63 protein-coding genes and 1 other annotated feature (1 of these 64 only partly in view) are annotated in these 57,671 nt (G+C 37.8%); of the genes, 9 read left to right on the top strand and 54 right to left on the bottom strand.

The features are described from left to right. Window positions 1–86: 86 nt before the first annotated feature. The 20 genes from TY15_RS03950 to TY15_RS03855 form a co-directional block, all read right to left on the bottom strand. Window positions 87–1,061: an ROK family glucokinase gene (locus TY15_RS03950; protein WP_040208018.1), complete on the bottom strand. Its 975-nt coding sequence runs from the start codon at window positions 1,059–1,061 to the stop codon at window positions 87–89. 16 nt (window positions 1,062–1,077) lie between these two features. Continuing rightward, window positions 1,078–1,281 carry a YqgQ family protein gene (locus TY15_RS03945; RefSeq protein WP_040208016.1) on the bottom strand — a complete coding sequence of 68 codons (204 nt, stop codon included), beginning with the start codon at window positions 1,279–1,281 and terminating at the stop codon, window positions 1,078–1,080. 111 nt (window positions 1,282–1,392) lie between these two features. After that, window positions 1,393–2,901 carry a rhomboid family intramembrane serine protease gene (locus TY15_RS03940; protein ID WP_306454195.1) on the bottom strand — a complete coding sequence of 503 codons (1,509 nt, stop codon included), beginning with the start codon at window positions 2,899–2,901 and terminating at the stop codon, window positions 1,393–1,395. 262 nt (window positions 2,902–3,163) lie between these two features. Continuing rightward, window positions 3,164–3,358 (bottom strand): hypothetical protein, encoded by a 195-nt coding sequence (locus TY15_RS03935; protein ID WP_040208013.1) that lies wholly within the window; start codon window positions 3,356–3,358, stop codon window positions 3,164–3,166. Window positions 3,359–3,457: 99 nt separating this feature from the next. After that, a complete protein-coding gene (locus tag TY15_RS03930; RefSeq protein ID WP_040208012.1) occupies window positions 3,458–4,411 on the bottom strand; it encodes an L-lactate dehydrogenase in 954 nt (317 codons plus the stop codon). Window positions 4,412–4,550: 139 nt separating this feature from the next. After that, window positions 4,551–5,342, bottom strand: coding sequence for a DUF92 domain-containing protein (locus TY15_RS03925; RefSeq protein ID WP_244440877.1), 792 nt, complete (start codon window positions 5,340–5,342; stop codon window positions 4,551–4,553). After that, the gene (locus TY15_RS03920; protein WP_040208011.1) at window positions 5,339–5,905 is read right to left on the bottom strand and encodes a 5-formyltetrahydrofolate cyclo-ligase; all 567 of its coding nucleotides are present in this window, start codon (window positions 5,903–5,905) and stop codon (window positions 5,339–5,341) included. The genes TY15_RS03925 and TY15_RS03920 overlap by 4 nt, the downstream gene beginning before the upstream one ends. Before the next feature lie 55 nt (window positions 5,906–5,960). Next, on the bottom strand, window positions 5,961–6,110 hold the full coding sequence (rpmG, locus tag TY15_RS03915; protein WP_015594975.1) for a 50S ribosomal protein L33: 150 nt from the start codon (window positions 6,108–6,110) through the stop codon (window positions 5,961–5,963). A 134-nt stretch (window positions 6,111–6,244) separates the two neighbouring features. Then, on the bottom strand, window positions 6,245–6,868 hold the full coding sequence (locus TY15_RS03910) for a hypothetical protein (protein WP_040208010.1): 624 nt from the start codon (window positions 6,866–6,868) through the stop codon (window positions 6,245–6,247). Between the two features lie 21 nt (window positions 6,869–6,889). Continuing rightward, entirely contained in the window at window positions 6,890–8,143 is a 1,254-nt protein-coding gene (locus TY15_RS03905; RefSeq protein WP_040208008.1) for a glycosyltransferase family 4 protein, read from the bottom strand. Beyond that, window positions 8,115–8,819 carry a DUF4912 domain-containing protein gene (locus TY15_RS03900; RefSeq protein ID WP_040208006.1) on the bottom strand — a complete coding sequence of 235 codons (705 nt, stop codon included), beginning with the start codon at window positions 8,817–8,819 and terminating at the stop codon, window positions 8,115–8,117. The genes TY15_RS03905 and TY15_RS03900 overlap by 29 nt, the downstream gene beginning before the upstream one ends. Before the next feature lie 304 nt (window positions 8,820–9,123). Next, window positions 9,124–9,783 carry a phosphate signaling complex protein PhoU gene (gene phoU / locus TY15_RS03895; RefSeq protein WP_040208004.1) on the bottom strand — a complete coding sequence of 220 codons (660 nt, stop codon included), beginning with the start codon at window positions 9,781–9,783 and terminating at the stop codon, window positions 9,124–9,126. Between the two features lie 13 nt (window positions 9,784–9,796). Continuing rightward, on the bottom strand, window positions 9,797–10,570 hold the full coding sequence (pstB, locus tag TY15_RS03890) for a phosphate ABC transporter ATP-binding protein PstB (protein WP_040208003.1): 774 nt from the start codon (window positions 10,568–10,570) through the stop codon (window positions 9,797–9,799). 14 nt (window positions 10,571–10,584) lie between these two features. Beyond that, a complete protein-coding gene (gene pstB / locus TY15_RS03885) occupies window positions 10,585–11,340 on the bottom strand; it encodes a phosphate ABC transporter ATP-binding protein PstB (protein ID WP_218838929.1) in 756 nt (251 codons plus the stop codon). An 83-nt stretch (window positions 11,341–11,423) separates the two neighbouring features. Further along, complete coding sequence (pstA, locus tag TY15_RS03880) at window positions 11,424–12,311, bottom strand: phosphate ABC transporter permease PstA (RefSeq protein ID WP_040208001.1); 888 nt, start codon at window positions 12,309–12,311, stop codon at window positions 11,424–11,426. After that, complete coding sequence (gene pstC, locus TY15_RS03875; protein WP_040207999.1) at window positions 12,311–13,231, bottom strand: phosphate ABC transporter permease subunit PstC; 921 nt, start codon at window positions 13,229–13,231, stop codon at window positions 12,311–12,313. Before pstC ends, pstA begins: the two co-directional genes overlap by 1 nt. Window positions 13,232–13,313: 82 nt before the next feature. Beyond that, on the bottom strand, window positions 13,314–14,234 hold the full coding sequence (locus TY15_RS03870; protein ID WP_040207997.1) for a phosphate ABC transporter substrate-binding protein: 921 nt from the start codon (window positions 14,232–14,234) through the stop codon (window positions 13,314–13,316). A 270-nt stretch (window positions 14,235–14,504) separates the two neighbouring features. Further along, window positions 14,505–16,667 carry a peptidoglycan D,D-transpeptidase FtsI family protein gene (locus TY15_RS03865; RefSeq protein ID WP_040207996.1) on the bottom strand — a complete coding sequence of 721 codons (2,163 nt, stop codon included), beginning with the start codon at window positions 16,665–16,667 and terminating at the stop codon, window positions 14,505–14,507. A 522-nt stretch (window positions 16,668–17,189) separates the two neighbouring features. After that, window positions 17,190–18,407: an MFS transporter gene (locus TY15_RS03860; protein ID WP_040207995.1), complete on the bottom strand. Its 1,218-nt coding sequence runs from the start codon at window positions 18,405–18,407 to the stop codon at window positions 17,190–17,192. Between the two features lie 108 nt (window positions 18,408–18,515). Beyond that, window positions 18,516–19,124: a superoxide dismutase gene (locus TY15_RS03855; RefSeq protein ID WP_040207993.1), complete on the bottom strand. Its 609-nt coding sequence runs from the start codon at window positions 19,122–19,124 to the stop codon at window positions 18,516–18,518. 416 nt (window positions 19,125–19,540) lie between these two features. Between TY15_RS03855 and TY15_RS03850 the strand changes: the two genes are divergently transcribed. Beyond that, on the top strand, window positions 19,541–20,236 hold the full coding sequence (locus TY15_RS03850) for a Crp/Fnr family transcriptional regulator (protein WP_040207992.1): 696 nt from the start codon (window positions 19,541–19,543) through the stop codon (window positions 20,234–20,236). Window positions 20,237–20,310: 74 nt separating this feature from the next. On the opposite strand, the gene TY15_RS03845 is transcribed toward TY15_RS03850, so the two are convergent. Continuing rightward, window positions 20,311–20,793 (bottom strand): DUF456 domain-containing protein, encoded by a 483-nt coding sequence (locus TY15_RS03845; protein ID WP_040207991.1) that lies wholly within the window; start codon window positions 20,791–20,793, stop codon window positions 20,311–20,313. Between the two features lie 147 nt (window positions 20,794–20,940). On the opposite strand from TY15_RS03845, the gene TY15_RS03840 reads away from it, so the two are divergent. The 3 genes from TY15_RS03840 to ispG all read left to right on the top strand — a co-directional run bounded on the left by TY15_RS03840 (window position 20,941) and on the right by ispG (window position 23,425). After that, window positions 20,941–21,714 carry a DUF1189 domain-containing protein gene (locus TY15_RS03840; RefSeq protein ID WP_040207989.1) on the top strand — a complete coding sequence of 258 codons (774 nt, stop codon included), beginning with the start codon at window positions 20,941–20,943 and terminating at the stop codon, window positions 21,712–21,714. Window positions 21,715–21,810: 96 nt separating this feature from the next. Further along, a complete protein-coding gene (locus tag TY15_RS03835; RefSeq protein WP_040207988.1) occupies window positions 21,811–22,146 on the top strand; it encodes a hypothetical protein in 336 nt (111 codons plus the stop codon). Between the two features lie 169 nt (window positions 22,147–22,315). Next, window positions 22,316–23,425, top strand: a complete 1,110-nt coding sequence (gene ispG, locus TY15_RS03830) for a flavodoxin-dependent (E)-4-hydroxy-3-methylbut-2-enyl-diphosphate synthase (protein ID WP_040207986.1) — start codon at window positions 22,316–22,318, stop codon at window positions 23,423–23,425. Window positions 23,426–23,481: 56 nt separating this feature from the next. Here the strand turns inward: ispG and TY15_RS24855 are convergent, their stop codons facing one another. Further along, entirely contained in the window at window positions 23,482–23,826 is a 345-nt protein-coding gene (locus TY15_RS24855; protein ID WP_392391359.1) for a hypothetical protein, read from the bottom strand. Window positions 23,827–24,159: 333 nt separating this feature from the next. Here TY15_RS24855 and TY15_RS03820 point away from each other — a divergent pair, with 333 nt between their 5' ends. Further along, a complete protein-coding gene (locus TY15_RS03820; protein ID WP_040207984.1) occupies window positions 24,160–24,759 on the top strand; it encodes a 5' nucleotidase, NT5C type in 600 nt (199 codons plus the stop codon). 20 nt (window positions 24,760–24,779) lie between these two features. Here TY15_RS03820 and zur read toward each other — a convergent pair whose 3' ends face one another. Genes zur through TY15_RS03805 form a run of 3 tightly spaced genes read right to left on the bottom strand, consistent with a single transcriptional unit; the run spans window position 24,780 to window position 26,807 of the window. Then, on the bottom strand, window positions 24,780–25,190 hold the full coding sequence (gene zur / locus TY15_RS03815) for a zinc uptake transcriptional repressor Zur (RefSeq protein ID WP_040207982.1): 411 nt from the start codon (window positions 25,188–25,190) through the stop codon (window positions 24,780–24,782). Beyond that, on the bottom strand, window positions 25,187–26,038 hold the full coding sequence (locus TY15_RS03810) for a metal ABC transporter permease (protein ID WP_040207981.1): 852 nt from the start codon (window positions 26,036–26,038) through the stop codon (window positions 25,187–25,189). Before TY15_RS03810 ends, zur begins: the two co-directional genes overlap by 4 nt. A gap of 1 nt (window position 26,039) precedes the next feature. Then, complete coding sequence (locus TY15_RS03805; RefSeq protein WP_040207980.1) at window positions 26,040–26,807, bottom strand: metal ABC transporter ATP-binding protein; 768 nt, start codon at window positions 26,805–26,807, stop codon at window positions 26,040–26,042. A 173-nt stretch (window positions 26,808–26,980) separates the two neighbouring features. Between TY15_RS03805 and TY15_RS03800 the strand changes: the two genes are divergently transcribed. Beyond that, window positions 26,981–27,238 carry a DUF2624 domain-containing protein gene (locus tag TY15_RS03800; protein ID WP_040207978.1) on the top strand — a complete coding sequence of 86 codons (258 nt, stop codon included), beginning with the start codon at window positions 26,981–26,983 and terminating at the stop codon, window positions 27,236–27,238. Window positions 27,239–27,265: 27 nt separating this feature from the next. Here TY15_RS03800 and TY15_RS03795 read toward each other — a convergent pair whose 3' ends face one another. Both TY15_RS03795 and TY15_RS03790 read right to left on the bottom strand, forming a co-directional pair. Further along, complete coding sequence (locus tag TY15_RS03795) at window positions 27,266–28,159, bottom strand: deoxyribonuclease IV (RefSeq protein WP_040207977.1); 894 nt, start codon at window positions 28,157–28,159, stop codon at window positions 27,266–27,268. Window positions 28,160–28,181: 22 nt separating this feature from the next. Continuing rightward, window positions 28,182–29,498, bottom strand: a complete 1,317-nt coding sequence (locus TY15_RS03790) for a DEAD/DEAH box helicase (RefSeq protein WP_040207975.1) — start codon at window positions 29,496–29,498, stop codon at window positions 28,182–28,184. A gap of 264 nt (window positions 29,499–29,762) precedes the next feature. Here TY15_RS03790 and vrrA point away from each other — a divergent pair, with 264 nt between their 5' ends. Then, entirely contained in the window at window positions 29,763–30,455 is a 693-nt protein-coding gene (vrrA, locus tag TY15_RS03785; RefSeq protein ID WP_052353689.1) for a VrrA/YqfQ family protein, read from the top strand. A gap of 128 nt (window positions 30,456–30,583) precedes the next feature. Next, a complete protein-coding gene (locus TY15_RS03780; RefSeq protein WP_040207974.1) occupies window positions 30,584–31,534 on the top strand; it encodes a 4-hydroxy-3-methylbut-2-enyl diphosphate reductase in 951 nt (316 codons plus the stop codon). 46 nt (window positions 31,535–31,580) lie between these two features. On the opposite strand, the gene TY15_RS03775 is transcribed toward TY15_RS03780, so the two are convergent. From TY15_RS03775 to rpsU, 24 genes are all read right to left on the bottom strand, one after another. Beyond that, a complete protein-coding gene (locus TY15_RS03775) occupies window positions 31,581–32,696 on the bottom strand; it encodes a Nif3-like dinuclear metal center hexameric protein (RefSeq protein ID WP_040207972.1) in 1,116 nt (371 codons plus the stop codon). Further along, window positions 32,683–33,402 (bottom strand): tRNA (adenine(22)-N(1))-methyltransferase, encoded by a 720-nt coding sequence (locus TY15_RS03770; protein ID WP_040207971.1) that lies wholly within the window; start codon window positions 33,400–33,402, stop codon window positions 32,683–32,685. Before TY15_RS03770 ends, TY15_RS03775 begins: the two co-directional genes overlap by 14 nt. Window positions 33,403–33,543: 141 nt before the next feature. Then, entirely contained in the window at window positions 33,544–33,909 is a 366-nt protein-coding gene (cccA, locus tag TY15_RS03765; protein WP_040207970.1) for a cytochrome c550, read from the bottom strand. A 189-nt stretch (window positions 33,910–34,098) separates the two neighbouring features. Further along, complete coding sequence (locus TY15_RS03760) at window positions 34,099–35,238, bottom strand: acyl-CoA dehydrogenase family protein (protein WP_040207969.1); 1,140 nt, start codon at window positions 35,236–35,238, stop codon at window positions 34,099–34,101. A gap of 410 nt (window positions 35,239–35,648) precedes the next feature. Next, complete coding sequence (rpoD, locus tag TY15_RS03750; protein ID WP_040207964.1) at window positions 35,649–36,779, bottom strand: RNA polymerase sigma factor RpoD; 1,131 nt, start codon at window positions 36,777–36,779, stop codon at window positions 35,649–35,651. Between the two features lie 43 nt (window positions 36,780–36,822). Next, window positions 36,823–38,631 carry a DNA primase gene (gene dnaG / locus TY15_RS03745; protein ID WP_040207963.1) on the bottom strand — a complete coding sequence of 603 codons (1,809 nt, stop codon included), beginning with the start codon at window positions 38,629–38,631 and terminating at the stop codon, window positions 36,823–36,825. A gap of 563 nt (window positions 38,632–39,194) precedes the next feature. Next, on the bottom strand, window positions 39,195–40,004 hold the full coding sequence (locus TY15_RS03740; RefSeq protein WP_040207962.1) for a pyruvate, water dikinase regulatory protein: 810 nt from the start codon (window positions 40,002–40,004) through the stop codon (window positions 39,195–39,197). A gap of 33 nt (window positions 40,005–40,037) precedes the next feature. After that, window positions 40,038–40,676 (bottom strand): transcriptional regulator CcpN, encoded by a 639-nt coding sequence (gene ccpN, locus TY15_RS03735; RefSeq protein ID WP_275452003.1) that lies wholly within the window; start codon window positions 40,674–40,676, stop codon window positions 40,038–40,040. A 149-nt stretch (window positions 40,677–40,825) separates the two neighbouring features. Beyond that, complete coding sequence (locus TY15_RS03730) at window positions 40,826–42,208, bottom strand: glycine--tRNA ligase (protein ID WP_040207959.1); 1,383 nt, start codon at window positions 42,206–42,208, stop codon at window positions 40,826–40,828. 57 nt (window positions 42,209–42,265) lie between these two features. Then, window positions 42,266–42,458 (bottom strand) — a binding site (T-box leader). Window positions 42,459–42,508: 50 nt separating this feature from the next. Further along, window positions 42,509–43,261: a DNA repair protein RecO gene (gene recO, locus TY15_RS03725; RefSeq protein WP_040207958.1), complete on the bottom strand. Its 753-nt coding sequence runs from the start codon at window positions 43,259–43,261 to the stop codon at window positions 42,509–42,511. A 36-nt stretch (window positions 43,262–43,297) separates the two neighbouring features. Then, window positions 43,298–43,441, bottom strand: a complete 144-nt coding sequence (locus tag TY15_RS23450; RefSeq protein WP_074432770.1) for a YqzL family protein — start codon at window positions 43,439–43,441, stop codon at window positions 43,298–43,300. Between the two features lie 161 nt (window positions 43,442–43,602). Continuing rightward, on the bottom strand, window positions 43,603–44,523 hold the full coding sequence (gene era, locus TY15_RS03720; RefSeq protein ID WP_040207956.1) for a GTPase Era: 921 nt from the start codon (window positions 44,521–44,523) through the stop codon (window positions 43,603–43,605). After that, window positions 44,513–44,914: a cytidine deaminase gene (locus TY15_RS03715; RefSeq protein ID WP_040207955.1), complete on the bottom strand. Its 402-nt coding sequence runs from the start codon at window positions 44,912–44,914 to the stop codon at window positions 44,513–44,515. Before TY15_RS03715 ends, era begins: the two co-directional genes overlap by 11 nt. A gap of 213 nt (window positions 44,915–45,127) precedes the next feature. After that, entirely contained in the window at window positions 45,128–45,508 is a 381-nt protein-coding gene (locus tag TY15_RS03710) for a diacylglycerol kinase family protein (protein ID WP_040207954.1), read from the bottom strand. After that, window positions 45,492–45,908, bottom strand: a complete 417-nt coding sequence (gene ybeY / locus TY15_RS03705) for an rRNA maturation RNase YbeY (RefSeq protein ID WP_392391358.1) — start codon at window positions 45,906–45,908, stop codon at window positions 45,492–45,494. The genes TY15_RS03710 and ybeY overlap by 17 nt, the downstream gene beginning before the upstream one ends. A 50-nt stretch (window positions 45,909–45,958) precedes the next feature. Then, on the bottom strand, window positions 45,959–48,136 hold the full coding sequence (locus TY15_RS03700) for an HD family phosphohydrolase (RefSeq protein WP_040207950.1): 2,178 nt from the start codon (window positions 48,134–48,136) through the stop codon (window positions 45,959–45,961). 153 nt (window positions 48,137–48,289) lie between these two features. Further along, on the bottom strand, window positions 48,290–49,258 hold the full coding sequence (locus tag TY15_RS03695) for a PhoH family protein (protein ID WP_040207949.1): 969 nt from the start codon (window positions 49,256–49,258) through the stop codon (window positions 48,290–48,292). After that, a complete protein-coding gene (yqfD, locus tag TY15_RS03690; protein ID WP_040207948.1) occupies window positions 49,255–50,448 on the bottom strand; it encodes a sporulation protein YqfD in 1,194 nt (397 codons plus the stop codon). Before yqfD ends, TY15_RS03695 begins: the two co-directional genes overlap by 4 nt. Continuing rightward, the gene (gene yqfC, locus TY15_RS03685; RefSeq protein WP_040207946.1) at window positions 50,445–50,747 is read right to left on the bottom strand and encodes a sporulation protein YqfC; all 303 of its coding nucleotides are present in this window, start codon (window positions 50,745–50,747) and stop codon (window positions 50,445–50,447) included. Before yqfC ends, yqfD begins: the two co-directional genes overlap by 4 nt. A gap of 85 nt (window positions 50,748–50,832) precedes the next feature. After that, window positions 50,833–51,300, bottom strand: coding sequence for a hypothetical protein (locus tag TY15_RS03680; RefSeq protein ID WP_040207945.1), 468 nt, complete (start codon window positions 51,298–51,300; stop codon window positions 50,833–50,835). Between the two features lie 30 nt (window positions 51,301–51,330). Beyond that, entirely contained in the window at window positions 51,331–52,326 is a 996-nt protein-coding gene (floA, locus tag TY15_RS03675) for a flotillin-like protein FloA (RefSeq protein ID WP_040207943.1), read from the bottom strand. A gap of 21 nt (window positions 52,327–52,347) precedes the next feature. Next, window positions 52,348–52,983, bottom strand: a complete 636-nt coding sequence (locus TY15_RS03670; protein ID WP_052353688.1) for an NfeD family protein — start codon at window positions 52,981–52,983, stop codon at window positions 52,348–52,350. Between the two features lie 132 nt (window positions 52,984–53,115). Next, window positions 53,116–53,562, bottom strand: coding sequence for a GatB/YqeY domain-containing protein (locus TY15_RS03665; protein ID WP_040207941.1), 447 nt, complete (start codon window positions 53,560–53,562; stop codon window positions 53,116–53,118). A 15-nt stretch (window positions 53,563–53,577) separates the two neighbouring features. Beyond that, complete coding sequence (gene rpsU / locus TY15_RS03660) at window positions 53,578–53,751, bottom strand: 30S ribosomal protein S21 (RefSeq protein ID WP_007087607.1); 174 nt, start codon at window positions 53,749–53,751, stop codon at window positions 53,578–53,580. A gap of 206 nt (window positions 53,752–53,957) precedes the next feature. On the opposite strand from rpsU, the gene TY15_RS03655 reads away from it, so the two are divergent. After that, window positions 53,958–54,899 carry a Na/Pi symporter gene (locus TY15_RS03655; protein WP_040207938.1) on the top strand — a complete coding sequence of 314 codons (942 nt, stop codon included), beginning with the start codon at window positions 53,958–53,960 and terminating at the stop codon, window positions 54,897–54,899. Between the two features lie 112 nt (window positions 54,900–55,011). On the opposite strand, the gene mtaB is transcribed toward TY15_RS03655, so the two are convergent. From mtaB to prmA, 3 genes are all read right to left on the bottom strand, one after another. Beyond that, window positions 55,012–56,385 (bottom strand): tRNA (N(6)-L-threonylcarbamoyladenosine(37)-C(2))-methylthiotransferase MtaB, encoded by a 1,374-nt coding sequence (gene mtaB / locus TY15_RS03650; protein WP_040207937.1) that lies wholly within the window; start codon window positions 56,383–56,385, stop codon window positions 55,012–55,014. 7 nt (window positions 56,386–56,392) lie between these two features. After that, window positions 56,393–57,142, bottom strand: a complete 750-nt coding sequence (locus tag TY15_RS03645; protein ID WP_040207935.1) for a 16S rRNA (uracil(1498)-N(3))-methyltransferase — start codon at window positions 57,140–57,142, stop codon at window positions 56,393–56,395. A 108-nt stretch (window positions 57,143–57,250) separates the two neighbouring features. Next, a protein-coding gene (gene prmA, locus TY15_RS03640) for a 50S ribosomal protein L11 methyltransferase (protein WP_040207933.1) crosses the window boundary here: on the bottom strand, window positions 57,251–57,671 show its end. Its footprint extends 521 nt past the window's final position; only the last 421 of its 942 coding nucleotides appear in the window; the start codon falls outside the window, past its right edge; it ends in the stop codon at window positions 57,251–57,253.

Below are 57,671 nucleotides of genomic sequence, written 5' to 3'. Positions count from 1 at the left end.
AGATTTTATTAGTTTCGACTCTAATAATTGTCCAGCTCTAGGCGCCATCAGCTCGAGGTCACAAGCCAATCCGTCGAGAAGGTTACCTATTGGTTCAATTTATTTTTAATCAACCAGGCTCCCCCAAGTACGCCTGCATCATTGCCTAATGTAGCTAACGCCAATTTTGTAGAATTTTTAACGGCAGAAAAAGCAAATTTAGCAAACGATTCATTTACTGAATCTAATAAAATATTACCTGCTTTTGAAACTCCCCCACCTAAAACAATTCCTTCTGGATTCAGCGTATTCCCAATATTGGCAAGGACAAAGCCTAAATGAAATGTAACATCCGCTAATACTTTTTTGGCTAGTGGATCACCATTTCTGGCCGTATCAAAAACATCTTTCGCAGTGATTTTCCCATTTTTTAGAAAAATATCGTGCAATTCACCAGCAACCTCATCATTATTCAATTCCTTCAATGCTAAACGCACAATACCTGTTGCCGATGCAACCGTTTCGAGGCAGCCTGTTTTCCCACAATTACACGGAGCTCCACCTTCTGGAATAACAGTAAGATGACCTATTTCTCCAGCTGCACCATTGACACCTTGGATTATTTGACCATTAGCGATAACACCGCCGCCTACCCCTGTCCCAAGCGTAACACAAACAAGGTTCTTCGCTCCATTTCCAGCACCCTTCCACATCTCGCCTAAAGCCGCACAATTTGCGTCATTCTCAACAACAGCAGGAAGGGAAGTTGCTAATTCCAGGCTATCCTTTAATGGGTAGTTATCTTTCCAGCCCAAATTGACCACATTTAAAATAATTCCCGTTTCATAATCCACCGGTCCTGGTGCCCCCATACCAATGCCAATGACGTTTTCCTTGGCTTGCCCGAGCTGAAGCAATTTTTCATCGATGGCTTTTGCAATATTTGCAGTAATATTTTGACCTTCATTAGAGTTATCTGTGGTAATTTCCCATTTATAAACAATTTCACCATTCATTGTAATAAAAGCTATTTTAGTAGTTGTACCACCAAGATCGACCCCAGCTATCCATTGATTTGCCATGTATTTTCACCTATCTTTACTTACTTTTTTCTTTTTGCATTTGAATTTCATGTCGTAAAATTAAAAGTGCTGTTTGGAATTCCCTTGGTTCTATTATTTGTGCATGATATAGCTCTGTCAATTCAGATTCCATCAGCTCAAGGTCTCCCACTCTATCACCAACATAAATAAATGTTCCAAACTGCTTTAAGAATTGCTGTATTTCAAAGATTGATTTCATCTGGGGAACCTCCCCCTTAATTTTTTAATGGAATGGAATATATTAATCTAACTAAAATGAGTATAACCGATGCTCTCCCTCTCCTCAAGGCAAATATCTGTCATTCCTTGATTAAAGATGTTGATTAATTTCAAGAACCAAATCAGAATATTGTTGATTATCAGGTTTAAGTTTAACCGCCTGCTCGGCATTTGCTTTGGCCTCTTCATAATTATGTTGTTCCATGTTAATCAGAGCAAGATTAAAATAGGCTTCATCAAATTTCGAATCAAGTTTAATTGCCTTTTCTAAGTGCGTTTTAGCTTCAGAAAGCATATTCTTTTTTATTTCTACAAAGGATAAAAGAAAATAAATTTTCTCAGATGGTTCAGATAATTTCTCCTTAGATTTCACCAATATGTCGTAGGCCTGATTATATTTCCCTTGACTAACGTAGTCTTGGACCACGTTAAGAACTGATTTTTCATACAGTGTTTTTTCTGATGTCTGGAACCCATAATACAATGAACCCCATACAATTCCTATTGAGGTAATAAAGAAGCATATCTGCCATAGCCGCTTTTTCTGTTTTGGAAAGTGAACGATACCCGCAGCAAGGAAGCCCCCTATTAATCCGCCAATATGGCTGGCGGCGTCAATTCCCGATGCCGAGAAGCTAAAGACAAGATTTATTCCAAGGACAACAAGTAAATTCATACCCATAGTCCGAGAAAACAGTTTGGGAAATCTAACTCCAAAATATAATAATGCACCGAAGCAGCCATAAATAGCTCCACTTGCCCCTGCCGATAAGGTCGAACTAAATAGAAAACTAGCAATCCCTCCTGTTATTCCGGCAAATAGGTAAATAATGAGAAAGCGAGTTCTACCAAATATACGTTCAACCGTTGCCCCAAGAAAATACAAGGCCAATGAATTCATCGCCAAATGCATAAAACCTATATGAAGAAAGACAGGTGTAATAAATCTCCACCATTCCCCATCATAAATCAAATAGTTCACCTTCGCACCATATTCAGTTAGTGTTGCATTATTCGTACTGCCACCGTGGGTTTCAAGCCAGAAAAACATCATTGCTTGGATTAAGATCAATGCATAGGTAAAGAAGGGCTTGCTATTAAATAGAATGTCCTTTTCAGTTTTAACCTTTTTAATAGCATATTCCATAGTAGCTTTCTTAACATCGTCAACCTCATGTTCAGGATAGTCCTCTTTAACTGTGAAGTGAATCTCACGCCCCAGCCGCTCGGAAATTTGAGCAAGCCCGAGATCAAATGCACCCTTGGCAAGTAGAATAGAACTGATCGCGGTTTTATTTCCTTCAGGATGAACAAACGGTTTTGTAAGCCGAAATTCATATTCATCAACTGGCGGAAACTGACTGACATAAATGTTCAACACATTTAATTCATTTCGTCCAATTTGCTTACGGACTCTTTCTCCATTCGACGCCGTAAATTCAATATCTCGTTGCATGGAATTACTCCAATCTAAATCATGGAGCAACATCCGAATAATCGGTGTTTTCTTGTCTTCTATTTTTTCCAGCCACAATTCCTTTTGATTTTCGAACAATTGAATAATGCGGTACCCATGGTCTGAGATAAAAGAATTTGCCAACCTCCAAAAGATGTATCCCTCTCTATTATTCATTACTCCCCTACTTTCTAAAAGAAAACCGGAAGCACCTTGCCTATTAGCGACAGTCGCAAGTACCCAAATCCCTTGGCTCAGGAGCTAACATTTTTCAAATGTAATTAATCTATATTCATTTTTCCCTCTTATCTTTTATTATAATCGATATGACCGATTGGCATTTAATCAAACTAGCTGAAAAACGTATATTTACCTAATTAGACAAAAATAGAACCATCTATGGTTTTCACCATTCAGATGGTCCTCCAAATACTGATTTCATCATTTTTTGTTTTATTCCAGGAAAGCTCATAATCGAACCTACTGCTAGCCTGCGCATCCAACTAGAGCCAAGCAGAACATTAATCAGGCGGTATCTATACCGAAACGCAAAATATCCTATTGAACCAATCATTAATATGGATGTTAACATACGAGACATCATCATCCCTCCTATTTAGTATTCTGTGTTGATCCGCAAGGATTTATCCAAATTTCTGCAAAAAAGGGACGAATATTTATCATTCGCCCCGCTACCGATTTATATATTTTTAAATACAGGTTCCATTGTTTCTTTTAATACCTTCACTGATGTTGAGAATTTTTCTTTCTCAACATCATTTAATTCGAGCTCAACAACTTCTCTTACACCTTTTCGGTTTACCACTGCTGGAACACCAATATAAATATCATTTTGTCCATATTCACCATTGAGGTAGGCCGAAACAGTTAATACTGAGTTTTCGTTCCGCAAAATTGCCTTCGTGAGCCGGACTAAGCCCATGGCAATCCCATAATAGGTTGCGCCTTTTCGCTCAATAATGTGATAAGCCGCGTCACGAACATTTAAGAAAATCTGATTTAAATCCTCTTTATTAACGGCATCTTTATTTTTTGTCCACTCCGAAATCGATGTTCCAGCAATATCAGCGTGGCTCCATACAGGAAGCTCTGTATCACCATGTTCCCCAATAATATAGGCGTGAACGTTTCGGGTGTCTACATCAAAATAATCACCCAATAAGAAGCGGAACCGAGCTGTATCCAAAATCGTTCCCGAACCGATTACCCGCTCTTTTGGCAACCCTGAAAACTTCCACACTGCATAGGTTAATATATCTACAGGATTAGTCGCAACTAGAAAAATCCCATCAAACCCACTTGCCATAATTTCAGAAACGATGCCCTTAAAGATCTTCGTATTTTTCTCAACAAGGTCAAGTCGTGTTTCACCAGGCTTCTGGTTAGCACCAGCTGTAATCACGACAAGGTCGGCATCCCCACAATCCTGGTAATCACCATACCAAATTTGTGTGCGAGTTGGTGCGAAGGGAAGCCCATGGTTTAAATCCATAGCGTCGCCTTCCGCCTTTTCTTTGTTCAAATCAATTAAGACTAACTCTTCTGTAATACCCTGATTTAATAGGGCAAACGCATAGCTTGAACCAACAAAACCTGTCCCAATAAGTGCAACTCTGTTAACACGTTTTAGCATGAACATTCCTCCAATAGAAAAAAGTGAAGATAAAATGATCCTCAATCTATTTCAAACTTAACTTTGGTTTTCTTCTCTTTTTATCCACACACAATTGAAAATCCAAGTCCTTTATTAATATAGGTTTAAATATAGATAATTACCCAATTATTTGAATAATCAAGATGGAAAATATTGCAGCCATAAAGCCAGATAAAAAATTAACCATATCATTATCCACAAAGGTGAAACCCTTTATTCTTGTTGTCTCTAAATGACAATGAATCTTTTTTTCGGTCATTAACCCACAGTTCTTACAAATGTATTCCTGTTGATAAAATGCACCCATTAAAGTATCAATTACATTCCCAATGAAACCAAAGAGAAAAATGAGGATGGTTACGGTGCTATCTAAATGGAATAACCATCCTCCGATTAAAGAAATAAACAATGAACCAATAAGTGCTGCACTACTTCCTAAAAAGCTAATTGCACCAGATGTACCTTTTTCAATTCTCCTAAAGGTGCGTATGTATAGAGGATTTCTTCTGCTTAAGCTACCGATTTCCGATGCCCACGTATCTGAATTAGCACTAGCTAGAGTGACCATAAATCCGATTAGCGGCATCCACCCACCGTAGAAATAGTGTAAAACACTAAAAAAAACTGCCGCTCCACCGTTGGCAAACACCTGACGCCAATCCCTTCTGGCCCCCTTCGCCAACTTTTCCTCGATTTCCTTTTTGCGAGAACTTTTGTAATTTGACCATAAGCTGGAGGAAGCAAAAAAACTGCCTAGGAGGATAAGTCCTTTCACACCGAAACCAATAAAGACTGCCATTCCAACAATTATAGCCGCGATTGAACCAGACTTACTCAATGATTTAACGTGATATCCGAGCACCCCAATCACCACAATTCCACCAAAAATCAATACATCATCCAACATCATTTTATGGTTATTGTCCTATCCGTTGTAATGATCTTTAAAACAGGAATATCATGATCCTCTATCGGGAAATGGGGTATGATTTGCTCATTAAAGGCAAGTGATAACGTATTTCCAGAGAAATGGGATAACAAGCGATCATAATAACCGCCACCAAAGCCTATTCGATAGCCATCAGATGTATACGCCAACCCCGGGACAATAATCAGGTCGATCCTGTCAACTTCAACTTTGGTAGTAATCTGTTCTATCGGTTCAAACAAACCATAATACACCGATTCAAGCTGAGAAAACGATTTTATTGTTCTAAAAACTAACTGTTTACCTTTCGGAAGACATTTGGGAACCACAACCTGTTTTCCCTGTTCCCACGCTTTTCGAATGATTTGGTATGTATCCACCTCTGGCATCCTAGAAACGGTAATAGCAATAACATTAGCCTGGATCCAGTCCTCATCTTTATATAAGCGGTTAGCAATTTTATAGGAGTAATCTTCATAGCGTGGTTTGTTAAGCTTCGCAAGTTCCTCTTGTACCTGTTTACGAACAGACTGTTTATCAAACATATAACGGCCCTCCTTACTTTTAGACAACAAAAAAAGCAGCAGGAAGCCCTACTGCTTATTTTGTTTCACGGTGTGCTGTTGTACGCTTTTCTCTTGGGCAATATTTCTTAAGCTCAAGACGATCTGGGTTGTTACGTTTATTTTTTGTTGAAATATAGTTACGATCTCCACACTCAGTGCAAGCTAACGTAATATTTACACGCATGTCAATTTCCCTCCAAACGATTAAGCTAGTTCGTTCATACGACTTTTCTATAATATCATTTTTCAAAACGAAATGCTAGTATTTTTGAAGAAAAGCGAAAGTGAACTAGTGGAGGAGTAGAACAGTTACCAAAGTTATCTGTTTTCAAACCTTTTTGTGAGGGCATTTTCCATTGAAAGTAAGTCATTTTTGTTTGAACCCGCTATGGTCCAAGTGGTCATTTTACCAGTCTCACGAGGGGCAATTGACACCTTCATTGCAAAAATACTAGCGGCAGGTCCCTTGGCCATCGGTTGATATTTCAAGTTTCCTTTATCAACTGAACTCCAGATTTGATCGGTGTGCGCATGCCAAAGTGGAATGACTGTGCACACTTTTGTCCCCATTTTATTGGATCTTCCATTAACGAGAAGTATTTCATTATTTGCATGATGAAAAATATGATTATCTTTAGGTGAAATAAACGTTAACTGATCCTGTCCAACATTTGAAAAATAATGCATGGCCAAAATATTGATGTCTTTCTTTTGATCACTATGATTACTTACATACAGACTTGAAAAGCGTATTTTAGAGTGAATTTGCTCCTGTTTTACGATAAAAATCAATTCTTCATCATAAATTACTTTTTCCGTACAATTATGCAGCCAAAGACATTTGCCGTTTACCCATATTCCAGGGACGAATTGAATGGTTTCCGTTTTCCGCCCTTGTTGAGGGGGCAGATTCATTTTAGATAGTTCCGTTATGTTTATCATCGTTAACACCTTATTTACAAATTATTTGGTGATACCCCTTTGTTCATTCTCACATACCCGTTTGTTTAATAGTGTATCTTCCATAACTTTGCTTGATTCCGATGCAATACGCTTCCAGCCATATAAGCTTTTTACAATTTGCCTTCCCTTTTCCCCAATTTCCTGTGCCAAATCTGGATTATTCAATAAGTAATCGATCTGCTCTAATAGATTTTGAGCATCACCAGGACCCATCAACAGCCCCGTTTGTAAATGCTTGACAATTCCCTTCATCCCACCCGTATTGGATACAATAGTTGGTTTACCAAGAATCATGGTTTCAAGTGCAGCTATTCCAAATGGCTCATATAAACTAGGAATAACCGCTAAAAGACTACCATGTATAAGGGCATTTCTTTGCTCATCTGTAATATAGCCGATGAACAGAAGCTGTTTGTCCAATTTTCGTGCACTGACTTGCTTCTGATAGGTTTCTAGCATAGGACCTTTTCCAGCAATGACGAATACTATGTCCAACTCTTGCTCTTTAGCCAACTCTGCAGCCTCTATTATTGTATCAAAGCCTTTTTCCTTTACTATTCTTCCTATTGAAAAGATATATCTTCTTTGTACTAACTCAGGAATGATGGTCGCTGCCTTTAAATCTACTGTCAATGGTTCAACGCCATTAGGTATGACGGCTAATTTCTCGTCTGTTGTCTGAAAAACCTTTATTAATTCATTTTTCATATATTCACTACATACGATAAGTTGATCTGACTCTGTGATTAACTGGCTTTCCTTTTCATGGATAAATTGCTGGATTTCATTATGGATTCCATTATTTCTACCATGTTCGGTGGCATGGATAGTGGTCAATAATGGGATATCAAGCGATTGCTTTAAAGTAATCGCAGCAGCACCGACCAGCCAATCGTGGGCATGAACAATGTCAAATTTAACCTTTTCAGATAGTTGTTTCACTTGAAATGCCATTGCTAGGTTAAGACCGGCAATCCACGAAAGGAAATGATGATCTCGCTCATTAAGTGGCTTTACACGATGGACATTTACATTCTCCATTCGTTCAAACGCTGGGAGTTCATGAGTTCCAGCCGTGATCACATGGACCTCGTGCCCCATCTCTGCCAAATGTGTAGACAATCCATATACGTGTCGTGAAAGCCCCCCCACGACATTAGGCGGATACTCCCAGCATAAAATTAATATGGTTAAGTGCCAATGATCTAAAGGACTCACATCGACTTCAACTTGTTCGGAAAGGTTTTTGCTCATTTTTCTCCTCCAAGTTGTCTGATTTAAGATAATAACTATACGTACTAACGTGTTCAACCCATTTAGGAGCTTCCTCTTCATAGCGTTGGATTTGGACTACATCCTGCTGATAGACACTTTCCAATAAAAGTTCAAGACCTGATGTTTGGACACAATTAGAACGATAAATCGGGAAAAACTCTGAATCTGACAAATAAATCCCTAGTTCTGCTATATAGCTGTGGTGTTTCTCTAATCCTTTTATAAACCAGTGACCATTATTGTATGGTACTGTAATTTCATTAAAGTGGTGGGCATTTACGCCATTAAATAAAATGCCAGTTACATCATATAATCTGACAATAGTGACGAGTTCTTTAAACGGGCGACCATAAAATAATTCAATAATTTTTTGCGGTATAACGGAAACATCCCAGAAAAGAATCATTTTACGAGGTGTAACAAGTTTTGCCTTCAATTCACCGTTAAGTGGCAGGGCATCAAGAACAGGATTATTTTCGGAGGAATTTGAATTCGTTGCTGCTCGTCCTTCTCTCGAATCAATGAATTGTTCTTCAGTTTGTTCAAGCCATTTATTCCAACGATATTGGACCTTACCAACTGATGTATTGAGCACTAATGCTATTTTCCGAAATGATAAGCCATCTCCTCTTAGTTTGATAATCTCGTCAATCATATTTTTCCTCCATTCTGCAAACCATCAATGTATGCCAACAAACGCAAATTATTCTTAATAATGAATAATTTAATGGTATCATCAGATGGAGAAGCGCACAATGAACACAATTTGTCGTTTTCTGCATATCCTTAATACTAGCATGATTAAGCGATAGAATTTTTTCATACATTTGAGTCAAAAACTATTTTTTACATAAATCTGCAAAATTTTTAATGGACCTCTAAGTCATTTCGACATAATATTTTGCAACACAAAAAAGATGAAGCTGTAAAGCCTCATCCGAACTTTTTTATTTATCCAGTTAGTCATTCAAATTAACGCGATTTCCTGTCACAAGATACACAACATCCTCGGCAATATTTGTTGAATGGTCGGCAATTCTTTCAATAAATCTACATACAAAAGCTAATTGTATAATTTGGTTCGTTGCGTTTGGATTTTGCGGGATATAGCTCATAAGTTCTTGAACTAAACTTCCAAACATTTTGTCTACTTCATCATCCTTTTCTGCACATTTTTTTGCTAAAGTAATATCCTCAGCGTAATAGGCAGATATGGATTCTGACACCATTTCTAAAGCCATTTCCATCATTTTTGGTATATCAATAATTTCTTTAAAATGCTTCTCCTTACCTATATGCAAAGCAGATTTGGCAATATTTACAGCAATATCAGCAAATCGCTCAACTTCAGATGAAACTTTTAAGGCTGCACTAATTTTCCTTAGATCGGTAGCTACCGGAGATTCTCTTGCAATTAATAATAATGCCATATCATTAATTTCGTACTCTAAATCATCGATTTCATTATCACCATCAATCACCTGCTGTGCCTTTTCTAAATCCTGATTAACAAGGGCAAGCATTGATTCTTTGATGGCAGTTTCTGCTTTACTGGCCATTTTTAGCAGTAAATCTTTTAACTCTTTTAAGTTATTATCAAAATTTGATCTCGTACTCATATATGTCACCCCATCATCCGAATCTTCCGGTAATATACCCTTCAGTACGCTCGTCCGCAGGGTTCGAAAATATAGTAGAAGTTGAATCTAACTCAATTAATTCACCCATTAAAAAGAAAGCAGTTTTATCTGATACCCTTGATGCTTGTTGCATATTATGGGTAACAATAACAATCGTATATTTTTCTTTTAATTCTAAAATTAATTCCTCAATTTTCAAGGTGGAAATAGGGTCTAAGGCCGAGGTTGGCTCATCCATCAACAATACATCTGGTTTTGTTGCAAGTGCTCTTGCAATACACAACCTTTGTTGCTGTCCCCCTGATAAACCTAACGCAGGTGTATGCAATCGATCCTTTACTTCGTCCCACAAAGCCACGTCCATCAATGACTTTGTAACCACCTCATCCAAGTGGACCTTTCGTTTCATCCCATGAATTCTAGGTCCATAGGCAACATTATCATAAATGGATTGCGGAAAAGGATTTCCTTTCTGAAATACCATTCCCACATTTTTACGAAGTTCAACAAGATCCAGCTTATCACTTAGAATATTTTGACCATTAAAATTAATTTCTCCGGTCATCTTTACATTTGGAACCATATTAATCATCAAATTAAGCGTTTTGATAAAAGTTGACTTTCCACAACCGGATGGACCAATAATCGCGGTAACTTCTTTTTTATTAATAGGAAAGTTAATATCTTTTAACGCATGATGATCACCATACCATAAATTTAAATTATTGATATCAAATACTTGTCTAGTTAATGTAATGTTCGACACAAACTTCCCCTCCCTTATCCGAAACGTCCTGAGATATATTCTTCCGTCTTTTTCACTGAAGGGTTTGTAAAGATTTTTTCAGTGGAATCATACTCAATTAAATCTCCTTTAAAAAAGAAAGCTGTCTTATCAGAAATACGAGAAGCCTGCTGCATGTTATGCGTTACAATAATAATGGAATAGTCCTTTTTCAAGTCGATAATTAACTCTTCAACCTTGGCATTGGATATAGGATCCAATGCTGATGATGGTTCATCAAGGAGCATGATTACTGGCTTCATTGCAATTGTTCTAGCAATACAAAGCCGCTGTTGTTGCCCACCTGATAGTGATAGTGCAGATTTATGAAGTCTATCTTTTACTTCATCCCATAATGCAGCTTTTATCAAACTTTCTTCAACAATTTCATCGAGTTGGCTTTTCTTTTTTATTCCTGAGAATTTAAGGGCATGAGTAATATTTTCATAAATCGATTTTGGAAAAGGATTTGGCTTTTGAAAAACCATTCCAATTTCTTTCCGTAATGCCACTACATCTATTTGTTCTGATAAAATATTTAAATCTTCATAGAGGATTTGTCCTTCCGCTCTTGCTTCCGGGATTAAATCATTCATCCGGTTAATGCTTCTTAAAAACGTAGACTTTCCACATCCAGAAGGACCGATCAATGCGGTTATTGCATTTTTTTCAATATCCAATGAAATTCCGTTTACCGCACGTTTCTCACCGTAAAATATCTCTAAATTATTTACCTTTAATATATTTTCCATTTGAAACGGGACGGTTGATTGTAAAATTTGATCTGTCGATTCTTTTTCCAAAAAAGTAGTAACCATCCGTTTTCACCTACCCTTTATTTAGTGGCCGTAATTTTTTTAGTAATCAGACTTCCAATCCATCTTGCTAACAAGTTGAATAGTAAAACTGAAATGACTAACACAGCAGCTGAACCATTAGAAACCTCTTCTACATCTGGGATTAATCCTTGCGTGTTTACCGACCAAATGTGAACTGCCAGTGTTTCCGCAGGTCGAAATATATTTAATGGTGATTGGGGGGAAAATGGATTCCAGTTTGCATAATCAAGTCTTGGTGTAGATAGACCAGCAGTAAATAATAAAGCTGCTGCTTCACCAAACACCCTTCCTGCAGCAAGTATGATCCCCGTTAATATTGAAGGAAATGCACTAGGTAAGATTACGGTTTTAATTGTATGCCATCGTGTTATACCTAATGCAAGACTTGCCTCTTTTAATTCCCGTGGTACGGCAAGAATCGCATCCTCACTTACACGCACAATCACAGGCAAGTTAAAGACAGTTAGTGCTAACGCTCCACCTAAAATGGTATAACCCCATCCTGTTGTATTAACAAATACCAATAAACCAAACATTCCTATCACAATGGAAGGTAATGATGATAACACTTCAACACAAGAACGAATAATATCCGTAACTTTTCCTGGCTTCGCATACTCTGCCATATATATTCCACCGCCAATTCCAAGGGGAATTGCAATGATCATTGTAATAAGTAATATATAAAATGAATTGAATAGTTGGTCTCTTATTCCCCCACCAGCACGGATATTACTAGATGGAGTGGTCAAAAAATCCCAAGAAATATATTTAAATCCATTAATTAATATATATGAAAATAAGCCAACAAGAATTGAAATAATAATAATCGCGATCGCAATAAAAACCCCTGTGGCAATCCGATCAGCCGTTTTGCTTTTCATTATAGTTTCCTCCTTGATGAAAGATAGCGGATAAGGAGAATAAACGCAAACGACATAACTAATAGAATCAATCCCATGGACCAAAGCGTATTATTTTCCACACTGCCATATGTCGTATGACCCATATTTAAGGTAATGATCGTCGTTAAAGTTGCCGAAGCGTCCAAAATACTTGTTGGTAAATTTCTTACGTTTCCGATTACCATTTGGACTGCAAGAGCTTCACCAAATGCTCTTGCCATCCCCAGTACAATTGCCGTCAGTAGGGATGGAAGTGCAGCAGGGATTAGCACCTTCCTGATCGTTTGCCAGCGAGTTGCGCCAAGAGCATATGAACCTTCTCGTAAGCTTTTTGGCAGAGAACTTATTGCGTCAGTGGCAATTGTTGTTATAGTGGGTAAAATCATAATGGAAAGTACAATCATACCAGAGAGTAAGCTGAAACCTAATCCTCCGACATGTTCTCTGATAAATGGTACTAGAACTGTAAGCCCTATGAAACCATAAACTACGGATGGAATCCCAACTAAAAGCTCTATAACTGGCTGTAAAATTTTTCTTCCCCAGGATGGAGCGATCTCCGTCATAAAAATGGCCCCGCCAATTCCTAATGGTGCTGCTATAATTGCAGCAAGGAACGTTACAGCGAAGGATCCAAAAATAAATGGTAAAACTCCATATTCTGGATTGGCCTGATTAGTAGGATTCCATTTCGTACTTGTTATGAACTCAATAAGACTTACTCCATTTTTTATGAATGATTGCAAACCCTTTGTACCTAAGAAAATTGTAATCGAAATAGTAGCAGTTATCATAATAACTGCACATAAAAGAACGAGAATTTTCCCTCTTAATTCACCATCAACCCAATTTTGTTTTGATTTCACTAACCTGTCTTTTGCAGGAGCTAACTTTTCCATAATGCACCACTCACTCCTAAATTACGAGATAATAGGGTAAATGCGCAATCACATTTACCCCGTTCCTTATTGGACCTTACTATTATTTATCTGTTTGTTTTCCTTCAGCATCACGTTCAACTTCCATTTTTGTAACAGGAAGATATCCTTGTTCCTTAAGAAGGTTATTTTGGATATCATCTGACATCATGTAGTCAAGGAACGTTTTTGCTAATCCGTCAGCTTCACCTTTAGTATAAGAATGTTCGTAAGCCCATACTGGGAATGTTCCGGATTGTACATTTTCTTCAGTTGGTTCTACGCCATCGATTGCAAGTGGTGTTACCGTATCATCAGTGAAGTATGAGAATGCAAGATAACCAATTGCTCCGTCTGTTTCGTTAATGATCTTTTTAACTGTGTTAGAAGAATCTTCAGTAATTCCTTCAGCCGGTGTTGCGCCATCAAGAGCAAACTTATTGAATACCGCACGTGTTCCTGAAGAATCTGGACGGTTTACAAGTACGATTTTTTGATCTGCTCCACCAAGTTCTTTCCAGTTTGTGATTTTTCCAGTAAATACTTTTATTAAGTCCTCTTTTTTAATATCTTTAATGCCTACTTTAGGATTTACAGCAGCTGTCATTCCTACAACCGCTACTTTATGATCAACAAGCTCATCAGCCGGAATACCTTCTTTTTCTTCAGCGAATACATCGGAATTCCCAATTTGAACTGATCCCTCAGATACTTGCGATAAGCCTGTCCCAGACCCACCCGCTTGAACTTGCACATCTACATTTGGATTTTCAGCCATGAATTCCTCTGCAGCAGCTGCTACTAGTGGTTGCATTGCAGATGACCCAGAAATGGATAATGATCCAGAAAGTTCTTGTTTCTCTTCAGTTTTAGTGTTGTCTTTCCCTTCTGTTTTATCCGAAGAGGTTTCGCCTCCACATGCAGCTGTAAATACCATTAACGCTGCGAATACTGTTGGTAGGCCTAATTTTTTCGAACTTTTCATTTCCTTTATTCCCCCTAAAATTTGGTGGTGATAATGTTTGTCTGCCTTACATATATAAGAATAAGGTATAACTGTAAAGCGTGTTTGAATTGAATGTAAAGGTTTTGTAAAGTTAGATTAATACCCTGTAAATAGGATAAGGATATTTTATCTTCTACATAAATTGGCCTTAAGATTCAAAAACATAAAAAAACCCTCTTAGGAAGACTTTCGGAACATTAACATCATGTTCGTCTTTTTAGTCTCCCTAAAAGGGTAAAGTCGATTTCTTTAATTATTATCGATCGTTTGAGTACCTTCTGTTCCTTCTGAACCCGTTTTTCCTTCATTTAAATGCTTCTCTTTTAATTCAAAATAGGCTTTAAAAACTTCATCAGCGATTTCTAAATTAACATGTGTAGCATCAGTAGTAGACCATGGAACAACAACGGAAACCGCTATTTCAGGATTATCGTAGGGAGCATAGCCAACAAAGGTCACATTCCATAGCATTGGGTGACCACCTAAGGGGCCATCATATAAGGCTTGGGCTGTTCCAGTTTTACCAGCGATCTTATATTGTTTATTTTTAATCGTACCATATCCTGTCCCTTGTGGATCATTAACAACTAATTCTAAGCCATCCTTAACATGGTCAATCCAGCTATCTTTCATGTCAATTCTATTTAAAACAGTTGGGGCTATCTCCTCAATAATCGGTCCGAGTTCCCCCGTATTATTCGGTTCATGGATCTCTTTAACTATATGTGGTTGAATCCGATATCCACCATTGGCAATCGTTGAGATATACTGAACAAGCTGCAGTGGTGTATAGGTATCATATTGTCCGATTGCAAAATCGAGCACCTTACCAGCATCGGCCGGGATTTGTCCGCCACCGTAACCTGTTTGTTCTCCAGGAAGGTCTATACCTGTTCTTATCCCTAACCCAAATTCAGCGAAATTTTTTCTAAATGTATTAATGGCCGCAACTTTATCGATCGTTAATGGTCCATTAGGAACATACGTTTGTTGACCACCAATTTTCATCGCCGTTAAGAACATGTATACATTTGAGGATCTTTTTAATGCATATAAATCATTGATTGAACCAAATCCACTGGTATTCCAGGATTTCTTTACCTGGGTTCCTTTAAACTTTAATGGTCTATCATTAAGGTAGTCCCCTGGTTTGATGGCACCTGTTTGATAACCTGTTAAAACAGTTGCTCCTTTTACAGCCGACCCCATTGAATAAGAAGTTGTCATGTTTCCTAATGCAAAATCCTGTACCTCTGTTTTGTTTGTTTCTTTATCCTTCACATATTGTTTGCCCGACATCGCAAGCATCTCTCCGGTTTTTGGATTCATGACAGAAACCAAGGTCCGATCCATGTAGGGCTGACCTGCTCTAGCACTCCCTAGTTTCTGTTCAATAATCTCATCCACCCTTTTTTGAAACTCGATATCAATGGACAATACTAAGTCATTCCCACTCTTTCCTTCTCGATATACCTGAGATTCCAAAACATTACCTGCTTTATCTGTCACGTTCTTTACCGTTTCCTTTTGACCTTGGAGAACATCTTCATATTGGCTCTCAATATAGCTCTTACCGACACGATCATTTCTGCTATATCCTTTAGACAATAAATAATCAAGACTGTCTTTTGGCAATCCCTCTTTTGAGCTAGTCACCTTTCCTAAAACTGAGCTCAAAGGGCCATTTCCCTTATCATCTTTAAAGGCAAAATATCGATCCCAGTCAGATGTGGTATCTACCCCTGGTAAAGTATCCAAGTGTTCACTGACAATCGCATATTCTTCATCTGTCACATTTTTGTTTTTGATGATGTGAGGTGACAGCGTTGTTCCACTTGACATCTCACGAAATATAGCTAATACTTCGAGCTCTTGCTTAGAAAAGGAATTTAATTCTTCCTCAGTAATTCTTTCCCTCGTTAAATCATATATTTCTTTATCATATTCCTTTTTATCCAACTCTTTTTTCTCTAATCTTTCTTTATCTGCTTTCTTTATTTTTGCAGTGGCTTCATCTGGGTGGTTCATAATCCAATAGTCTTGGCGATCTCTTTTTGTTATTAATTTGAAATCTTCTTCGGAGTCTTTACTAATCAGATTAGCTAATTTTTTAGCAATATCTAACATTTCATCCTGTTTAACTGAAGTGGAGCGTGTATAAGTAATTGCTTTTAAAGGCGTATTTCCAACCACTAATTTTCCATTGGTATCATATATTTTCCCACGAGGGACTGATGAATTGATGGGTACAACCTCTTTTTGTTCGATTTCCCGTTTGTAATCTTCACCAAAAACAATTTGTACTATTCCTAGTCTTAAAATTAATGTAGCAAATAATATAAAGACGCAAAAAAAGATTAAGTTCAATCTGAATGAAATATTTGATTTTTTTTTCTGCTTACTTTTCTTCAATCTGGACAATCCTCCCACTTGTACTACCATTTTGAAACTAGTTCCTTTTATCATAAAATGATTTAACGCCTTTAGGCGAGATAAATTTTATGTTCTTGTCTCGATATGAAACATAAAATCTTCCAAACAACTAAAATAGGAGCTGTTTCTAGAACATAAATCCTTGCATTCCTTTAATTAGCCTCTATTTTACTTTCCCTAATCCACTTATCATTCAACTTCTATTATAAAATATTTTGGAGTATTATTGTATGGAATATTATTCTGACCATCTTTCTTACTCTTCCGTATCAAGGCGCAAACTACATTTACCGTATTACATCATTTTAAAGAAAAAAAGGCACAATTACTACTAAGAGCTATCAAGAAAAATTTGGTTTCCTATTTTTTTATTTTTCAACCACTTGCAAATGTAAAAAAAGGACGTATGTTAATTCACTTAATGAATTAACATACGTCCTTTTACGTTAACTTTTTTAACTCGCTGATCACCTTTTAAACTTGAATGCAGTTATTCACTAATTAAGCTGTTGGTAATTGTACTCTCCGAACGAATAAATAAATTAGTACATGCCCAGCACCTAAAATCAACAGTAAAATGGGAATACTCTTTTCCTCATTAAACCAGGTTACGGCCGCTAAAAAAGAAAGAATGGATATAATTCTGCCAAAGTTCAAGAAAATCTCCCGCACCACAATATACTCAATCCTCATTTCAGCCGCTTTCCAGCCAATCCCAATGACATCATAAGTGGTAGACATATAAGGGACGAGCAATACTGGATAAGCAACCGCAATCATCCCTGCATAAATTAATAATTTTACGAAATTTACATCCCATATAATCAGAAGGACTGCTGCATATAAGATGATTCCTCCAATTAGGATGGCTTTTTTTCGAAAGTCTTTTTTGATCATCCTCGAGGCTAAAAAATAGGCAATAAAAGATATTCCTGAATTAATCAGGCCAAAGGTCCCTAAAGCCATTTCACTTCCCGTCGAAATATAAACGAATACGGAGATAACAAATAAAAACGTCCCTTCTCTAAGGCCCTGAAAGAAATGGGCATTGGTAATGAGACGCCAATTTTCATTTAGTTTTCTTTCCTCTAATATCCGTTTAAAGCAGTACCTACCCATTGCAGGTCTAGGTTTTATTGAGAAACTCATAAAAACAGCAAGTGCGAATAATGCTAACGACAGACCAAAAACAAATGTATAACCAGTGAATTTTTCAAGCCTCGTAATGATAATCCCTGCTGCAATCGGACCAATCATCCCCCCGGCAGAACTTAAGATCCCTAAAAAGCCATTAAAAAAATCTCTTGTCTCTGGTTCGGTAATTTCAAAGGTTAAGACATTGTAGGCTAGCCAATAGAAACCGTAACCAATTCCAAGCAGGCTCCCTAATAAAAGTAAGTAGGTGGCTGCCCTTGTTCCTGTAATTAAGACGGCTAAGTAAAACAAGGCCAAGAAGATGACACCAATTCTTAGCACAATCACCCTGTCAATTTTCTTAGCCCAGCGCCCTGCTAAGATAAATGTTAACAATTGTAAGACGACAATTGCGAGGTTATACAGAGCAAGATCTGAGTACCTTCCTGTTTGCTTCCAAAGATAAATATTCACAAATGTATTAGACAAAGCCACACTCAAAGAGTATAAACCTCCTATAATTAACAAAAGTGATAAATCTTTGGTTAATACCACATCACCTAGAATTTTAAATTTCTTTCCCATAAAAAACTCCCCTTTTTCTTAAGGGTAGTCTTTTACAAGTACGAGTTCCTTATTCACTTTTTATAGAAAATGAAAAGACAGCTTTTGCAAGCTGCCTTTTTCACTCCATTATTTTGCTGCACTATAACGTTTTGAAACTTCATCCCAGTTGACTACATTCCAGAATGATGCAATATAGTCTGGGCGTTTGTTTTGATATTTAAGATAGTAAGCATGCTCCCAAACATCAAGACCAAGAATTGGAGACTTTCCTTCCATTAAAGGAGAATCTTGATTTGGTGTGCTAGTTACTTCTAGTTCACCGTTATTCACGGCTAACCATGCCCAACCAGAGCCAAAACGAGTTGTTGCAGCTTTAGCAAACTCTTCTTTAAAACTGTCAAGGCTGCCAAATTTACTGTTGATCGCGTCAGCTAATTCACCGGTTGGGGCACCGCCACCATTTGGAGAAAGGATTTGCCAGAATAATGAATGGTTGGCATGTCCTCCACCATTGTTGCGAACTGCCGTACGGGCTGCTTCTGGAACAGCATCCAAATTTGAAATAACCTCTTCCACAGATTTAGAAAGCAATTCTTCATTTCCTGCTAATGCATTGTTAAGATTTGTTACATATGTGTTATGGTGTCTCGTATGGTGAATGTTCATTGTTTCTTTGTCAATGTGTGGTTCTAATGCATCTTCAGCGTAAGGTAATTGTGGTAATTCAAATGCCATGATAATTCCTCCTATGTATTGTTTAATATAATCGGCCTTAGATTAGGAAATTCAAAATGTATTTTGAATATTTCTAAAGCTTTATTCTTAAGATACCAAAGTTGACTCATTGTTTCAAATAAAATGCTTTCATTCCAACATAATTAAAGTGCCCATTCCAAAGATTTTTATTCCTAAACTAGGAGGGAAATTCTTAAAAAAACAATTCTAATCTATTTTTCGAAAAATTGTCATGATTCATCAAAACAGCAGTCTGTCAACGATTTTTGTCATACCTTCACACCAACGCTTCCAAATCATGGTATACCCCTGTTGACATGCTTTTCATAATTCATTTTAATCAAATCAAAGGGATTAAAAAAAGTGGAAACACCCCACTCGTGAGTTGTTCCTCTTAAGGTAAAGGAGTGACATATATGCAAAATAGCACTTTTTCCATATATAGTTTAATGGTCCAATTTTTCCAAAAACATGAGCCCATTCAAAAGGTTAAAGCAGGTTCTGTCCTTTTTCATGAAAAGGATCCCGTCGAATATGTTTATTTATTGCTTAAAGGAAGTATTTCACTCGGAAGAGTCCATGTACGGGGGAAGGAATTCATTTTAAAAATCCTTAACGACCAAGAATTAATTGTTGAATACCAACTATTTAAAGCCAATCCACATTACCAATTTTATGCTAAAGCACTAACAAATTGTGAACTTATTATGATTAAAAAGGAACAGTTTGAAGATTTTATTATGACAGACCCAGAAGCAATGAATGCCCTTGTGTCATGGTTTAGCACCGGGTATTTAAAGGCACAAATGAAATGCCAAGATTTAATCATGAATGGAAAAAAGGGTGGCTTATACTCTATCCTCATCCGCTTATGTAATTCATATGGAGTCAAAACAGAGGACGGAATTCTCATTGATTTACCCCTCACACATCAGGAATTAGCCAACCTAACCTATGGAACAAGGGAAGTCATTCAACGTGCCTTAAAGGAACTTCGCGAGAATGAGATTATTTTATATGAAAACCAAAAGTTCACTGTGAGGGATTTAGGTTATTTAAAACAAGAGGTCGATTGCCAAAATTGTGCCTTTGAAATTTGCGGATTAAATTAGGGCCACCTCTTCAGGTGGCTTTTTTAGCTGATAGGAAAGCATAATTTTCCTATCGGCGAGTTTTCTTTACAATTTTATAGAACGACAAGCAGAAAGTATGAAATCATTATGATCTGGATGATAGCCTTTGTCACAATGCTGCTAATAAATCCAATGACAGAGCCAAAACCAATTTTTAAGCTCTCAGTAAAATTCCTTTTATTAACGATTAATTCTGCTGCGATAGCTCCAATAAACGGGCCAATTAAGATTCCGAAAACAGGAATGACAAACGGGCCAATTAAGATTCCGATCGTACTCCCCCATATTCCAGCCTTCGAACCACCGTATTTTTTTATTCCAATCAGATTTGCTACATAATCTGCTATAAACAACAGAATAATAAATAAGCCTTGAATCAACCAGAACAGCCAATTAAACGGCTCAAAGCTAAAAAATAGTCCATATACTAAAAATCCTGCTAACAAAAACAATATACCTGGAATAATCGGGTATAATAATCCCACAAATGCAACCACAAATAATATCGATATCACTGTCCAATAGACAATTGTCATTTTTCCGCCACCTTCTCTTTCTTATTCATTTACTACGTACTATTACAGCAGTTGGTTTCAAAATGGATCAAGCTTGTATATAACACTGTCACAGGCTACAATAGAATTCAAAGAATTCATTTAGTTTTTTCTATAAAGGTGGTCTGTATGAATATTTTCAAACAATTTTATAAAAGTCTTTACTCTCCAAAGGATATAGCTTTATTTCGTTTTCAAGGAATCGGAAAAACGATATTATTTGTTTTTTTCCTAACCTTCATTTCCGTTCTACCATCCATTTTTTATTTAAGCACAGCACTCTCCACTGGCATTGATACAGCAAGATCAATTCTCACGGATGAAGCACCAGCCTTTACAGTGAAGGATGGACAGCTGACTGCTGAAACAACTGTCCCAGTTACTATTAGCAGAGATAATTTCACCATCATTATCGATCCAACGGGTGCTATTACTGAATCAGATGTTGAAGACCAGGGAAACACATTTGCCTTGTTAAAAGATAAATTCGCTCTAGCCTCAGGGGGCAGAATTGATGCATCACCGTATTCCATGCTTGAAGGCATGACAATTTCAAAAGAAAACTTAGTCAATTTTATTGACACAATAGGCGGAATGAAAGGAATTATCATTCCTATAGTTTCATTATTTATTTATTTGTTTTCAAGTGCCGCAAGCTTTATCGAAATATCTATTTTGGCCTTAATTGGACTAGTGCTAAAGAATCTTTTAGGCAGAAAACTCAATTACCGACAATTATGGCGGATGGCTGCATACAGCGAAACACTGCCAACTGTATTTTTCACCATAATGGCTGCCATTAAAACCTCTGTACCAAATAGTTTTATCATAAATTGGTTTGTTGTGATTATTATTTTATATCTTGCCATAAATGAAATTCCAAAACCAAAAAAAGCAAACTAGAATGCGCCCCATTTGGGCGTATTTTTTTCATTTCTGTTCTATTACTGGTTGGACAAGCATACGAATGTACAAACGTTTTATATGGAGGCTTGTCCGATGAAAAAGTTGATAGGATTCCTACTTTCTATTCTAGTCGTATATGTTATTTATTTTGATCTCACCGTCGGTACCCTTCCTACCTCAAAGACTCTACAGGTGGATGCAAAGATTGAGACAAACACTGTGGAATCAAAAAAAACGACCATTCCTTTTTTTGATGCTAAAGTAAAGCCTGGTGAAACGCTCATCTCGATTGTAGAGCATCAATTAGATAAACCACTTCCTGTTCCAATGACGAAATTAATCGACGATTTTCAACAATTAAATTCTGACCAATCAGCTGAAAAAATTCAAATTGGAATTACATATCATTTTCCTGATTACTCACAATAAAGAGGATATCCTTATTCTTGTCAAAAATATCAAAAGGCTGATACAATAAGATGGAACTTAATCACTGTGAACATTTTTTCTTGAACTCACTGATTGATTAATAATCAATTGGATTGTTTTAAACTATTTTGTTTTATGCGAATCCATTTTGAAGGAGAGCGAATTACACGTGAGTGAAATTATACATCGCACAAAAACCCGACCGATTAAAGTAGGCAATTTAACAATTGGCGGAAGCAATGAAATCATTATTCAAAGTATGACCACAACGAAGACTCATGATGTTGAGTCAACTGTTGCTGAAATAAAACGCCTAGAGGAGGCGGGCTGTCAAATTGTTCGGGTTGCTTGTCCGGATGAGCGGGCCGCCGATGCCATTCCTGAAATAAAAAAACGAATCAATATTCCCCTTGTGGTTGATATTCATTTCGATTACAAATTAGCCCTTAAGGCCATTGAGGGTGGTGCTGATAAAATTAGAATCAATCCAGGAAACATCGGTAAACGGGAAAAAGTTGAGGCTGTTGTGAAAGCAGCAAAAGAAAAGGGAATTCCCATTAGAATTGGGGTAAACGCTGGATCACTTGAAAAGAAGATCCTCGAAAAGTATGGTTATCCAACGGCGGATGGTATGGTTGAGAGCGCCCTCCATCATATTAAAATCCTTGAGGATTTAGATTTTCACGATATTATTGTTTCAATGAAGGCGTCAGATGTAAATCTCGCCATTGAGGCTTATGAAAAAGCTTCTCGTGCTTTTGATTATCCGTTACATTTAGGAATTACTGAATCTGGTACACTTTTCTCAGGTACTGTAAAAAGTGCTGCCGGATTAGGTGCGATTATTAGTAAAGGAATCGGCAACACTCTACGTATTTCATTAAGTGCTGACCCTGTTGAAGAAGTAAAAGTTGCTCGAGAGCTATTAAAAGTATTTGGTCTATCATCAAATGCCGCTACATTAATTTCCTGTCCGACTTGCGGAAGAATTGAAATTGACCTAATTAGTATTGCAAATGAAGTAGAAGAATATATTTCCACCATCAAAGCTCCGATTAAAGTGTCGGTATTGGGTTGTGCCGTTAATGGTCCTGGTGAAGCTAGGGAAGCAGACATTGGTATTGCAGGTGCTCGTGGTGAAGGCTTATTATTTAGAAAAGGCGAGATCGTCCGTAAGGTGCCTGAAGCGCAGATGGTTGAAGAATTAAAAAAGGAAATCGACCAAGTTGCTGCAGAATATTTCCAAAAGAAAGCTGAAGAAGAAAAAATGGTAAAATAAATGTAAGAAACCCGGTATTTTCACCGGGTTTCTTTTTTGCTCCTATACAGATCATGTTAAAAGAACGGGAGAATAAAGATACCCACTATAATCGAAATCGCACCGATTCCAATCGCCCAAGAACCTAAGCCAGTGGCACCTCTTCTCCTAGCAACGAATCCTAACACAATACCTGCGGCACCAAAAAGAATAGGCATAACAAACAGTGATAAAATCGATAGCGCTATTGCCAGGGTCCCCATGCCGGTTCCACCTGCGGTTCGTTCCCGAAATTCATCCTGTTCCCTTCTCCTCATAACTGGAACAGGGGCAGCAATTTCTGCCGCTGTTTCTTCCCTGTATTTAGAAGAGCGAATTGGGACGGACGCACCAACTTCAGGAACATTCTCTTCTTTTTTCAATGAGTACGAAGTCTTGATTGGAGCGGCAAATTCTGACGCTGTTTCCTCCCTAAATTCTGAAGGAGAATTGGGGATTTCTTCGCCAATAATTGAACTACGAAGAGCTTCTTGCACTTTTGTATCTCTTTCATCTGCCATCCTTATCCCTCACTTTCAGTTATAGGAGCATTATTTATTGTTAGCTACCTGACACTATTTAATATGTTAATGTTTGTCTTAAATAGGTTTTTCTATCAAATTCAGAAAAAAACTGTATTTAGAATTTGATACATCATTATGCTCGGGTCTTTGGTAAAATATAAGGAGAAACCCACGACGAAGGTGAATACATTAATGAGAAAAAAATTTGGTTTAGATATTGATGGAACAGTGACTTGCCCTACCTCCATGATTCCCTTTATTAATAAAGCATTTCATATGAACATTTTGTATCAAGATGTTAACCAATATGAATTAACCCCCTTTGTTAATGTGTCAGAAGAGGTATTTTCCAAATGGTTTATTGAAAACGAACCAATTATTTACAGAGACTCTCCCCCCGCAGCTGGAGTCCTTAATGTCTTGAATAAATGGAAAAACAAACATGAGTTATATTATATTAGTGCACGTGGTCCTCATTTACATGACGTAACCGAGAAATGGTTTTTACATCATGGCGTAAGCTTTGATCATATTGAGTTAGTTGGTTCACACGATAAGATTGAGACAGTAAAAAAACATCAGCTTGAAATCTTTTTTGAGGATAAACATGATAATGCAGTGATGATTCATGAAGCATGTCACATTCCTGTTATCTTATTTAATACCCCTTATAACCAAGAGCCAATCCCAAATGGTGTTATTCGAGTAAATGATTGGTTCGAGGCTTACGATTGGGTAGAGAGTTGGTTAAGGGAGGCACAGACACCGCTACGAAAAAAACAGCTTGTATGAGCATACAAGCTGTTTCACTACTAATGGCATTCTGGGCAGCGCCCGTATATCTCAAATTTATGCCCTGATATATCATAGCCCTTTAAATTTTCACTTAATTCATTCATCGGACATGTTTCAATTTCTTTTGTTTTCCCGCAGTCTAAACAAATAAAATGGTGATGATGATGACTTCTCGAGCAGGTAAAACGGAAGTGCTTTTCTCCCGATAACTCCGTCATTTCCAATATCCCCATATTTACAAATAAAGAGAGGTTTCTGTAAATCGTATCAAAGCTTAAACCAGGATAATCATCCTTTAACTCGTCTAGAACATCCTTTGCCGTTAAATATTTATCGCTATCTGCAAATAATTGAAGCATATCTTCTCTTTTTCCTGTTTGTTTAAATCCGTTTTCTTTTAAGTATTGAATGGCTTCATGTACGTTCATTCTGCACCCGCTCCTATTGCACTTGTTACTTTTCTATAAAAGATCGCTAATACTAATATGAGGACAGCTATCATTACAATCGTTCCGCCTGGTGCTAAATCAAGATAATATGCTGTAAAAAGACCACCTAGCACAGAAATTTCTCCAAAGATGACAGATAATAAAATCGTTTGTTTAAAACCTTTTGCAATCCGAATACTGGCTGCAACCGGTAGTGTCATTAACGAGGATACCAATAAGATTCCGACTATTCTCATCGAAGCCGCAATCACTAGAGCCACCATGACAATAAAAATAAAATGAATACTTTTGGCTGCAATTCCAGAGGCCTTGGCGTGTTCCTCATCAAATGAGAGTAAAAATAACTCTTTATACAGCAAAAATATGATTAACATGACAATAATACTAATAATAAGAATGACCCATAAATCCGTTCGGCTCACGGCAGATACACTACCAAATAAATAACTAAATAAGTCAGTATTAAACCCGTTTGCAAGGGAAATAAAAATGACCCCAAGACCAATACCACTTGAAAGGATAATCGGGATGGCTAATTCTTGATAGTGTTTGTATACCCCCCGTAATTTTTCGATAAATAAGGAACCACCTACAGAAAATACCATTCCTAAATAAATTGGATTTAGTCCAGCCATCATTGAAAACTTTCTTTCAATTAGGAGGCTTGCAGCAATTCCTGCTAAAGTAACATGGCTTAAGGCATCTGCAATTAACGATAATCTTCGAACAACAATAAATACGCCAAGTAATGGCGCAAGAATGCCAATCATGATCCCTGTTAGGAAGGCATTTTGTAAAAATTCATAATGAAAAATTCCTTCTAGCATTTTATAACCCTCCGTGATCATGGTGATGAGCCAACAGATGTATATCATGACCATAAACTTTTGACAACCCATCCGAATTAAGCTGTTCAAACTCATGTGTTTCACCGTGAAAATGCAAATGTTTATTTAAGCAGGCCACATGTGTGACTTTTTCAGAGATCGTTCCAATATCATGTGTGACTAAAAGAAGCGTAATGGCACGTCTCTTATTTAAGTCACCAAGCATCTGATAGAAGGAATTCACATTCTCCGCGTCTACCCCAACTGTCGGTTCATCTAAAATCAACAGTTTTGGTTCACTCACTAAGGCACGAGCAATGAAAACTCTTTGTTGCTGTCCACCAGATAGTTCACCAATGTTTCTATTAGTAAACCCCTTCATTCCGACGGCATCCAAGGCTTCATTCACTTTTTTTGCATGCTCCTTTTTAAAAAACGTAAACAGACCTAACTTTTTTGTTAAGCCGCTAGCTACTACTTCAAATACGGTTGCTGGAAAACCCGTGTTAAAGGAATTAGCCTTCTGGGATACATACCCAATTTTTTGCCTGTCCTTAAATTTACTAATCTCTTGCCCGAATAATAAGATTTCCCCTTTTTGCAGCTTCAATAAGCCAAGTATCAACTTTAACAAGGTTGATTTTCCAGACCCATTGGGCCCTACAATAGCCAAAAATGAACCATCTGGTACCGTTATATTAATATTCTCAAGGACAATATCCTTTTCATATCGATAGGAAAGTTGTTTTATTTCAATGATTGATTGCATAGTCCACGCTCTCACCTTTAATTATAAGAATCATTACGATTTACCTCCAGTAGTATACAATAGGAATAGCTGATTGTAAAGACAAATGACTGATAATAATCACCATTCCCCTTCCTAATCCATTGTCACACTCTTTCAACTTCTTCATACATTAGCATGGAGGAGTGATGAGGGTGAAAATATATGAAAACATCATTAATCATAAGGTAAATACGATCACTGCTGACGAGCTGGTCAAATATGCAAAGCAGTTTAATATTGCTGTTACTCAACAACAGGCGCGAAAAATCGCCGAATACTTAAGAGGAAAAAATGTAAATATTTTTGATGACAAGCAACGCGCCCAACTGGTAAAACAAATCGCTAAAGCAGCTGGACCTGAAACAGCACGTGAGGTTAATAAATTATTTATCCAATTTACGAAACAATAAAAGCTGTGCCAATGGCACAGCTTTTAGCTATCCTTGCATAATTTGCTCTAGCAAATCCTCATTAAATTTCTTGCCACGAAGCATTTCAATTTCAAATTTATATGGTGCCTTTTTGTTATTCTTATCTTCACCAACATAAGGAGTTTCAAGAATTTTTGGCACTTCCATCAATTGTGGATGATGAACGATATGGCTAAGTGCTGTAAAGCCAATATGGCCAAACCCTATATTCTCATGACGGTCTTTTCTCATCCCTACTGTATTTTTACTGTCATTGATATGGAGCACCTTTAGCTTGTCCAACCCAACTATTTTATCAAATTCATTTAACACGCCATCAAAGTCTTCAACGATATTATAACCAGCATCATGCGTATGGCAAGTATCGAAACAAACAGACAGCCGATCATTATAGGTGACTCCATCCATAATCATCGCTAATTCCTCAAACGACTTTCCACATTCTGAGCCTTTTCCCGCCATCGTTTCTAATGCTATTTGAACCTGTTCCTTACCGGTTAATACTTCATTTAGCCCCTCGATAATCTTTTTAATCCCCGCCTCTGTACCCGCGCCTACATGGGCACCAGGATGCAAGACAATTTGTTTAGCACCAATGGCTTCTGTTCTCTCGATTTCACTGCGCAGAAACCTTACACCCAATTCAAAGGTATCTGGATTAGTAGTATTACCAATATTAATGATATAGGGTGCGTGGACAACAATTTCCGAAATTCCATTCGCTTCCATATGTCTTCTGCCTGCTTCAATGTTCAGGTCTTCAATCTTTTTCCTTCGTGTATTTTGGGGTGCCCCCGTGTAAACCATGAATGTATTAGCCCCATAAGACACGGCTTCTTCACTAGCAGCAAGCAGCATATTCTTACCGCTCATCGATACATGCGAGCCTATTTTTAACATTTCATTCTCTCCCCTTCACCAATTATTTTTTTCTTTGATCGATTCTTCGCTGCCGTTTTTTTATTTTATCCATTTCCCATTGCATTTTCTTTTTATAGCCTGGCTTAACTTTTTGCGGTTTCTTCACTAAGGACTTTGCTTTTTTATCTGCTTCATCTTCTTTTCTTACACGGGTCTTTCGCTTATTCCGCTCATCTGTTTCAATAAATTCGCCTTGCTTCAAATCAGTATATTTAAACTGAATCCCCATCTTTTCCAAACGATTTAAGGCATCCTCATCCGCAGTATCGAATACTGTGAGCGCTATTCCTGATTGTCCAGCCCGTGCTGTTCTCCCCACTCGATGAATATAAAAATCTAGATCGGTCGGAAGTTCATAATTTATGATATGACTTACCCCTTCAATATCAATTCCTCGAGATGCCAGGTCTGTGGCAACGATATATTGATACTCCAAATCTTGAATTTGCTTCATCATCTTTTTTCGTTCACGCGGGTTTAAATCACCATGGACACGGCCCACCTTTAAACCTTTATCATTTAGAAAATAGGCCACCTCTTCGGCCATCTTTTTTGTATTGGTAAAGACGATTGCTAGGTAGGGATTGTAAGCTACCAGTGCATCATGAACAAGTTGTTTTTTATTTCGGTGTCTGGATGGTAATAGAAAATGCTCTAGGTTTTCTGCTGACCTATTTTTAGATTCAATTTGAATCGTTTTAGGATTATCCATATATTTTTTGAGAAAGGGTTTTAACTTTTCAGGGATGGTGGCGGAAAAAACCAACATCTGCAAGTTTTCCGGCATTTTTGCGGCAACTTGATCTAAATCTTCGATAAAGCCCATATCGAGCATCATATCTGCTTCGTCAACAACAAGAATGCTTGATGTATGAATAAATAATGCTTGCTCAACCATGAGATCTTTAATTCTACCAGGTGTTCCTACCACTATATGCGGCTGCACCTTCAATTTCTCGATTGTTCGTTGTTTATCGGTTCCTCCGATATAACATCTTGTCATAATGGCTTGATCAGGGCTACAATGTTCCGTAACTTTTAAGATTTGCTGATATATTTGCGAGGCTAATTCTCTAGTTGGGGCTGTAATAACAGCTTGAACCTCTTGACGCTGTGGGTTGATTTTTTCAAGAATCGGTAATACAAAAGCAAATGTTTTGCCTGTCCCTGTTTGCGATTGACCAATCGCACTTTCTCCCTTTAATACCATTGGGATCATTTTATTCTGAATTTCAGTTGGCCCAAAAAATCCAAACTGATTCAGGGATTCTATAATAAAAGGCTGAAACTTAAAACGCTCAAATTGATTTACTGTCATATAATTGCTCCTTATTTTTAAATATCTTGGTACTTATGGAGTAGTTTTCTTCGCAATGTTGAAGCTTCCACTTTTTATTTCCATCATGTAATTATAGTAAAGTTTCATCTAAATAACCAGCTAACTATTTTCTTATTCACATCTTTTACTTTTTAAACACTTTTTAAAACGAAATTTAGTTTTTTCCTTGTGCAGAATACCTAAACCAAATAAGGATAAATGCATATTTTAATGTATTAAGTGTAGGTGAAAGGAGGTAGTGATATGCAACCAAGACCGAGAATGCCAATGAATGGCGGGATGGGACCAAATATGTTTGGGGGCAGAAATCCAATGATGGGACCAGGAGGTAACCCTTTGGGAGGGAGAGGGCCGATGATGGGGCCTTCAAGCGGTCCTTTCGGAGGTGGAAATCCAATGATGGGTGCACGGATGGCCCCTGCACAAATGAATCGAGGCGGAAGTGGTGGTGGTTTCCTTTCGAAAATTCTTGGAGGGGGTTCACGTGCTGGCGGCTCTGGTGGACTTTTAGGAATGTCTGGAGCTGGAAGAGCCGCTGGTGGTAGTGGCGGTTTACTACAATCGTTGAGTAGCCCTGGAGGACTCACAGGTATATTAAACAATACCCAACAAGTATTGCAAACAGCCCAATCAATTGGACCGATGATTCAACAATATGGACCAATGGTCAGAAACCTTCCTGCGATATGGAAAATATATCGTGGATTCAAAAATGCTAGCAAAAATAGTGATTCTTCTTCAGATGATACGAATACCAGCACTGAGTCTTCTTTAGAAGAATCTTCAAGCAATGAAACAGGAGATCATGAAGCAGTAAAGAGTAACAAAGCAAAAAGAAAACCTAATAAGGCAGGTAATGAAAAACGGAAGTCCCCAAGTTCCCAACGTAATAGTTCACAGCAAAAAGGAAATTCTATACCCAAAATGTATATATAAATCAAGAATGCTGGCAACAGCGTTCTTTTTTTGCAAAAATTACAAAGATATACTTTCTTTGTATTATACCCGTTAGTTTTATATAATTAATTGACAACAATTAATTGTCTAATTGGGGGACTTTATATATGCAAATTATTAAAATATCGCCACGCGGTTACTGTTATGGGGTTGTTGATGCAATGGTCATCGCCAGAAATGCCGCATTAGATAAAACTCTACCACGTCCGATCTACATTTTAGGGATGATTGTTCATAATAAACATGTTACCGATGCTTTCGAAGAAGAGGGCATTATCACTCTTGACGGAAAAAATCGAAAAGATATTCTCGATAAAGTTAAAACAGGTACGGTAATTTTTACTGCCCATGGAATCTCTCCAGAGATCCGCGAGCTTGCAAAACAGAAAGGCCTTGTAACCCTTGATGCTACCTGTCCTGATGTAACACGAACACATGACTTAATAGCGGAAAAAACAAAACAAGGCTATCAAGTCATTTATATAGGTAAAAAAGGACACCCAGAGCCAGAGGGGGCTGTCGGTGTTGCTCCAGGTATGGTTCATCTTGTGGAAACTCCAAGTGATGTTGAAGCATTAAACATTGACAAGGAAAAACTTCTCGTTACGAACCAAACAACAATGAGTCAATGGGATGTTGCCGATACAATGAAAATGGTTCAGCAAAAATTCCCTCATGTTGAAGTCTATAATGAGATTTGCCATGCAACTCAAATTCGTCAAGAGGCAGTTGCTGAACAAGCGACTACCGCTGATGTTACCATTGTCGTCGGCGATCCAAAAAGTAATAACTCCAATCGATTGGCGCAGGTTTCTGAGGAAATCGCTGGCACAACAGCCTATCGAATCGCTGATATTACCGAATTGGAAATTGATTGGATCAAGGATGCCAAAAATGTCGCCGTTACATCTGGCGCATCTACTCCAACTCCTATTACAAAAGAAGTAATTACGTTCCTTGAACAATTTGATCCAAATAATGAAGCCACTTGGGATAGACAGAAAAAGGTCCAATTAAACAAAATTTTACCAAGAGTTAAAAAGACAGAAATTAACTAAAAACATAAAGAACCGCGTCTAATTAGTAGACTGCGGTTCTATTTGTTTAGATAAACTGAAAGGGATCCGTGTTTACTTCTGAAGGAAAAATCTCCACATCATATCCAAATTCTTGGCACATCTTTTGTAACACCCTTGTTACCCCTTTTTTCATCACCTTTTCAACGTTATGACCGGGATCAATCATGTTTAATCCTTGCATCATAGCATCATGGGCAGTGTGATAATAAATATCCCCTGTTACATACACATCTGCCCCGTTATATTTAGCATTCATAAAATACTTATTACCGTCCCCACCTAAAACAGCAACCTTTTTTACTTTAGCCGTTAAATCTCCAACCACTCGGACATTTGTCACTTCTAGTACATTTTTAACTTTTTCAGCGAATTCCTTTAGCGTCATTTCAGTCACCTTGCCAATTCTCCCCAACCCTAACACATCACCTTTATTGTCTAACGGATACACATCATAAGCCACTTCTTCATACGGATGCGCTTTAATCATGGCCGTAATGGTCTTCTTGAGGATTGATTCCGGTACAACGGTCTCAATTCTTACTTCATCCACTTCTTCAACCTGTCCTACATTCCCAATGTAGGGATGTGTGTTATCTCCTGGCAAAAATCTCCCAGTCCCAGGGGCAGTGAAAGAACAATCACTATAATTTCCAATAAAGCCTGCTCCCGCCTTACCGAGGACCTGTCGTACCTCTTCAGCATGGCTCACTGGCACAAAAACAACTAGTTTCTTTAGCTTCGTTTCAAGCGTTGGGACTAGTATCTCTGTTTCTTTCAACTCCAGCGCTTCTGCTAACAAGTCATTTACCCCACCGTTTGCAACGTCAAGATTCGTATGTGCGGCATAGACAGAAATATCATGTTTTAACAATTTCTCAATCATTTTCCCCTGTGCAGTATCCGTTAATAAATTTTTCAAGGGACGATATATCATCGGATGATGGGCGATAATGAGTTGGACATTTTTTTCAATGGCCTCATCTATGACATTTTCGAGTACATCTAGGGCAATCATGACTCGATGAACTTTTTTATTTAATCGACCAATTTGTAAACCAATTTTATCGCCTTCCATCGCTAGCCCTTTTGGGGAAAACTGTTCAAAAAGTTGAATGATTTCATGACCATTAGGAATCTTCACTTACCAATGCCTCCTCGACGATTTTCATCTTATACAATAACTCTTGCCTTTTGTTTAGTGTCTCTTCTGTTTCAGTCGCATCCTCTAATGCATCATATATTCGCTGCCAATTATTCTTTTCTGCAGTCCATTTTTTCTTAAAGGCGTCCGCCTTTTGTTGAACCAAGAAGGGGCCTAATAAAAGTCCCCAATCCCTATTTTTTTGATAGGGTTTTGCTGCATCGCCCTGTCCGGCAATCAATACCTCGTAAATTTTTTCATCTTCCTCAATAATCTCTTCTGCCACTAACTCCCAATTATTTTTGATTAGCCACTTTCGAATAGAAATGGCACTTAGATTCGGTTGTAAGACAAGGCGCTTAACAGTGCTTAACTTTTCTTTACCATTTTCTAAAATACTAGAAATTAAGGCACCACCCATTCCAGCAATGGTAATACAATCGACCTCACCCGGTTTGATAACCTCTAGTCCATCACCCATGCGAACGGAAATCATTTCAGCTAATCCTTCTGATAAAACATTTCTCTCTGCAGATTGGTAGGGGCCTTGGGCCACCTCACCAGCGACCGCAAATGTGATCCTTCCATTCTTCGCTAAGTAACACGGCAAATAAGCATGATCAGAGCCGATATCCGCCATTCTAGCTTGTTCCGGTACATATTTTGCAACAGTTGCTAACCGATCTGATAATTTATCTGTGTTCAACAATACCACCACTTTTTTATGTAATTATTTAAGTATAAAAAAAGTCCCTTACAGATGCAAAGGACTTTTTTTAGGAACTGTGAAAAACTAATCAAATTTGATTAATGCTAAGTTCCAGCACCTAGAGGCGCATTCGCTTTTCTATTTGATTTTTGATAGCCAATCAGCCATTGCACCCGATTGTTCGTCCGTTACAAGACCTGCAGGCATACCTGTACCTTTTCCTTTTGTGACAATAGTCATAAGTTCTTCCTTAGAATACTTATCACCAACGCCCTTTAAAGTTGGTCCTACTACCCCTTGGTACTGATCGCCATGGCATCCAATACATGTTTGCTTATAAATGTCCTCTGGATTAGATGCAGCAACCTCAGTCTTTTCACTACCTTCTCCATTATCCTTAGCCACTTCTTTCATATCCCCTAGGCCCTTAAAAGATAGGATAAACACTAAGACAATTCCAAAAACCATGACTAAAACGTAAGGAATTACCGGATTCCGCTTCATGATAAACCTCCCTTATGTACGAACACTTTAAAAATAAATGTCTACAAACAATTATTATTTTACTTGAAAATGAACAGAAGGAAAAGCCCTAAACTTATTTTATCACTATAATCTTTGAAAAAAGAGACAAGAGGCCAAATAGTTTAATGTAAACTACCCTGCCTCTTGCAGTTTTCCCATATTCACATGTTAACAACCAATAAATCGTGAAATGACCATTCGTTGCACTTCCGATGTCCCTTCACCAATTTCAAGTAGCTTGGCGTCGCGCATCATTCTCTCCACCTGATACTCCTTCATATAACCATAGCCGCCATGAATTTGCACAGCTTGGCTCGTTACTTCCATACAAATTTCTGAGGCGTATAGCTTGCACATGGCTGCCTCCTTAGAAAAAGGTCTTCCCTGATCTTTAAGCCAAGCTGCCTTATATACCATATTACGAGCCAATTCAATTTTCATCGCCATATCTGCCAGCTTAAACTGAATAGCTTGAAAGGAGGAAATCGATTTCCCGAATTGCTTCCGTTCCTTTGCATATTCAAGTGCCTTTTCATATGCTCCTTGAGCAATCCCTACAGCCATTGCACCAATTCCGATACGTCCGCCATCGAGTGTGATTAAAAACTGCCTAAAGCCCTCTCCACGCTTTCCTAACAAGTTTTGGGCAGGTACTCTAACATCTTCAAGGACAAGTTCGGTCGTATTGGAGGAATTCAAGCCCATTTTTTCATACTGATCGATGACGGTAAACCCTTTTGCATTAGTTGGAACGATTATGGCACTAATCTCCTTTTTATCATCCTTTACCTCAGTCACGGCTGTTATGGCTATATGTTTTGCAAAACTGGCATTGGTAATGAAGCATTTATTACCATTAATGATAAATCCACCATTTTCTTCATGTGCCCTTGTTCTCGTTCCACCAGCATCTGAGCCAGCATTTGGTTCGGTAAGTCCAAATGCTCCTAATGATTCACCTGTACAAATGGGGGTTAAAAAGGTTTGTTTTTGCTCCTCAGTACCAAAAAGAAAAAGCGGAGCTCCACCTAATGAAATATGGGCGGAATAGGTAATACCTGTCGAGCCACAAACCCGGCTTAATTCTTCTACCACAATTGCAAAACTAATCGTGTCTGCTCCTCCACCGCCATACTTTTCTGGAAAAGGTAAACCCATAACGCCCATTTTAGCTAATTGATTAAAGATTTCCACTGGAAAACGTTTTGTTCTATCCCGCTCTATAGCACCAGGTGCAACCACTTCATCAGCAAACTGGCGTAATGTCCGTTTGATCATTTCTTGTTCAGAAGTTAAATCGAAGTTCATTTCCATCCCCCTAGTGAAAAAATGTATACGCTTTCTTTTTTATTATAAGAGAATTTATTTTAAATTCCCAACATTTTAAATTTTTAAAAACCAATATATTATGGAAATATAAAGAACGTTCATTCTTAATAAAATAAACTTCGACTTACCTTTTCCTATGGAGTAAGATCTTTGAATGACTACAAACCCTGGGAGATGTTGGCTCAATGCGTCTCAATGGTTTTGCACAAAAGTAAAATACAACATATTCTAGTTAAAAATCCAAATGGACATTTGCAAAATGAGAGACAATTCAGTAAAATAATGAAAAGCGCTTCCATGTTTCCCATTTGGATAAAAGGATATTGTTTATTTTCACACAAAAAAATAGTTTACTCCGATTAGGGAGTAAACTATTGATAGTGAATATTTTATTCTAAGAAATCTTTAAGTCGCTTACTGCGGCTTGGGTGACGTAATTTACGCAATGCCTTTGCTTCAATTTGGCGGATACGTTCCCGAGTTACCCCAAAAACCTTTCCAACCTCTTCGAGGGTACGAGTTCTGCCATCATCAAGGCCAAAGCGAAGACGAAGGACATTTTCTTCCCGATCTGTAAGAGTATCAAGAACATCTTCGAGCTGCTCTTTTAATAATTCGTATGCAGCATGCTCTGATGGTGATGTTGCATCCTGATCTTCAATAAAATCGCCAAGGTGTGAGTCATCCTCTTCACCAATTGGTGTTTCAAGTGAAACAGGTTCTTGGGCAATTTTTAATATTTCTCTTACTTTGTCTGGTGTTAAATCCATATCTTCACCAATTTCTTCTGGAGTTGGTTCGCGACCGAGGTCCTGAAGTAATTGACGTTGAACACGAATAAGTTTATTGATTGTTTCGACCATGTGCACAGGAATTCGAATCGTCCTTGCTTGGTCAGCAATTGCACGAGTAATCGCTTGACGAATCCACCAGGTCGCATAGGTACTAAATTTAAAGCCTTTACGGTAGTCAAATTTCTCAACAGCTTTAATGAGCCCCATATTCCCTTCTTGGATTAGATCAAGAAATAGCATACCACGGCCAACATAACGTTTGGCGATACTGACAACAAGGCGCAGGTTCGCTTCAGCGAGACGTCGCTTTGCCTCTTCGTCGCCTTCTTCAATCCGGTTTGCTAGCTTAATTTCCTCTTCTGCGGAAAGCAAGTCAACTCGGCCAATTTCTTTTAAATACATTCGGACTGGATCATTAATCTTAACTCCTGGAGGAACGCTAAGATCGTTTAAATCAAACTCTTCATCATCTTCTTTTGCTAACTTTTTAATATCTGGGTCTTCCTCATCACTTTCGCCAACTAATTCAATCCCTTGATCACCTAAGAACTCATAAAATTCGTCCATTTGATCTGATTCTAAATCAAAATTAGCCATTTTCTCAGCAATATCATCATAGGCAAGGACACCAACTTTTTTACCCAGCTCAGTTAACTGGTCTTTTACTTGTTCAAGGGTTAATTCATTTTCAACCTCTTTTGAACGGGCTGATTTTTCAGCAGCCATATGTCCCCCTCCTTCCAAAAATCAAAGACACTTAAAATGGAATTTATAACAATTTACGCAATTGATTTATTTCAAGTCCAATTGCAGCAGCCTTACCAAAGTCACTTTGTCGCTCAGCTTCTTTTAGTTCCACTTCTTTTTCTTTTATCTTTAACATTTTTTGATAATTCAACACCTGTTTGATATAATCAGTTAATTCTTGATCACTTACCTCGTCATTTATTGACATCATTTCAATGGTGGCAACCATCCTTCTTAGATTGTCATCTTGGAGATAGATTAAAAATGCACTGGTGTCCAGTTCCAAATGATCTTCATAAAATGCTAACAGGTAGGTTATTATTGCCTGATGTTCATCAGAATTAAACGTTTCTCCTGCAAGTAATTCTTGCACCTTATAGGCCACATCACGACTTTTCAGCATATGAGCAATTAAGCATCGCTCCGCAGTATAATGGGCGGGTTTTAATTCCTCTACTGGCTTAGCCATTACTATTGGTTTATGAAAGATTTCATTTTTACCATTCGATTTTCTTTTTTCATCGAAGAACATTTGTTTTTGCTGTTGCTGTAAAGCCTCTAATGAAAGCGAAAACTCAGCTGCAAGTTGTCGTAAATAATGATCCCTTTCGACCGCTTTATTCAACTTACTGATTTCTTTGATTATCACTTCGATATATGAAAGCCGATCTCCTTCAAACTGAAGATTTTTTCCTCTGCGAAAATAAAGAAATTTAAATGCCATCCAGGTTAAGCTAGCACCAATTACCTCTTGGCGGAATTTATCAGGACCATTCTTTTTAATGTATTCGTCAGGATCCTGACCATCGGGCATCATGGCTACCCTAAGTTGAAAACCAGCCTCGTGTAGATGGTTTCCTGCACGGTATGCAGCTTCTATTCCCGCTTTATCGGAGTCATAGCAGATAGTTATGGATTGAATGCTTTGGCGTAAAAGGGATATATGTTCATCTGTCAAGGATGTCCCCATTGTTGCAATGCCATTCTCCACTCCAGATCGATCTGCAGCAATACAATCGGCAAATCCCTCAAATAAAACAGCATGTTGCAATTTCTTTATACTTGGCTTTGCTAAATGATAATTATATAAAATTTTACTTTTATTAAAGATTGCTGTTTCGGGACTATTTAAATATTTGGGCTCATCAGCCCCAAGTGATCTCCCTGAAAAAGCAATCGTATTACCGTGACGATCAAAAATTGGAAACATAATTCGATCCCTAAATCGATCAAAATACGTTCCATCCCTTTCCCGTTTGATAATTAAACCGGCTTTTTCCATTGATTCAGGTGAAAAATCCCTTTTCGCAAGAAATTTATGAACAAAATCCCATGAATTTAAGGAGTAGCCAATTTGAAACTTATCAATCGATTCTTGGGTAAATCCTCTGTTAAGCAGATACTCCAATGCATGCTGACCTTCGTTTGTATTTACCAATAAGTGATGATAAAATTTCCGTAATAACTCGTGAGCATCAAGCATGGATTGAAGCTCTTTGGAAACCTTTTTCCCACCGTTTGCTGAAGGTAAGTTAATATCAAGATCAATATTTACCTTAGCGGCAAGTTTAACGGCTGCCTCCTGGAATGATATTCCTTCTAGCTCCATTAAAAAAGAAAATACATTTCCCCCAGCACCGCACCCAAAGCAATGGTAAATTTGTTTGTCAGGTGACACTGAAAATGAAGGTGTGCTTTCACCATGAAATGGACACAATCCGAAGTAATTTCGCCCCTGTTTTTTCAGTTGAACATAATCGCTGATTACTTCGACAACATCAACAGCCTGACGAATTTGGTCAATCTTTTCTTCGGCAATACGGTCTGCCATGAAAACAACTCCATTTGTACTACAAGTATTCGGCAGGCAATCTTTAAATTCCTGCAAATTTCGACAAAATTTTTGTTAATTTCATCATAAATCTGGCTCAATCTTCTGTGACTAGTTTAGTTCATGATAAATGGCCCGCATTTTCCTTTTCAGAATCAGCATATTTCTATGTTGCCTATGTAATCTTCTCTTTCATATGATGATCATAGGAAGCGGTAAAAATTTTCTACGAAAAAATCGTAAGTATTCGACAATCTCCTCTTTGACCAGCAAAGATCTGCATCGACATAAATAGTCGGAATGTCTTTTACATAAGTATTAATTCTACATCACTCCGCATATTCCTTCTTTATGAAGTAACTTTACAGTAGGGTTTATGTCGAATTTTTTTTAGGGGGCTGCCTTGACATCTAACAATAAATAGTTTATTCGTTCCCATGCAACTCTAAACCTAAAAAGATATATTTTTATCACAATTTTTTATTATAGTATATTCGTTATCATTTTACCATAACTTTTTTTATTTTTTTCACAAGTAAAACACATAACCAAATGATTATGTGTCAGGGTCTACCCTTATAAAGATAATTTAAGATCACATTTGCGGTTTCTTCCACTGCCTTATTGGTTACATCTATAACTGGGCAATTTATTTTGTTTACAGTTCTTTCGAAAAATGTCAATTCTTCTTTAATTCTTTCGATATTCGCGTAACTAGCTTGATCATTTAAACCTAATGAGATTAATCTTTCACGTCTAATATTATTTAGCTTTTCGGGACTTATTTTTAACCCAAAGCATTTTTGACTTGGAACTTTATAAAGTTCTTCTGGCGGGTCCACTTCTGGTACTAGCGGAACATTTGCAACCTTTAACCGCTTATGGGCTAAGTACTGCGATAATGGGGTCTTTGAGGTTCTGGACACTCCAATCAGGACGATATCTGCTTTTAAAAGCCCTCTAGGATCGCGCCCATCATCATATTTCACAGCAAATTCAATCGCTTCGATCTTTTTAAAATAATCTTCATCGAGCTTTCTCACAAGGCCAGGTTCACATAGGGGGGCTTTTCCACTAAAAATCTGTATTTGATCAATGATAGGACCAATCAGATCAACTGCGATAATCCCTTCCACAGCTGCTCTTTCCTTTAAATATGTACGCATATCTGGTTTGACGAGTGTAAAGGCAATCATGCCTTTATCCTGCGATACAAGTGATAACACCTCATCGATATGTTCTCGATCTTCTACATAGGGAAATCTTTTCAATGTCATACCAGAGCCATTAAACTGGCTAATAGCCGCTTTTGTAACTAATTCAGCCGTCTCTCCTACTGAATCTGATACAACATAAATAATAGGCGAACTCATTCTCCCTCACCAGCTCCTCTTTCAAGAGTGTTTTTACTCATCACTTAACGATAAAAATGCTTTTGTAATGGTCGTCTTTGTAACTCTGCCAATGACCTCATAGCCCTTTTCTGATTTTTTCACAACGGGTAAGGCATCTATTTGTTTTTCAATTAATTTCTTGGCTACGTCAATTAACAAATCTTCCCGTTCACACATGGTTATATTTGGCATCCGTGTCATAATGATATTTACCGGTATACTTGTAAGCTCTTGCTTACCAATACTGGCTCTAAGCAAGTCCTTTCTTGATAAAACCCCCACTAAGCTGGAGTATTGGTCTACTACAAACAATGTTCCTACATCTTCAAGGAACATCGTACAAATCGCATCATACACGGAAACATTTTCACTTACTACAACGGGAATGGATTGATAATCTTTCACATAAATCTTTTGGAGGTTTTCTGTTAATAATTGTGCGCCCGATTTTCCCGTATAAAAATAGCCGACTCGCGGTCTAGCATCTAAGAATCCTGCCATTGTTAAAATAGCGAGATCTGGTCTTAAAGTTGCTCTAGTCAATCCTAATTGATCAGCTATTTGCTCCCCAGTAATCGGACCATTATCCTTCACAATCTGTAAAATATGATCTTGGCGTTTAGTCAGTTCGATTGTCCTCACCACCTTCATACCCATTAATGAATGTACTAATATGTCATACTTTAATAGAAATATTATATACTACTTACTTTAATTTTTAAATATTTTAGATAGATCCAAAATAAAGGTGCGGAATCCCGCACCTTTAAAGCTAATAAATTGATTATGTTCTTTCCTTTTTAGAATAGCATTTTTTCTTGTAAGAAGCTGATAAGTTCGGCAATCGGGATCCGTTTTTGCTCCATTGTATCCCTATCACGGACGGTTACCATATTGTCTTCTTTTGAATCAAAATCATACGTTATGCAATATGGTGTTCCGATTTCATCGTGGCGACGATAACGCTTGCCGATAGAACCTGCCTCATCGAAATCAACTGTAAAATATTTTGATAATGTCGCAAATACCTCTCTAGCCTCATCCGATAGCTTCTTTGATAATGGAAGAACCGCTGCCTTAAACGGGGCTAAAGCTGGATGAAAATGCATCACCGTTCTTGTTGTTCCATCTTCCAATTGCTCTTCATCATACGCATCAATTAAAAAGGCGAGAGTTACTCTATCTGCACCAAGTGATGGTTCAATACAATAAGGAACATACTTTTCGTTCGTCTCAGGATCAAGGTAGTGGAAGTCTTCTCCGGAATATTCCATATGCTGTTTTAAATCATAATCAGTTCTTGAGGCAACCCCCCACAGTTCGCCCCAACCAAATGGAAACTTATATTCAAAATCAGTTGTGGCATTACTGTAATGAGAAAGCTCATCTTCTGAGTGATCTCTAAGTCTTAAATTTTCATCGGTAAGGCCTAATGAAAGTAACCATTTTTCCGCATATTGCTTCCAATGGTCAAACCATTGAAGCTCTTCACCTGGTTTACAGAAAAACTCCAATTCCATTTGTTCGAACTCTCTTGTCCGGAAGGTAAAGTTACCCGGAGTAATTTCATTCCGGAAACTTTTCCCAATTTGTGCAATACCGAATGGTAATTTTTTTCTCATTGTCCGTTGTACATTTTTAAAGTTAACAAAAATACCTTGTGCAGTTTCTGGACGTAGAAAAATTTCATTTGTGCTAGATTCTGTTACCCCTTGAAAGGTTTTAAACATTAAATTGAATTGTCTAATTCCCGTAAAGTCATGAGAGCCACAGTCAGGACATGCAATCGAATGTTCCTTTATTAATTCTTCCATTTTTTCAAACGGCAATCCATCGACAACCATTTCCAGGCCTTTTTCCTCAAGCGCATTTTCAATTAATTTATCCGCACGATGGCGTGCCTTACAATTTTTACAATCAATCATCGGATCATTAAAGTTTCCTATATGTCCCGAAGCTTCCCATGTACGAGGGTTCATTAGGATACTTGCGTCTAAGCCGACGTTGTATGGTGATTCTTGGACGAATTTTCTCCACCATGCCTGTTTGATATTATTTTTAAATTCAACTCCTAATGGGCCATAATCCCAAGTGTTTGCAAGGCCTCCATAAATCTCGGACCCCGGAAAAATAAACCCTCTATGCTTTGCATGCGAAACGATTTGCTCCATTGTTTTTTTCATTTGATATGCTCCTTTTCTGATAAAAATAAAAAAACTCCCGTCTCTATGCTTGAAAAGCATAGGGACGAGAGTTACCCGCGGTTCCACCCTATTTGCTGCAAAAAATAGCAGCCTCTTTGAACGTGTTTCATGATCATGAACACTGGATTGCTCTAGAACGCCTTCGTTAGCTCTCTATTCCCTAGCTCGCACCATCCTAGGTTCGCTTTTATAGAAATAACTAAGTACTACTTTCCGTCATAGCAATTATTTTATTAAAGAAAATAGTAACTAAAAGTTCATCTATTGTCAACTAGACAATTATAAGAGATTACGAAATTGATCCATCGAATTAAGAAATTTCTTTGTTTTTAGATACAGGCCTGAATACTCTTCGTAGTAGGCAGTTATCACATTCTTAAGCTCAAGCTTTGTTTCTTCCTTAACCGATATATCGCCTAACCTCGATAGATCAAAATAATAAAATATACGTAATAATTTTACGGATGCTGGTGATAATTTAAAATGGTATGGATCCTTATCTAAACAGCGGTGGCAGATAAAACCACCTTCACGCACGGAAAAAGAAAAATGCCCGTCTGTTCTGCCACAAACGGAACATTGATTTAATATTGGATACAATCCCATGACATTTAACATTTTCATTTCATAAATATTCATAAGAATATCCGCTTCATAGCCTTCGTTCATATAATTCAATGTTTGATAAAGTAATTCAAAGTGAAACGGGTTTGGTTTACTATCTTCCGTACATTTATCTGTTAGTTCAACAATATAACTTGCATAGGCAGTTAAAAAGATGTCTTCACCAATTGCCCGCAAGGAAGTAATAATTTCTCCCTGCTGCAGACTACCTAAACCAGATCCTCTTTGTACAAGAAAGTAGCCATGTGTAAAAAGCTGGGTAATGGAGGAAAGCCGACTTTTTGGTTTTTTAGCACCTCGAGCCATAACGCCAATCTTTCCCCATTCCCGTGTATATATGGTTATTATTTTATTGGTTTCACCATAATCTGTTACTCTAATGACTATGCCTTCACATTTTTGAAGCATAGAAAGTCACCTTCTTAAATCGCGAGCAAGACTTGCTTATGAAACGGGAAAATCGATTTGTGCTAGCTCATCATTCAGATTTCCGGGTATTTCTTGGTTTTCCTTCTCAAGCTCTTTGAAGAGAAGATATGTGTCAATATTACCTGTTTGGAGGAATACTTTCCACGTAAAATCCATCATCGAAACCCCACCTTTCATATTTAGACTAGCCTAAAGTTTAATCCCAAACCTTACAATTATCATAGCCTGTCATTGCCAAAATCATAAGACGAAATATTTGTTAATGTTGTCCATGCATAATCTTTTAAAAATGATAATATTTTAATTAGGGTGATTCGTAATTAATATTCATCTTCATTGAAGCCATAATCTCGAAGCTGGGACATCTTATTGCGCCAATCCTTCTGTACCTTTACCCAAAGCTCTAAAAATACTTTTGAACCAAGAAGATTTTCAATATCTACACGTGCACGCTTACCAATTTCTTTTAACATACTACCTTGCTTCCCAATAATAATACCTTTTTGTGAATCTCGCTCCACAATAACAGTGGCCATGACATTTATTATATCCTTATCCTCACGTCGTTCCATTTTATCTAGAACAACAGCCAATGAATGAGGAATTTCTTCCCTCGTTAGGTGGAGTGCTTTTTCTCTGATGAGCTCAGTAATAATAAACCGTTCGGGATGATCCGTTACTTGGTCTGCTGGATAGTATTGAGGTCCCTCAGGTAAGTAAGCTTTTATTTGCTCAATTAGACGGTCAACATTATTTCCTTCAAGGGCCGAAATAGGAACAATTTCTTTAAAAGCGTATTTTTCTTTGTAGGATTCAATGATAGGCAATAAATTATCTGGATGAATTTGATCAATTTTATTAATAATGAGAAAGATAGGCGTGTTTACCGTTTGGAATTTTTCTAGAATAAATTCTTCCCCACGGCCAAACCCTTCTTCTGCATTTACCATAAATAAAATCAAATCAACTTCTTTTAGTGTGTTTTGTGCAACCTTCATCATAAAATCGCCCAATTTATGCTTTGGTTTATGAATCCCTGGCGTATCAATAAAAATCATTTGCGAATCAGAAAGGGATAATACTCCCTGTATCTTATTACGCGTTGTTTGCGGCTTGTCACTCATAATAGCAATTTTTTGACCAATTACGCGATTAAGGAAAGTTGACTTTCCTACATTTGGTCGACCAATGATTGAAATAAATCCTGATTTGTATCCGTTTGCATCCCTATTACTTAGCATGTAAATCCTCCGACGAAAAAGCACCAGGCAATAATTCTGCTACTGATAATTCTTGAATATCCCCTTTAAGGTTTGTTAAAACCACCTTCATGTCCTTTGGGCATAATTCAAATATAACTTGTCGGCATGCACCACAAGGTGAACACGGGCGTTCTGTATCGGCCACAACGGCTAGCATCTGAAAATCCCGGTTCCCTTCTGAATAAGCATTAAAAAGGGCAGTGCGTTCTGCGCAGTTGCACATACTATAAGCGGCATTTTCTATATTACAGCCATGATATACTTTTCCATTTGTTGTTAATAAGGCTGCTCCTACTTCAAATTTCGAATAAGGAACATAAGCTTTTTCTCTTGCTCTTTTTGCTTCGTCAATTAATTGTTCAATGTTCACAAAATTTCTTCCCTTCCAGCAAGAATCTGCTGTTTCTTTATTTTACCTCAAAATTAAGAGAAAATCATTACCTGTAGCGAAAAAGTAATAAAAAATTAAAAAAAGTTAGAATTTTCTCATAAATCAACTTGTCTTGTAATTTAAGCTGATTACGTCATTTTACCTAATTACCGCATCCATTTCAAATCATGCCAACAACTTTGTTATCGTCCATTAAAATAACATCAAGACATACGGGATAAAGATGATAATGCCTATTACCACCGACAAAACAGCATAAACAAACACAGCTCCTGCTGCTATGTCCTTCGCCTGTTTTGCTAGGGGATGATACTCTGCTGTCACAAGGTCTACAACTCGTTCTATCGCTGTATTCATTAATTCAAGGGCAAACATCCCTCCAATTGCGAAAAGGATGATTACCCACTCTATCTTTGTTATTGAAAAATAAAAGGAAACAATTAACACAATCAAGGAACTGATCAGATGGAAGCGCATATTTCTTTCCATCTTCAGTGCCGTTAAAATGCCGGCGGTAGCAAATGAAAATGCGTTCATTAACAGAGACCGAGTTGGTTTATCTTGTGAGTCCATACTCGTTTAATATTTCCTTTTGCAATGTGAACATTTCCTTCTCATCATCCTCCGTCATATGGTCATACCCTAATAGATGAAGGAATCCATGGACTGCTAAAAAACCGAGTTCACGTTGAAAGGAATGACCATATTCCTCAGCCTGTTCCTTCGTTCGAGGAATAGAGATGACAATGTCACCTAAGACACGCGGCATTTCTACACCCAACAATTCCACTTCCCCCTCACCAACCTCTTCCATTGCAAAAGAAATGACATCGGTCGGCATATCCTTATCACGATATTCCCTGTTTATTTCCTGAATTCTTTCATTTGAAACAAACGTAACGGAAACTTCGCTCTGCTCTTCCACCTTCTGTTTTTTTGCGGCAAAATTAATCAATCTTTCAATTTCAAGCATTTGTTGTTCAGATAGTTCATTCGTTTCGTCAATACAATCAATAAGTAATGTCATGCTTGCTTCACCTTCTTTGTCTTTGTCATTTCCGGATACTCAATTCTTGAGTGGAAAATTCCTTTTAATGTCTCACATAATGTATGAGAAACCGTTTCAATTTCTTTAATTGTGATATCACATTCATTTAATTGACCATCCTGCAGGCGGTCATCCACTATTTTCTTAACAAGCGACTCAATTAATTCTGGAGTTGGCTCTGATAATGATCGGACAGCGGCTTCAACACTATCAGCTATACCTACAACAGCAGATTCCTTCGTTTGTGCCTTCGGACCTGGGTAGCGAAATTCATCTTCTCTCATCTCAGCATCACTTTGAAGGGCTTTATGGTAAAAGTATTTTAACAACGTTGTGCCATGATGCTGCTCGGTAATATCAATAATCTCTTTAGGCATATGGTATTTCTTTAAAATAGCAGAACCATCTGTGACATGAGCAATGATGATATTTGCACTTTTTTCTGGAGGCAATCGATCATGCGGGTTATCATGATGCATTTGGTTTTCGATAAAAAAGTTTGGCCTTTTTGTTTTTCCAATATCATGGTAATAGCTGCCCACTCTAGCCAATAGGCCGTTTGCTCCAATAGCTTCACAAGCAGATTCAGATAAATTGGCTACCATGACGCTATGATGGTAGGTACCTGGAGACTCCATTAAAATTTTTCTTAGCAATGGATGATTTGGATTTGAAAGTTCAATCAGCCTCATTGTTGAAAGAATGCCAAAACTTGCCTCTAAGAAAGGTAATAATCCAATCGTTAATACAGCCGAGCCAATCCCTGAAACGAGTGCAGAAATAAAATAGTATCCATATTCAATCCCTGAAAATTGTCCATTTGGCACTAACATGAGTGCAACGATTGCCAAAACATTAACGACAGCCGCAAAGGTACCCGCTTGTAGGATTTTCGAGCGGTGATTATGACTGTTTAAAAACATAATGGCTGCTAACGCACTAAAGAGAATATAAATACCTACAGAAAAGTTAAAGGAACCAGTTACCCCTTCGTTGAAAAGGACGCTGCCACAAACCGCCATAATGATTGAAAAAAGGATAGCTAGTTTCTCTTCAATTAAGATTTTTATGAGCATTCCTCCCATTGCAGCTGGAAAAATATACCCAAATCCCGCAAAATTAAAGATTTGCAGCATGCTGATAATTTTCATAATGAAAAGGGCGAGAACGAAAATGATCCCAAACAATAACAAATAAGTTTGCCGTTTCTCTGGTAGAGATTTCATTTCATAAAAATAATAATAAATCGCCGATAGAAAAATAGTAATCAACAGTACTAAGCCAATGAGTGGCTTAAAGGATTGATCATTATTTAAAAGGCCAACCAATTTTAATTGTCGATAAATATCCTGATTAATTAGTTCTCCTTCTTCGACAATTATTTGCCCCTGAAGAATTTTAACAGGTTCAACACTTTCCGCGGCCTGCCGCCTTAACTCTTCTGTTGCGTTCGGATCATAAAATTCATTTTGAATGACGGCATATCTACCGAGATCAATTGCAGCCAATCGTAACATGTCATTTAACGAAGAATATTTCAATTCTTCCTCTACTCTTTTTTTAGCATTTTCTACTTCATCTGTAGAAATTCTGTTTGTCATCACATTATTAATAGCGGTTACTGTCAAATCCTTTGCAATTGACAATTCATCATTACTAGCTTGGACTAATGATGTGAATACTTGATTCGAAAGGTCTTTGGAAACACCCTCTGTTAACTTGGCTTTTAATCTCGTTACTTTATCAGCAACACTTGGCTCGGGTTTAGCAGGCTTTTCATCTGTTGCTAATTCCTCCTGCTTTTTCATTTCATCCTTAATCTCATCATTGACCTCAATCGCCGATTGAAAGATAGACGTAATTAAATCCACTCTGTTTTGTGTGTATTCCTTCTTTAGGGCATAAACATCCTGTACTTGGTCAAGAGCTTCTTTTCGCTTTTTTTCAGTACTTTGCTTATCCTCTACTGTCCCAGGCGAACGAATCGTTTTTTCAGAAACTGAAAACAAGGCTAAATCAAGCTTTTCTGGTTTTACATTGCTGTACATTGCACTACATAAAACGACCACTAATACTAAAAAAAAGAGTATCCGAAAAAAAGTGATATCGAGTAACTTTCGTATCCGTATGAAGTGCTGCTGTAGTTTGTCCAACTATATCCCTCCAACCACGGTCCCTGAATCGTTTTGATAAAAGAGTTAAATTGTACTTTATGTAAAATGATAACAGTTTTCTAGGAAAGTTTCACCTTTTTACAAATTAATAAGAAAAAGGGATAAACCTTTACCAGGTTTACCCCCCATATTTTAATGCTGATTACCTTTTTTCTCATAGGCTTCAATGATTCTACCAACAAGAGGGTGACGGACAACATCACTTTGTTCTAAAAAGATAAACGATATCCCGTTAACATTTTGCAAAATTTCTTCTGCTAAAATAAGACCAGATTTCGCACCCCTTGGCAAATCAATTTGTGTTTGATCACCTGTAATGACCATCTTTGACCCAAAGCCCAGTCTGGTCAAAAACATTTTCATTTGGGCATGTGTTGTATTTTGTGCTTCATCTAAAATGACAAAAGCGTCATCTAACGTACGGCCCCTCATGTAGGCTAACGGAGCAATTTCAATCGTTCCACGTTCAATTAGCCTTTGCGTATGTTCTGCCCCAAGAACATCGTTAAGCGCGTCATACAGAGGTCTTAAATATGGATCTACCTTTTCTTTTAAATCTCCCGGGAGGAAGCCGAGACTCTCCCCCGCTTCAACAGCAGGTCTGGTCAAGATAATTTTATTTACTTGTCCCGCTTTAAGGGCATTTACAGCCATTACAACTGCAAGATAAGTTTTACCCGTACCAGCAGGTCCAATCCCAAATACCAGATCATGTTTCTTAATGGCTGTCACATATTGCATTTGACCAAGTGTTTTAATACGAATAGACTTGCCTTTTACATTTTTGCTAATTTCTTCATCATACAGGTTTACAAAATAATCCAGAGTTCCTTTTTGCGCCATTTGGATAGCATAGTGGACATCTCGTGGTCCAATATTAATCCCTTTCCGAATCACAAATATTAATCGGTCAATAATTTCACTCGCCAGGCTGACCTTTTCTTCATCACCTGACAAGCTGACAGATTCACCTCTTGTGATAATCGAAACATTTAACTCTTCTTCAATAATTTTTAGATTTTGGTCAGAATTCCCCAGTAAGTTAATCGCCTCTGCAGGGTTTTCTAGTTGCACATTTATTGTCGTTAATTTTTCTGTCATTCAGGAGTCTCCTTGGAAATCGGTTGTCCGACTGCAATATTTTCAATTATCTTAAAATGGATATCTAGAATAACTTTACCATTTTCGATTGCTTTCTGTAAAATTTTTTCATCTTTTATTTTAGCATCGTCATCTAGCTGGCTTTTTATTTGCTTTTTTGCAAGTTCGATCGCCTTTTGTTCTGCTTCTTGATTCGAATATGACCGCTGGAAATCTTCTTGCTCCCGAATCGTTTTATGAACATAAGTAATCGGCAATTCCCATTTTAGAAAATGAACCTTATGCTCATCCGTCTCTGTTTCGTAATTCTTAAATTCTGGTTTTCCAAAGCCCCAAATAGGAAGATGTATATTACCGAACAAAAGCGAATGTTTTTCTTCTTCTTTGCCATTATATACTTTAAAATTAGAAACTAAGGGGAGCTCCACATGGCTTTTATACCATGTTTCTCCCCAAATCTCGCCTTTAGCAGCCGTCAATTCAGGCTTCCCTTCTTGGCCATATACCCCTGAAACCAGTAACTGCCCTTTTTCTACATGATCATTTATATCGACAACCTTTTGACCAGTTTCCACATACGTTTTTACAATAATAGCTTTCTTTTTTGCGATGAGATTTTGCGGTGATAATTGCTCTGGTTTTTTAGGCTCATTCTTTTCAACCACTTGCAGATGATAGGTTGTCCCCTTTAATTCCACACCAACCCACGTCAGCGAATTAATATTATTGGTCAATTTCCGTTGAATGCCTTCAACATTGTCAACGAGAAATTGAACCTGACCAATTTTCACACCCATCTTGTCCAATTCTTTTCGTATTTGATACTCTGTGTCTGGTTTTGCCCCTTTAATTTCAATACCCCAAATCATATTCGATAAGAACAGGATGAGTAATAAAAAGGCGGCTGCACCTAACATAAAGCCGCTATTTTTTAATAATCTTTTGAGCAAAAAAGGGGCACCACTCCGTTGTAGAAAGGAGATTCTGCATTGACTATTTCGGGCAAATCGCCTAATTTTCAAGGCATCTTGAAGCCTCATTTTAAACGTGATCGTCTCGGTCCCATGTCGTTTAACATTCCAAATATGAAGACCGTTCCTTGTTAATACATTTAAAAAACGCTCCAGCCCCCTTCCTGTTACCTTCACGGTCACTCTACCATATAGAAATTCGATCCATTGATTCTTCATTTTGCTCCTCCCGCGTTATCAGTTATATAAATGACCTGATCAATTTTTCCTTCTAGTAAAATCTCTTCAGGTAAAATCGTCTTGATTACAAATGATTTGCCTTTAATTAATAATTGGCCTTGCTTTAATAGCAAACGGAGTTCTTTATCAGTAAATGCCAGTAGGCCACGGTGATTTTCTATATATATATGGATTTGTCCTATCATCGTAATTCGCGGCAAATCCATCATGACATCTTGAGGAAGATCCATTTTATTAGCCATCCAATTTCGAACGCGTTGGCCCCATTTTTTTGCCATAAAAAAAGAACCCCCTTTCATCTCATATTATGAGATGAAAGGGGGTTCTAGCACTTCTTTTTCGATTCGAATTTTTTGGATTAACTTAGCCTCTTCTTGACAGATAGGGTCTCTTCGACCTTGGTTCACCAAGAATTTCAGCCCAAACAATTCCATTTATTAAAGTTTTGGCATCTGGATGGGTCGAAACCATTGATTCATCATCTTCCTGTTCCCCCCTGCTAGTCTGGGCACTGATTTTTTCCGCCTGCTGCCGTATAGTGGACATCCCGACACGGCTCACTTCAGACTCCTGCCTAACCTGTAAGTACTCTGTTTCAAGTTTTTTTTCACTAATTAAGACAGAGGCTGTCTTGTCAGCCATTTTTATTTCCGTTTGATTTGGAACTTTGCCGGCTTGAACAGGTTTATTGATTTCTTTAAACATCGTTCGAAATTCCTGCATACTATTTGTCAACAATGGCTTTTTGGAAGATCTTCCTTGCTTTTTCTTTGCTTTGCCAAATATAGTAGACAGGACGCCAATAATAATCATAAATAATATCGTTTCCAATTCACTTACCCTCCTTTTTAAAAGTGGGTTTTACTGATCATCCTTTTTCTCTCCAGTTATCTTTCCAATAGAGCCTCTCATCTCGGTATCAGCAGAAATGTTTTTAAAATTCATATAGTCCATTACACCGATATTACCAGATTTAAGGGCTTCCGCCATGGCAAGTGGAACCTCCGCTTCTGATTCAACCACCTTTGCTCTCATTTCTTGAACTTTCGCTTTCATTTCTTGTTCTAAAGCGACAGCCATTGCCCTACGTTCTTCCGCTTTCGCCTGCGCAATTTTCTTATCAGCCTCAGCTTGTTCTGTTTGTAATTCTGCACCGATGTTTTTACCAATGTCAACGTCCGCAATATCGATGGATAGGATTTCAAAAGCTGTACCTGCATCAAGTCCTTTTGACAAGACCGTTTGCGAGATAAGATCCGGATTTTCAAGAACCTTGCTATGGCTGTCTGATGAACCAATTGTGGAGACAACCCCTTCACCAACACGTGCAACCACCGTTTCTTCACCTGCACCACCAACGAGACGCTCAATATTGGCACGGACCGTAATTCTTGCTTTTGCTTTTACTTCAATCCCATTCATGGCAACCCCTGCGATAAATGGCGTTTCAATAACTTTTGGATTTACACTCATTTGAACTGCTTCTAACACATCACGTCCCGCCAAATCAATGGCAGCACAGCGTTCAAACGATAATTCAATATTTGCTCGGTGGGCAGCAATTAAGGCGTTTACCACTCTGTCGACATTCCCACCTGCAAGATAATGACTTTCAAGTTGATTGGTCGTTACATTTAGACCTGCTTTATGAGCTTTGATGAGCGGATTGACCACCTTGCTAGGTGTTACTCTTCTAAGTCTCATCCCAATTAGTGTGAAAATACTGATGCGAACGCCTGCCGCAAGTGCTGAAATCCAAAGCATCACCGGTACAAAAGACAATAAAATTCCTAAAATGATGATCGCTACTATGACAACCGCAATGATAAAAATAGTTCCACCAGATACCGTATCCATTCCATATTACCTCCTACTAAGTTATTTCACTTCTCTGACCACAATACGGGCACCTTCAACTTTAATGACCTGTATTTTAGCATTTTGTTCAATGTATCCGCCTTCACTCACAACATCGATCCGTTCATCATTAATGATGATGGTTCCAGCTGGCCGTAAAATAGTTAGGGCAATCCCTTCCTTCCCTAACAAATCTGTACGGTTAATATTCGATACATAGCCATCCTCTTTCCGTGCTCGATCAAACAAAACCATTTTATTAAAAAGCACAAGCTTTTTACCAAATATCTTAATCATCATGAAAAATACAAAAACGGAAACGAATATGGCGATTAAAATTGATACCCCTATTTGCGTGGCGTCCTCTCCTGCTAAGAAAAGACTCAAAATTAAAGCAGCCACACCTATTGTTCCTGAAACTGCTCCAGGTAAAAAGAATTCTAAAAAAATAAGAAGGATCCCGGCCACAAATAAAAATAAGGTTCCATAACCTGCTAGACCTGCTTGAAAATGTCCATAGAAGAATACTATTAGCGCAAATATACCAATAAATCCTGCTATCCCAAATTTTGCTGAAAATAGTTCGACCACCATTCCAACTCCAGCAATAGTTAATAGAATAGTGACAATAATCGGGTCAGTAAGAAATGCAATCATTCTTAGCCCCCCTCTCTTTCTTTTCTTTCCTGACTATATTCTTTACGGCAACCAGCAAGAAAAGTTTCATTTTATTTGAAAATAAATAAAAAGACTACAGGCAATCATGCCTATAGTCTTTATGTCAGAATACTATGAAAGGTGTTGTTGTACAAATTTATTAACGAGCGAACCATCTGCTTTACCCTTTACTTTAGGCATAATAGCAGCCATCACTTTTCCCATTTCTGCTTTTGATTTTGCGCCGACTTCAGAAATCGTTTCTTTTACAATCTCCGACAGCTCCTCTTCAGATAGCTGTTTCGGTAAATACAACTCGACAATCGCGAGTTCAGTACGCAATTTATCAACTAGGTCTTGACGACCAGCCTTATCAAATTCATGGAGGGAGTCTTTGCGTTGTTTAACTTCGCGAGAAAGGACTGTTAGCTCAACATCTTCAGTAAGCTCTTTTGTTCCGAGCTTGATGGCTTCATTTTGCAATGAAGCTTTTACCATCCGAATGACTGAGAGCTTGTCTTTTTCCTTGTTTTTCATCGCTTGTTTCATATCATTGTTCAAACGCTCGAGAAGACTCATGTATTACACCCTCTCTTAAAACTTACGTTTTCTAGCAGCTTCAGACTTTTTCTTACGTTTTACACTTGGTTTTTCATAAAATTCGCGCTTTCTTGCCTCTTGCAAAGTACCAGTTTTTGATACTGTACGTTTGAAGCGACGAAGAGCATCTTCAAGCGATTCGTTTTTACGAACGACGGTTTTAGACATTCTCTTTCCCTCCCTCCGAAACACAACACACTTACATTCAATCCATGTACCTTGCAATTATAATATAACCTCGTTTCAAGGTCAACTGAAATTCTCAATGATAAAACAAGCTTTTTATTTTTTATTCAAAAAACAATTAGCTTGTCTAAAAAAAGGCATGTCCCGTCCTTTTGGTCATAGAATGAAGGAAGGGAGGGGGCCTTTTTTTGCTATACATATTATTATTTGTTCTTTGTATTTTATTATTTATTTTTGGCATGACGATTATTAGGTTTGGACTATTTAATTTATCTGCAAACAAGTTAAAAACGTGGTTGATCAAACTAACACGTACACCATTAAAAGGAATGCTTACTGGGACATTCATCACAGCCTTATTACAAAGTAGCTCTGCCGTTATGGTTATCACGATCGGGTTAATATCAGCTCGAATTATGACCTTCCCTCAGTCGATCGGGATTATCCTCGGCACCAATATTGGAACCACCTTTAAAACTGAATTAATCACCTTTGATTTGGATACGATTCTTGTCCCACTAGCCATATGTGGTGCACTTCTTATCTTCTTTAAAAATAAAAAAGCCAGAAGTATTGGCATGATTCTTTTTGGAATCACCTCTGTGTTTACTGCCATGAAGGGCTTTGAACTTTTAGCTGAGCCCTTAACAACCATGACCATTATCCACAATTTTATCTTGTCGATAAATGACCATATTGTTTTAAGTCTTTTGACAGGGACTGTGATAACTGCCGTCATCCAGTCCAGTACAGCAATGACAGGTATTGCAATGGGTTTTTTAGCAGCTGGCCTGCTGCAGCTGGATGCCGCAATTGCTATTGTTCTTGGAGCAAATATCGGCACCTGTATAACAGCTATTATTGCATCTATAGGTGGAGGAAAAGAATCAAGACTAGCGGCATTTGCCCATATTTGGCTCAATGTGTTTGGGGTATTACTTTTTATCCCCCTCATACCAATTCTGACAGAAAACGCATCATTTCTTGCCAGTAAAATTGATGTTCAACTCGCCCATATTAGCGTCATTTTTAATGTAGCTACTTCCCTAATTGTATTACCTTTCGCCACAAAGTTTGGTGAAATGATCTTATTGTTACATGATAGAAAACCAAAGAAGCCCCTTATTTAAGAAAAGACGGCTCCGATTTCCATTCTAATTTTTATCTCTTTTTTAGATAGAAATTGGGGGCTGAAGATAGTATATCCAAATTCAAAAAGGACCCTGCGTGGGTCCTTTTGACTTAAATGGCTGCTTCTTCTTTAGTAAAAATTTCTGACTTCATACGCGCAGAATCTTCCATAACTCGAACAAACTCACCTTCGTTATATGGATAGCCCGCCTTAGTTATTTTCACTTTGACAATCTTACCAATCATTTCTTCCGTAGCAGGGAAGACTACTTTCAGGTAGTTATCAGAATAGCCGATATACAAGCCAGAAGTGCCTTCCTCCTTATATTCTTCCTCAGGAATGACCTCTAAAACTTCACCTTCAAAAAGGGAAGCATATTCCTTTGCAAGTTGATCTGAAAGGGAAATTAACCGGTGGACACGTTCGTTTTTCACTTCTTCATCGACTTGATCATCCATTCTTGCAGCTGGTGTGCCCGTTCGCTTCGAATATGGGAAGACATGGAGTTCTGAGAATTTATGATTTTTTATAAAATTGTATGTTTCCATAAATTCTTCTTCTGTTTCGCCTGGGAAGCCAACAATTACGTCAGAGGTAACCGCTAAACCTGGAAGAACTTCTTTCAGACGCTCTAATCTTTCGCCAAAGAATTCCATTGTATACTTACGGCGCATACGCTTTAGAACCGTATTTGAGCCGGATTGAATGGGAATATGCAAATGACGGACAACGATATTAGATTGATTAATCACTTCAATGACTTCATCCGTAATTTGACTAGCTTCAATTGATGAAATACGGAGCCGTTCCAACCCTGTAACGCCTGCTTCTAAATCACGAAGTAATGCGGCAAGATTGTAATCTTTCATGTCTTCCCCATAACCACCCGTATGAATACCTGTCAGTACAATTTCCTTATATCCTGCATCTACAAGCTGCTGTGCTTGGTGAATGACTTCTTTTGGATCACGCGATCTCATTAAACCGCGCGCCCACGGAATAATACAGAAGGTACAGAAATTATTGCAGCCTTCTTGGATTTTTAACGATGCCCGAGTTCGATCAGTAAAGGAAGGAACATCAAGCTCTTCGTATACCCGATTTTTCATAATATTGCCTACCCCATTAATGGGTTGGCGCTCCGTCTTATATTGCTCAATGTATTTAAGCATTTTCACGCGGTCTTGTGTTCCTACGACAATATCCACACCAGGGATTGCCATAATTTCTGCTGGAGAGGTTTGAGCATAACACCCCGTCACGCAAATAACGGCATCCGGATTTTTTCTAACAGCTCGTCGAATGACTTGACGACTTTTTTTATCGCCTGTATTTGTTACTGTACATGTATTAATAATATAAACATCGGAACTTGCTTCAAAATCAACCCGGTCATAACCTTCTTGTTTAAACAACTGCCAAATGGCCTCTGTTTCATAATGGTTTACCTTGCATCCTAATGTATGAAATGCAACTGTTGCCATTGGAATCTCACCTCAATAATTCAAAATGATAGGAAATGGCTGCAAGTGAATACAAGGGAGCCGTTTCCGTTCTTAATATTCGTGGACCTAATCCGCATAATCTAAACCCATGATCCTTTAATTGCTTTACCTCTTCTTCGGCAAGACCGCCTTCTGGTCCAAAAACCAAAAGTAGTGATTCACCTTTATTCATTTTTTGGAGGGTAGAGGATAAAACAGATGTTTCACCATTTCTACTTTCCTCCTCATAGGCAGCTAATTTATAATGATATTCATTACTTTTTTCCAGCATTTCTTTAAAGCTCATCGGGCTAATGATTTCAGGCATAAAAGAACGATGCGACTGTTCGGCAGCTTCTTTTGCGATTTTCTGCCATCTTTCTATTTTCTTCGTACTTTTTTTCTCATCCCACTTTACGATTGATCGAGCAGCTGCAAACGGGATAAATTGATGTGCACCAAGTTCTGTCCCCTTTTGGATAATCCACTCCAGCTTGTCCCCCTTCGGCAGACCACTTGCAATCGTAATCGAGATGGGAAGCTCTGAAATCCCATCATCCCATTGTACAACGTCTGCAACGACACTTGAATCGGTAATTTCTGCAAGCCTGCAAACCGCTTGTTTTCCTTTCGGATCCACGCAAATAATTTGATCACCTTTTTGCATCCGCATAACCTTCACAATATGATGGCGGTCTTCTTCATCGATAAAAAAATGATCATCGATTGCTTCTTGTTTAACAAAGTACCGTTGCACACTTTTGCACCCTCTCTAAAACATTTTACTCTTTATTTTACTAAAGATAGGTTTAGATGAAAAGTTAGAAAAATAAAAAGGGGTTTCTTTCACCCCTTTTGTCATTCACTATTTCCTTTTCGCAATAATCGCAACCCAATCTTCCATAAGAATGGTCTCAGTAATATCAAACCCTGCTGCCAATAAAGCTTCTTTAACCTGGTCTTTTTTCTGCTGAATGATTCCAGATGCAATAAAGGTTCCACCTGGTTTCACTACACGGGCTACATCATCTGTAAACCTAAGGATTACTTCCGCTAAAATATTTGCGACAATGACATCTGCGGAGTTTTCCTCCACACCATCTAAGAGATTGTTTTGTGAAATGGATATCTTATTACTTACCTTATTCAACTTGATATTCAACTTAGCAGATGTTACCGCCACTTCATCAAGATCGTAGGCTCTTACATCTTCCGCCCCCAGCATGGCGGCGGCAATACTTAATACTCCTGATCCAGTCCCCACATCTATGACTCGATCACCTGAA

The organism is Neobacillus jeddahensis (genome assembly GCF_000612625.1).
In the GTDB taxonomy this organism is placed as follows: domain Bacteria; phylum Bacillota; class Bacilli; order Bacillales; family Cytobacillaceae; genus Neobacillus; species Neobacillus jeddahensis.
This window is presented reverse-complemented; position numbering and strand designations above follow the sequence as displayed.

Bases quoted from the DNA above. Each gene is read 5' to 3' on its own strand.
- TY15_RS03950 (WP_040208018.1), bottom strand. From the start codon at position 1,061: ATGGCAAATCAATGGATAGCTGGGGTCGATCTTGGTGGTACAACTACT.
- TY15_RS03945 (WP_040208016.1), bottom strand. From the start codon at position 1,281: ATGAAATCAATCTTTGAAATACAGCAATTCTTAAAGCAGTTTGGAACA.
- TY15_RS03935 (WP_040208013.1), bottom strand. From the start codon at position 3,358: ATGTCTCGTATGTTAACATCCATATTAATGATTGGTTCAATAGGATAT.
- TY15_RS03930 (WP_040208012.1), bottom strand. From the start codon at position 4,411: ATGCTAAAACGTGTTAACAGAGTTGCACTTATTGGGACAGGTTTTGTT.
- TY15_RS03925 (WP_244440877.1), bottom strand. From the start codon at position 5,342: ATGATGTTGGATGATGTATTGATTTTTGGTGGAATTGTGGTGATTGGG.
- TY15_RS03920 (WP_040208011.1), bottom strand. From the start codon at position 5,905: ATGTTTGATAAACAGTCTGTTCGTAAACAGGTACAAGAGGAACTTGCG.
- rpmG (WP_015594975.1), bottom strand. From the start codon at position 6,110: ATGCGTGTAAATATTACGTTAGCTTGCACTGAGTGTGGAGATCGTAAC.
- TY15_RS03910 (WP_040208010.1), bottom strand. From the start codon at position 6,868: ATGATAAACATAACGGAACTATCTAAAATGAATCTGCCCCCTCAACAA.
- TY15_RS03905 (WP_040208008.1), bottom strand. From the start codon at position 8,143: ATGAGCAAAAACCTTTCCGAACAAGTTGAAGTCGATGTGAGTCCTTTA.
- TY15_RS03900 (WP_040208006.1), bottom strand. From the start codon at position 8,819: ATGATTGACGAGATTATCAAACTAAGAGGAGATGGCTTATCATTTCGG.
- phoU (WP_040208004.1), bottom strand. From the start codon at position 9,783: ATGAGTACGAGATCAAATTTTGATAATAACTTAAAAGAGTTAAAAGAT.
- pstB (WP_218838929.1), bottom strand. From the start codon at position 11,340: ATGGAAAATATATTAAAGGTAAATAATTTAGAGATATTTTACGGTGAG.
- pstA (WP_040208001.1), bottom strand. From the start codon at position 12,311: ATGAAAAGCAAAACGGCTGATCGGATTGCCACAGGGGTTTTTATTGCG.
- pstC (WP_040207999.1), bottom strand. From the start codon at position 13,231: ATGGAAAAGTTAGCTCCTGCAAAAGACAGGTTAGTGAAATCAAAACAA.
- TY15_RS03870 (WP_040207997.1), bottom strand. From the start codon at position 14,234: ATGAAAAGTTCGAAAAAATTAGGCCTACCAACAGTATTCGCAGCGTTA.
- TY15_RS03860 (WP_040207995.1), bottom strand. From the start codon at position 18,407: ATGGGAAAGAAATTTAAAATTCTAGGTGATGTGGTATTAACCAAAGAT.
- TY15_RS03855 (WP_040207993.1), bottom strand. From the start codon at position 19,124: ATGGCATTTGAATTACCACAATTACCTTACGCTGAAGATGCATTAGAA.
- TY15_RS03850 (WP_040207992.1), top strand. From the start codon at position 19,541: ATGCAAAATAGCACTTTTTCCATATATAGTTTAATGGTCCAATTTTTC.
- TY15_RS03845 (WP_040207991.1), bottom strand. From the start codon at position 20,793: ATGACAATTGTCTATTGGACAGTGATATCGATATTATTTGTGGTTGCA.
- TY15_RS03840 (WP_040207989.1), top strand. From the start codon at position 20,941: ATGAATATTTTCAAACAATTTTATAAAAGTCTTTACTCTCCAAAGGAT.
- TY15_RS03835 (WP_040207988.1), top strand. From the start codon at position 21,811: ATGAAAAAGTTGATAGGATTCCTACTTTCTATTCTAGTCGTATATGTT.
- TY15_RS03820 (WP_040207984.1), top strand. From the start codon at position 24,160: ATGAGAAAAAAATTTGGTTTAGATATTGATGGAACAGTGACTTGCCCT.
- zur (WP_040207982.1), bottom strand. From the start codon at position 25,190: ATGAACGTACATGAAGCCATTCAATACTTAAAAGAAAACGGATTTAAA.
- TY15_RS03810 (WP_040207981.1), bottom strand. From the start codon at position 26,038: ATGCTAGAAGGAATTTTTCATTATGAATTTTTACAAAATGCCTTCCTA.
- TY15_RS03805 (WP_040207980.1), bottom strand. From the start codon at position 26,807: ATGCAATCAATCATTGAAATAAAACAACTTTCCTATCGATATGAAAAG.
- TY15_RS03795 (WP_040207977.1), bottom strand. From the start codon at position 28,159: ATGTTAAAAATAGGCTCGCATGTATCGATGAGCGGTAAGAATATGCTG.
- TY15_RS03790 (WP_040207975.1), bottom strand. From the start codon at position 29,498: ATGACAGTAAATCAATTTGAGCGTTTTAAGTTTCAGCCTTTTATTATA.
- vrrA (WP_052353689.1), top strand. From the start codon at position 29,763: ATGCAACCAAGACCGAGAATGCCAATGAATGGCGGGATGGGACCAAAT.
- TY15_RS03780 (WP_040207974.1), top strand. From the start codon at position 30,584: ATGCAAATTATTAAAATATCGCCACGCGGTTACTGTTATGGGGTTGTT.
- cccA (WP_040207970.1), bottom strand. From the start codon at position 33,909: ATGAAGCGGAATCCGGTAATTCCTTACGTTTTAGTCATGGTTTTTGGA.
- TY15_RS03760 (WP_040207969.1), bottom strand. From the start codon at position 35,238: ATGAACTTCGATTTAACTTCTGAACAAGAAATGATCAAACGGACATTA.
- rpoD (WP_040207964.1), bottom strand. From the start codon at position 36,779: ATGGCTGCTGAAAAATCAGCCCGTTCAAAAGAGGTTGAAAATGAATTA.
- dnaG (WP_040207963.1), bottom strand. From the start codon at position 38,631: ATGGCAGACCGTATTGCCGAAGAAAAGATTGACCAAATTCGTCAGGCT.
- TY15_RS03740 (WP_040207962.1), bottom strand. From the start codon at position 40,004: ATGAGTTCGCCTATTATTTATGTTGTATCAGATTCAGTAGGAGAGACG.
- ccpN (WP_275452003.1), bottom strand. From the start codon at position 40,676: ATGAAGGTGGTGAGGACAATCGAACTGACTAAACGCCAAGATCATATT.
- TY15_RS03730 (WP_040207959.1), bottom strand. From the start codon at position 42,208: ATGAAAAAAACAATGGAGCAAATCGTTTCGCATGCAAAGCATAGAGGG.
- recO (WP_040207958.1), bottom strand. From the start codon at position 43,261: ATGCTTCAAAAATGTGAAGGCATAGTCATTAGAGTAACAGATTATGGT.
- TY15_RS23450 (WP_074432770.1), bottom strand. From the start codon at position 43,441: ATGATGGATTTTACGTGGAAAGTATTCCTCCAAACAGGTAATATTGAC.
- era (WP_040207956.1), bottom strand. From the start codon at position 44,523: ATGCTAAGTAATAGGGATGCAAACGGATACAAATCAGGATTTATTTCA.
- TY15_RS03710 (WP_040207954.1), bottom strand. From the start codon at position 45,508: ATGGACTCACAAGATAAACCAACTCGGTCTCTGTTAATGAACGCATTT.
- ybeY (WP_392391358.1), bottom strand. From the start codon at position 45,908: ATGCTTGAAATTGAAAGATTGATTAATTTTGCCGCAAAAAAACAGAAG.
- TY15_RS03695 (WP_040207949.1), bottom strand. From the start codon at position 49,258: ATGACAGAAAAATTAACGACAATAAATGTGCAACTAGAAAACCCTGCA.
- yqfD (WP_040207948.1), bottom strand. From the start codon at position 50,448: ATGAAGAATCAATGGATCGAATTTCTATATGGTAGAGTGACCGTGAAG.
- yqfC (WP_040207946.1), bottom strand. From the start codon at position 50,747: ATGGCAAAAAAATGGGGCCAACGCGTTCGAAATTGGATGGCTAATAAA.
- floA (WP_040207943.1), bottom strand. From the start codon at position 52,326: ATGGATACGGTATCTGGTGGAACTATTTTTATCATTGCGGTTGTCATA.
- TY15_RS03670 (WP_052353688.1), bottom strand. From the start codon at position 52,983: ATGATTGCATTTCTTACTGACCCGATTATTGTCACTATTCTATTAACT.
- TY15_RS03665 (WP_040207941.1), bottom strand. From the start codon at position 53,562: ATGAGTCTTCTCGAGCGTTTGAACAATGATATGAAACAAGCGATGAAA.
- rpsU (WP_007087607.1), bottom strand. From the start codon at position 53,751: ATGTCTAAAACCGTCGTTCGTAAAAACGAATCGCTTGAAGATGCTCTT.
- mtaB (WP_040207937.1), bottom strand. From the start codon at position 56,385: ATGGCAACAGTTGCATTTCATACATTAGGATGCAAGGTAAACCATTAT.